The following is a 57,671-nucleotide window of genomic DNA, read 5'->3' on the forward strand; positions in this document are numbered from 1 at the left end:
TTCCAGGCTACCCATGCGCGCGCGCGCATCCTGAAAAACGGCGTTTCCAGCGGCGCTCTCGCCCTGGCCGTCCTGTGCGCCGGCGGCGCTCACGCCCAGACCGCCGCTCCGGCTCAATCCGATGATGTCGCGGTCGAAGAAGTCGTCGTCACCGGCTTCCGCCGCTCGCTCGACCAGGCCCTGAACGCCAAGCGCGACTCGATCTCGTCGGTCGACGTGATCGTCGCCGAAGACATCGCCAAGTTCCCCGACCAGAACCTCGCCGAGTCGCTGCAGCGCGTGCCGGGTATCTCGATCGTTCGTGACGGCGGCGAAGGTCGCGCCATCACCGTGCGCGGTCTGGGCTCGCAGTTCACCCGCGTGCGCGTCAACGGCATGGAAGCCATCGCCACCACCTCGGACGGCGCCAGCGCCAACCGCGAGCGCGGCTTCGACTTCAACGTGTTCGCCTCGGAGCTGTTCAGCTCGCTGGTCGTGCACAAGACCGCCGAAGCCTCGCTGGACGAAGGTTCGCTGGGCGCGGTCGTCGACCTGAACACCGGCAACCCGATGCGCGGCAAGGACGGGTTCACGATGGCCCTGAGCGCCCAGGGTCAATACAACGACCTCGCCAAGGACTGGGGTCCGCGTCTGGCCGGCCTGGTGAACTATCGCCACCCGAGCGGCATGTGGGGCGCCTCGGTCTCGGCCGCCTATTCGCAGCAGAACCAGGTCGAATCGACCAACAACACCGTGCGCTGGCAGCAGGCCCGCTTCAATTCGGCGAACGGCGTCAACTGCTTCACGACGCAGAACTCGGGCGGCGTCTATGTGCCGAGCGCCAACTGTAATGCGACGGCCCTGGCCTTCCACCCGCGTATCCCGCGCTGGGGCGAGATCAACCATGACCGCGAGCGCCTGGGCGTGACCGCCAGCGTCCAGTTCCAGCCGACCGACCGCACCTCGCTGTCGATCGACGGTCTGTTCTCCAGCTACAAGGCCACCCGCAACGAGAAGTACGCGGAAGTTCTGTTCCGCGGCAACGAGCGCGGGATCAGCGTCCGCGACTACACGATCGACGGTAACAACAACCTGATCAAGGGTACGTTCGACAACGCCTGGGTGCGGATCGAACACTATGAGCGCCAGCTGGACACGACGTTCCAGCAACTCAGCGCCAACCTGACGCACGAGTTCTCGGACAACTTCAAGATCAACTTCCTGGGCGGCGTCTCGAAGTCGGACGCCGATATTCCGTATGAAACCACGATGATCTTCGATGATCGTGACGCCAACGGTTATCGCTACGATTACACCGACATGAAGAAGCCGGTGCTGGCGTTCGGCACCAGCGTCACCGACCCGACGAACTTCCAGTTCGCCGAATTCCGCGACCGTCCGTCCAACAACACCAACAAGTTCCGCACCGCCGCGCTGAACGCCGAGTGGGGCCTGAACGAGGCGATCACCGTCAAGGGGGGCGCTTCGTTCCGTCAGTTCGACTTCAACCTGGTGGAAGGCGCTCGTGACTCGACCTACTGCGCGGCCTTCAGCTGCGCGGCCGGCGCCTACGGTGCTCCGGTCACCTCGGCCCTGACCGAAGTGTTCAACCTGCGCGGCGCCGGCGCCCCGGCGGGCACCACGACCAGCTGGGTCGTGCCGAACCTGCAGGCGGCTGCTGCCTCCATCAACCTGTATCAGCGTCCGTTGATCCAGCAGGCCGGCAATACCCGCTCGGTGACCGAGAAGGACAGCGGCGCCTATCTGCAATTCGACGTGAAGAGCCAGATCGCCGGTCTCGACTACGCCCTGAACGCCGGTGTGCGCTACGTGAAGACCGAACAGTCCTCGACGGGCATCAACAACAGCCAGACCGTCACGGTCGACCGTGAGTACAACGACTGGCTGCCGGCCGTTAACCTGGCGCTGTTCCCGACCGAGAAGCTGATCCTGCGCCTGTCGGCGTCGGAGGTCATGACCCGTCCGAACCTGGGCAGCCTGACCCCGGGCGGCTCGGTCGACGGCTTCAACTATCGGATCAACTTCGGTAACCCGCAGCTGGACCCCTACCGCGCCAAGGCCTACGACGCGGCCCTGGAATGGTACTTCGCCCGCGAGTCGATCTTCTCGGTCGCGGTGTTCCAGAAGGACATCAGCAGCTTCCCGATCGCAGCGACCACGCAAGGCACCTACGCCTCGACCGGTCTGCCGCTGTCGCTGATCATCCCCAGCTCGCCGGCGGCCAGCAATCCCGAGGGTCAGCCCTGGTCGATCAACACCACGATCAATGGCGCAGGCGGCAAGCTTAAGGGCGTCGAGTTCGCCGTGCAGGGGCCGTTCACCTTCCTGCCGGGCTTCTGGTCGAACTTCGGCGGTATCGCCAACCTGACCCTGGTCGACTCCGACGTCGACTACGGCGTACAGGGCCCGGCGACCAACGCCACCCCGACCGGCGCTTTCCCGTCGCTGGTCAACAGCACGGCGACCGAGCGTCTGTTCAACCTGTCGCGCCGGGCGTTCAACGTGACGCTCTACTACGAAGCCGACAAGTTCAGCGCCCGCGCCTCGGCGGCCTATCGCAGCGGCTTCATCGACGGCACCAGCGCCACCGGCAACGTGTTCGAGGGCTACAACAGCTCGGTGAACGTCGACGCCTCGATGCGCTATCGCTGGAACGATCATCTCGAGTTCTCGCTGGAAGGCGTGAACCTGACGGACGAGTACCGCGACCGCTTCACCGACCTCGCGGCCGACCGCAACTACGAATACAACCACTTTGGCCGCACGATCATGGTCGGCGTCCGCTACAAGATGTAGTCTCGGTCGCAAGACAAAGACTGGAAAGGCCGCCGGGGAACCGGCGGCCTTCTTCGTTTCGGCGCTAGGAAAGGGGAGGGTTTAGGCTCCGCCGATCCAGGTGGCGATGACGTTCAGCTGGTTGTCCAGCAAGCAGAGATCGGCGGCCTGGCCCTTGGCGATCCGCCCACGGACAGTGTTCTGCCCCAGGAACGCCGCCGGGGCCGCGGCGGCCATCATCACGGCGTCCTCCAGGGGCAGGTTCAGCATGGCGACGGCGTTGCGCACGGCCGTGGCCATGTCCAGGTCCGAGCCGGCCAGGGTGCCCTTGTCGTCGACGCAGACGCCGTCGACCACGCGGATGTGGCGACCCTGCAGGTCGAAGGACTTGTCTGCCATGCCCACGGTCGGCATGGCGTCGGTCACCAGCATGAAGCGGTCCAGCGGCCGGGTTCGCAGGGCCAGCTTCAGGGTTACCGGATCCACGTGGCGGCCGTCGACGATCAGGCCGCACCAGGCGGTCAGGCTTTCCAGGGCTGCGCCCACTGCGCCGGGCTCGCGGCTGGTCAGCGGCGACATGGCGTTGAACAGGTGGGTGAAGCCGGTCAGGCCATGGTCCAGCGCCTGGCGCATGGTCTTGTAGTGGGCGTTGGTGTGACCGGCGGCGACGATCACCCCGGCGTCGGCCAGGCGCTGGATCATCTCCGGGGTCGTGCGCTCGGGGGCCAGGGTCACCAGGGTCTTGCCGGCCTTCAGCGAGGTCAGCAGGGCCAGGGCCTCATCGTCGATGACCCGGAACTTGCCCTCGTCGTGGATGCCCTTGCGCTTGGGATTGAGGAACGGGCCCTCAATGTGGATGCCCAGAACGCCGGGCACGCCCTGCTCGATGGCGGCCTCGGTGGCCCGCATGGCCTGGTCGACCACGGCCAGGTCGTCGCTGATCAGGGTGGGCAGGAAGCCGGTGGTGCCGAACGGGCGGTGGGCCGCACCGATGGCGGCGATGGCCTCGACCGTAGGCTGGTCGTTGAACAGCACCCCGCCGCCGCCATTGACCTGGGTATCGATATAGCCCGGGACCAGCAGGCCGCCGTCCAGATCGCGGCGCGCAGCGTGGGCGGGAACCTCGCGCGCATCGACGACGCCGGCGATCACGCCGTTTTCGACCAGCACGGCCTTGCCGTCGACGACGCCGGTTTCCGTCAGGACGCGGCCATTTACCAGAGCAGCCAGCATCAGACGGTTTCGGTGACCTTGTTGAGATGGGGTGGGCTGTCGGGATCGTAACCGCGGGCGACCGAAAGCGCATTGGCCATTCGGTAGAAACTCTGGATCATCAGGATGGGCTCGAGCACGGGGTGGCTGGCCAGGCAGGGCAAGGCTCCCACGCCTGCTTCGCCGGAGCCGGCCATCAGTACGTCGGCGCCGCGCGCGCGCAGGCCTTTGGCCATGTCATCGACGCTGGCGCGGCTCTCATCGTTCTGGGCGAAGACTAGGGCCGGGAAGCCGTCCTTCACCAGCGCCATCGGGCCGTGAAGCACCTCGGCGGCGCTGAAGGCCTCGGCGTGCAAGCCACAGGTTTCCTTGAACTTCAGGGCCGCCTCCAGCGCCACGCCGAAGCCGACGCCGCGCCCCAGAACATAGAGATTGCTGGCCGTCTTCAGGCGGTCGACGGCCGGGGACCAGTCCAGCGTCCAGGCCGTCTCCAGAGCGGCCGGCAGGGTCGAAAGCGCCTCGGCCAGCTCGGCGTCTTCCGTCCAGGCGGCGATCAGCTGTGTGATGGCCACCAGAGCGGCGATGTAAGACTTGGTGGCCGCGACGCTCAGCTCGGGTCCGGCATGCAGCGGGATGACCTCGTCGGCCAGTTCCGCCAGCGGCGAGTCGACGACGTTGACCAGGGCCACGGCATAGGCGCCGGCGGCCTTGGCTGCCTTCACGGCCGCCAAGAGATCGGGGCTCTTGCCAGACTGTGAGATGGCCAAATAGAGCGCGCCTTCCAGATTGGGCGAGGCGTCGTAGACCGAGCTGACCGACAGGCCGGCCGACGAGGTCAGCACCCCGGCCTTGGTCTCGATCAGGTAGCGGCCGAAGGTGGCGGCGTGGTCGCTGCTGCCCCGCGCGCAGGTCACCACCACGCGGGGCGGGTTGGCGCGCAGGCGCGCGGCCAGGGCCTGGATCTTCGCGGCGTTGGCCGACAGTTGCGCAGCGGCGACCTTGGAAGCCTGGCCGGCTTCCAGGAACATCTTGGTGGTCTCTGGACGGATCAAGACGGTCGCCTCCAAGCGCTGCTCCTAGGACAAAGCGTTCAATTCGGCGACGAAGTCGTACGCATCGCCGCGATAGTAGGACTGCGTGACTTCCACCGCCCGGCCGTCGCGCAGGAAGCCGCGGCGCTCGATCAGCAGCCCGGCGTCCTTGATCGGAACGCCCAGCAGGTCGGCCTGTTCGGCGTTGAACAGCACGGCCCGCAGGCGCTGCAGGGCGCGCACCGGACGATGGCCGGTGGTTTCCAGCGCCTCGTACAGCGAGACGCCGACCACCTCGGTCGAGGGCAGGGCGAAGGCGGCGATCGTCGTGTATTCCACGGCCATCGGCGCACCGTCGGCATAGCGAATGCGGGCGAAGCGATAGACAGGCGTGCCGGGCGACAGGCCCAGGATCAGCGACTCTTCCGGCGTCACCTGGCCCTCGGCCCGGCTGATCCACTCGCTTCGCGGCACGCGACCGCGCGAGATCATGTCCTCGGTGAACGACGACAGCTTGGAGAAGCTCTTCTCCACACGGGCGGCGACGAAGGTGCCCGCGCCCTGCCGGCGGGTCAGCAGGCCCTCGCTGACCAGGCCGTCCAGCGCCTTGCGCACGGTGATGCGCGAGATGCTGAACTCGTCGGCCAGGTCACGCTCGGCGGGCAGGGCGTCGTCGGGCGACAGCACCTTCTTCTGGATGGCCTCGCGCAGGGCGCGCTGCAGCTGCTTGTAGAGCGGGGCGTGGTCGCCATTGGCGTCGAGCCGTCCGATGCGCTCAGCAAACGTCATGTCCAGCCCTCCCCGTGATCAACACGTCGCGCAAATCCTCGGCGCCGCTTCGATAGCATATGACCATTTTCATACCAATAAGAACGTGGTCCGCAATTGGTTTCTTTTTGGACTTGTCAGCTGCAAAATTTCCGTCACAGTTCCCTCCCGAGGCCTGAGAAGTACCACTTTCTGCGGATCCTCCCAGAAGGATTGGTATCGGATTGGGCTTGGGGTTCGGCTCCGGTCCAATGGCCCGGCATAATGGGGAGAAGCCGAGTTATGAATACCTTCAGGAAGTCCGTGCTGGCCGCCTCGGTCAGCGCCATGGCCGTCATGGCCGCCGCGCCGGTTCTGGCGCAAGACAATAGCAGCGCCGTGGAAGAGGTGGTCGTCACCGGCATCCGCGCCTCGCTGCTGCAATCCATCGAATCCAAGCGCCGCGCCGACGCCATCGTCGACGTCGTCACCGCCGAGGATGTGGGCAAGTTTCCGAGCGCCAACGTCGCCGAAGCCCTAACCATCGTTCCTGGCGTCACCGTCGACCGCGCCTTCGGCCAGGGCGAGAAGGTCAGCATCCTGGGTACCGACCCGGCGCTGAACCGCACCCTGCTCAACGGCCAGACCGTCGCTTCCGCCGACTGGTTCATTCTCGATTCCCCGGGCCGCACCTTCAACTATGCGCTGCTGGCCCCGCAGATCGTCGGCAAGGTCGAGGTCTTCAAGTCGCCCGAAGCGCGCATCGACGAAGGCAGCATCGGCGGCACCGTCATCGTCAACACCCGCAAGCCGCTGGACCTGAAGTCGGGCCTGATCGCCGGCGCGGTCAGCTATCTGCACAACGACCGCTCCAAGAAGGGCGATGTTCAGGGCTCGCTGCTGGTCAGCTGGAAGAATGACGCCGAGACCTTCGGCGCCAGCTTCTCGGTCCAGCGCGCCGAGGACCAACTGCGTCGCGACGGCCTGGAAAGCTACGGCACCATGGCCGCCAACCAGTGGGCCGGCGGCAATCCGGACAATCCGGTCGACTCGCGCACCCGCGGCTGCACCGGAACCTGCGCCACCACCCTGACCTCGAACCTGACGGCCCGCAGCCCGAACGCGTTCGGCGCCTCGTACTTCGAGCAGGGCCGCAAGCGCACCACCTACACCACCGGCCTGCAATGGAAGCCGACCGACGCGCTGGAAGTCGATTTCAACTGGCTGAAGATCAAGGCCACCTACGACAACACCAACCAGTCGATGTACGCCTTCCAGGGCAACACCTGGAACAGCCTGGGCGCCCTGACCGGCCTGACGGTCAACAACGGCGTGGTCAGCAAGGCCTCGTTCAACAACGCCCTGTCGGTGCTGGACGTGCAGTACCGCGAAGCCGAGCTGAACTCAGACACCTACCACCTGCGTGGCAAGTACAAGGGTGATGGCTGGGACGTCGCCGGCGAGATCGGCCAGTCCAAGGCTGACGGCGGCACCAAGCGCCAAGTGTTCCTCGAATTCCTGAACTGGGCCAACTACACCGTCGACATCAGCGGCGCGCCCAAGAGCCCGGGCAGCCTGACCTACACCACCAATGTGATGGGCAACCCGGCCGCCTTCGCGACCGATCCGGGCTGGAGCGGCAACCTGGTCTCCAAGCCGACCTCGGACGAGGAAAAGTACGCCCAGATCGACTTTGGCAAGGACTTCGACGGCGTCATCCAGCGCATCCAGGTCGGCTACAAGCGCCGTGAGCATGCGACTGGCCAGCAATATGCCGGCATCGCCATTACCGGCGTCGCCGCCCCCGCCACGCTGTTCAATCCCAGCCAGGCGCCCGGCAACTATCTGAAGGGCTTCGACGGCGTCGGCGACCAGATGAAGACCCGCTTCCGCATCGACGGCCAGTCGATGGTCTCGTACGTCGAGAGCGGCAAGTGGCTGGCCCCGGGCGCTTCGATGCCCAAGCCCTCGATCTTCGCGGCCGCCGAGTTCACGGCCGGCAACTGGAACATCCAGGAAAACATCGACGCGGCCTACGCCCAGGCCAGCTTCAAGGCCGACAACATTCGCGGCAACTTCGGCGTCCGCTACGTGAAGACCTCGGTCGACAGCGCCGGCTACGTCTGCAAGCCCGGCGCGGCGTGTAACGCACAGGCCGACTGGACCTGGAACGTCACCAAGAAGAGCTACGACAACGTCCTGCCCAGCGTGAACATCATCGTCGACGCGCGCGAGGACCTGGTGTTTCGCTTCGCGGCCGCCCAGGTGATCGCTCGCCCGAACTACGCGGACATGACCAACTACTTCTGGCTGTCGGACGGCATCCTGACCGGTGGCGGCGGCAACCCGAACCTGGAACCCTACAAGTCGAGCAACTTCAACGCCTCGGCCGAGTGGTACTTCCAGCCGCAAGCCATCCTGTCGGCCGAAGTGTTCTACAAGGACATCTCCAACTACATCCTGACCCAGACCCAGCCGGAAGCGTACTTCAACCAGTCGCAGAACCGGGTCACGACCTATCAGATCAGCCGTCCGTTCAATGCGGGCTCGGCCGAGGTCAAGGGCGTGGCGGTGGCCTACCAGCAGAACTTCGCCTACGGCTTTGGTCTGCTGGCCAACTACACCTATGCCGACGGCGAGGGCGCGAGCGGCGCGCCGCTGCCCTACAACTCCAAGCACCAGGTCAATGTCAGCCCGTTCTACGAGAACGGACCGTTCTCGGCCCGGGTCACCTACACCTGGCGCTCGAAGTACTTCACTGGCGTCGACCGCGGCGACGACATGTTCGTCCGCGCCTCGGAAAACCTGGATGCGACTGTCGGCTATGCGGTGAACCAGAATATCTCGGTGTCGGTCGCCGGCCAGAACCTGCTGGACAGCGAGTACTACGGCTACGCCAACACCCCGGCCCTGCCGCGCGGCGTCTATCGCACGGGCCGCAAGCTGATGGCGACGCTGAACGTCAGCTTCTGACGATCCGCGGGCGGAGGGCTTTGAGCCCTCCGTCACGCCCATTGATTGAACCCCTCCTGACTGCAAGCATGGAGCTGGGGCGGGGCAGCCTGGCTGTCCCGCCCGCTTTTTGCCGCGAGTCCATTTCCTGCGAGGCCGCGTGACCCTGACCCCGCTCCGCATCGCCGCTGTGTCCGCGATCGCCCTGACCCTGGCGACCAGCGCCCAGGCCGATGGCCTCACCCTGACCCCCGCGCCGGCCAAGGCGGTCCGCGCCGAGGGGACCTTCAAGCTTTCCGCCGCCACCCGCATTCACGTCGCCAAGGGCGATGTCGAGGCCAAGGGCGTGGCCCTGCAGTTGGCCGACCTGATCCAACGCTCGCGCGGTTTCCGACCCGCGGTGGTCGAGGGCGCGCCCGCTGCCAACGCCATCGTCCTGACCCGCCAGGGACCGGACGGCGAGGCCTACAAGCTCGACGTCTCGCCCACCGGCGTGACCATCGCCGCCGCCAAGCGTGCAGGCCTGTTCTACGGCGCGATGTCGCTGTGGCAGCTGGCGACGCCGGACGCGGCCAAGGGCCCGGTCGCCATCCCCGCCGCCGCGATCGAGGACGCCCCGCGCTTTGCCTGGCGCGGCCTGATGGTCGACAGCGCCCGCCACTTCCAGTCGATCGACACGCTGAAGGCGGTGATCGACGCCATGGCGGCGCACAAGCTCAATACCTTCCACTGGCACTTGGTCGACGACCAAGGCTGGCGGCTGGAAATCAAGAAATACCCGAAGCTGACGGACGTGGCGGCCTGGCGGCATGACCCCGGCGCAGCCCGAAACTATCCGAAGTACGGTGGTTTCTACACTCAGGACCAGGCCCGCGAACTCGTCGCCTACGCCGCCGCCCGCAACATCACCGTCGTGCCCGAGATCGAGACCCCCGGCCACGCCCTGGCGCCGATCGTGGCCTATCCGCAGCTGGGCTCGGCCGCGCCGGACGCCAGCAAGATGGGTGACTGGGGCGTCTTCCCCTGGCTCTACAATATCGACGACAGCACCTTCGCCTTCCTCGACGACGTGCTCGGCGAAGTGATGGACATCTTCCCGTCAACCTTCATCCACGTCGGCGGCGACGAGGCGATCAAGGACCAGTGGAAGGCCAACGCCAAGATCCAGGCCCGGATGAAAGAGCTGGGGATCAAGGACGAGCACGCGTTGCAGAGCTGGTTCATCCAGCGCGTCGGGAGAAGCCTGGAAAGGCGCGGTCGCCGCCTGATCGGCTGGGACGAGATCCTGGAAGGGGGCCTGGCCCCCAACGCCACCGTGATGTCCTGGCGCGGGCTGGACGGCGCGATCGCCGCCGCCAAGGCCGGCCACGACACCGTGCTGTCGCCGCACCCCATCCTCTATCTCGACCATCGTCAGAGCCGCTCGCCCGAAGAGCCGACCGGCCGCGGGGTGCTGTCGACCCTGAGGGACGTCTACGCCTTCGATCCCGCGCCGGCCCAGCTGACGGAAGACCAGCGAAAGCACATCCTAGGCGTCCAGGCCAATGTCTGGACCGAGCATATGCAGACCGACGTCCGCATGCAGCAGATGGCCTTCCCGCGCGCCGTGGCCCTGGCCGAGCGCGCCTGGTCGCCGGAAGAGGCGGTCGGCTGGGACGACTTCGCCCGCCGCATGCCCGCCGAGATGGCCCGCCTGAAGGTGCTGGGCGTCACCGCCAACACCGTGCCGTTCGAGCCGCAACCGGCCCTGTCGGCAGGCGAGGGCGGCAAGACCAATCTGGCCCTGTCGACGGGTCTTGGCATCGGAGAGATCCGCTACACCATCGACGGCAAGACGCCGACCGCGACCTCGCCCCTCTATACCGGCGCCTTGGACTTGGCGAAGGGCGCGGTGGTCAAGGCCCGGACCTTCGTCGATGGCCAGGCCCTGGGCCGCGAGCGCGGCTGGACGATCGATCCGGCCCTGCTACGCACCCGTCTCAGCGGCCAGCTGAAGCTGTGCACCGACAAGGTGCCGCTGACCATGATCGACGACGCCCCCGTCGATCTCGCCAAGCGGCCGATGATGTTCGTCAACGTGCTCAATCCCTGCTGGATCTGGCAGGGCGCGGACCTGGAGAAGGGCGCGGCGTTCAGCGCCAAGATCAGCCAGATCCCGTTCAACTTCCAGGTCGGCGCCGATCGCGACAAGATCCCGCTGCGCGCGCCCGCGACCCCGGTCGGCGAGTTGGAGATCCGTGCAGGCTGCGACGGCGAAAAGCTGGCCGTCCTGCCCCTGGGCAAGGCGTCGGACAATCCGGGCCTGTCCACGATCACCGGCCGCTTGCCCGCCCGAACCGGCAAGGTCGATCTTTGCCTGACCTTCACGGCCAAGAGCGTCGATCCCTTCTGGGTGATCGAGCGCGTGACCCTGACGCCCTGAGTTTTCGAAAGAGTAGACCGTGTCCAACCTCGTTCTGTCTTCGCCGCTCAAGGGCTGGATCGCGCCGCTCGACGAGACCCCCGACGCGGTGTTCGCCGAGCGGATGCTGGGCGACGGCCTGGCCATCGACCCGCTGGACTCGACCCTGCATGCGCCCTGCGACGCGGTGGTCACCACCGTGCATCGCGCCCGCCACGCCGTGACCCTGCGCGCGGCCAACGGGGCCGAGATCCTGATGCATGTGGGGCTGGAGACGGTGGCGCTGAACGGCGAGGGCTTCAGCGTCTTCGTCAAGGAGGGCCAGGGCGTGAAGGCCGGTGACCGGCTCCTGGGCTTCGACCTCGACCTGCTGGCCCAGAAGGCTCGTAGCCTAATCACCCCGGTGGTGGTGACCAATCTGGACGCCTTCGAAATCGTCCGCCGCGACCAGGATCGCGAGATCGGCGTCGGCGACTTCCTGATGGAGCTGTCGCCGATCGGCGGCGCGGTGGCCCCAGGCCTGGTGGCCGACGGCGAGATCGCCCGCGCGGTGGTCGTGCCGCTGGTCCATGGCATCCACGCCCGCCCGGCCGCGCGCATCGCCGAAACCGCCCGCAAGTTCGTGGCCGAGATCGCCCTGGTCGCCCTCAATCGCCGCGCCAGCGCCAAGAGCCCGGTCGGGGTGATGTCCCTGGCCATCCGCCACGGCGACACCATCCAGGTCGTGGCCTCCGGCCTGGACGCCGAGGCCGCCGTCGCGGCGATCGTCGAGCTGATCGAAGGCGGCATGGGCGAGGGGGCTCCGGTCTCGGCCAAAGCCTCCGCTCCGTCGGCCGTGACGGTCGAGCCGGCTCGTCCCGTCGACGTGCCACGCGACGGCGTGCTGAAGGGCGTGCTGGCCGCGCCAGGCCTGGCCATCGGCAAAGCCGTGCGCCTGGCCTCAACCGACATCGTGGTGCGCGAGCAGGGCGAGGGCGCAGCCCACGAGGAAGCGGCGCTGGTCGCCGCCCTCGAAGTCGTCCGTCAGCGGATCGAACGCAACGCCGCCAAGGGCGACAAGGCTCGCAAGGCCATCCTCGGCGCCCACCTTGCCTTCCTGGAAGACCCCGAACTGGCCGCCGGCGCCCGCCGTCTGATCGCCGAGGGCAAGAGCGCGGGCTTTGCCTGGCGCAAGGCGGTCGGCGGCTATGTCGAGGCGCTGCGCGGCCTGGGCGATCGCCGCCTGGCCGAGCGCGTCGACGACCTCGTGGACCTGGAGCGCCAGGTCCTGCGCGCCCTGACCGGTGAAGAGGATGAGGGCGCGGTCCTGCCGCCCGGCTCGATCCTGCTGGCCGACGAACTGCTGCCCTCGCAACTGATGGGCGTGGACCCCGCCGCCGTGGCCGGCTTCGCCACCGCGCGCGGCGGCCCGACCTCGCACGTGGCGATCCTAGCCGCCGCCATGGGCATCCCGGCCCTGGTCGCCGTCGGCGGCGCGCTGCTCAACGTCAAGGACGGCGCGACCCTGATCCTCGACGCCGACAGCGGGACCCTGCGCGTCGCTCCCGACGCCCCGGCCCTGGAAGCCGCCCAGACCGCCCTGGCCCAGCGCCAGCAGCGCAAGGCCGCTGCTCAGGCCGCCGCCCACGATCCGTGCGTAACCAAGGACGGCGTCCGCATCGAGGTGTTCGCCAACACCGGCTCGATCAACGACGCCCTGGCCGCCGTGGCCAATGGCGCCGAGGGCTCGGGCCTGCTGCGCACCGAGTTCCTGTTCCTGGACCGCGAGACCCCGCCCGACGAGGACGAGCAGGCCCGCCAGTACCAGGCCATCGCCTCGGCCCTGGACGGCAAGCCGCTGATCATCCGCACCCTGGACGTCGGCGGCGACAAGGCCGCGCCCTATCTGCCGATCCCCACCGAGGAGAACCCGGCCCTGGGCCTGCGCGGCGTCCGCGTCAGCCTGTGGCGGCCGCATCTCCTGAAGACCCAGCTGCGCGCCATCCTGCGGGTGAAGCCGCTGGGCCAGTGCAAGATCATGGTCCCCATGGTCGCCAGCCTGGACGAACTGCGCGCCGTCCGTGCCGTGCTGGACGAGGCCAAGCGCGAGATGGGCGTGGTCGAGCGCATCGAGTTGGGCGTGATGATCGAGACCCCCGCCGCCGCCGTCACCGCCGACCTGATCGCCGCCGAGGCCGACTTCCTGTCGATCGGCACCAACGACCTGACCCAGTACGTGCTGGCCATGGATCGCGGCAATCCGGAGCTGGCCGCCCGCATCGACGCCTTGCACCCGGCGGTGCTGCGGATGATCGACCAGACCTGCCGGGGCGCGGCGAAGCATCATCGCTGGGTCGGCGTCTGCGGGGGTCTCGCCTCCGACCTCGACGCGACCGCGATCCTGCTGGGCCTGGGCGTCACCGAGTTCTCCACGACGGCCAGCATCGCGCCGGAAGTGAAGGCCAAGGTGCGGACCCTGTCGCTGGATACCTGCCGCGACCTGGCCAGCCAGGCGCTGGCCCAGACCTCGCCCGAAGCCGTGCGTGCGCTCTCCAAGTCCTTCGGAGCCTGAAGCCGATGAAGTCTCCGCTCGAGATCCTCCAGCCCCTGGGCCGGGCCCTGATGCTGCCGATCGCGGTGCTGCCGGTGGCCGGCCTGCTGCTGCGCCTGGGCCAGCCCGATCTGCTGAACATCAGCTTCATGGCCGCCGCCGGCGACGCCATCTTTTCCAACCTCGGTTTGCTGTTCGCCATCGGCGTCGCCGTGGGCCTGGCCAAGGAGAACAACGGCGCGGCGGGTCTGGCCGGTGTCGTCTGCTTCCTGATCGCCACCGAGGGCACCAAGGTCCTGCTGCACGTGCCGGCCGACGTCACGGCGGGCCTTGTGAAGGCGCACGCCGATCTGGCGACCGCTGCCTACAAGGCCAAGGCCATGGCCAAGCTCAGCGCGCCGATCGGCATCATTTCCGGCGTCATCGGCGGGCTGTTCTACAACCGCTTCTCGACCTTCAAGCTGCCCGAGTACCTGGCCTTCTTCAGCGGCCGCCGCTTCGTGCCGATGGTCTCGGGCCTGGCGGGCCTGGTCATCGCCGGCCTGCTGGGCGTGGGCTATGACGGCGTCAACGGCGCGGTCGACGCCGCCAGCCGCGCCGTGGTTGGCTCGGGCGAGCTGGGCTTGCTGGTCTTCGGCTTCCTGAACCGGATCCTGATCGTCACCGGCCTGCACCATGTGCTGAACAACATCGCCTGGTTCGTGGTCGGGGACTTCCATGGCGCGACCGGGGACCTGCGCCGCTTCTTCGCCGACGACCCGACCGCCGGGGCCTTCATGAGCGGCTTCTTCCCGGTCATGATGTTCGGCCTGCCGGCCGCGTGCCTCGCCATGTACCACACCGCCCGCCCGGAGAAGAAAAAGGCCGTCGGCGGGATGCTGTTCTCGCTGGCCCTGACCTCGTTCCTGACCGGGGTGACCGAGCCGATCGAGTTCAGCTTCATGTTCCTGGCGCCGGTGCTCTACGCCGTGCATGCGGTGCTGACGGGCGTGGCCATGGCGCTGATGAACCTCTTGAACGTGAAGCTGGGCTTCACCTTCTCGGCCGGCCTGTTCGACTACGTGCTCAACTTCGGCAAGGCGACCAATCCGTGGCTGCTGGTCCCGATCGGCCTCGTCTATGGCGGGGTCTATTATGGCCTGTTCCGGTTCTTCATCCAGAAGTTCGATCTGAAGACCCCGGGCCGCGAACTCGACGACGCTGCCGCCGCGCCGATCGTCGCTACCGGCGGCGGACGCGGTGCGGACTTCGTCCAGGCGCTGGGTGGGGCGAGCAATCTCGTTAGCGTCGATGCCTGCACGACCCGCCTCCGCCTGATCGTCGCCGACCAGGGCGCGGTCAGCGAGCCGGCCCTTAAGGCGCTGGGCGCGCGGGGTATCGTCAAACCGTCCGACAAGGCTCTGCAGGTGGTGCTGGGTCCGATCGCCGACGGTGTTGCGGGTGAAATTCGCGCGGCCATGGGTGCGCCGGCGCCGGTCGTAGCCGCCAAGCCGGTCGCCGCCAAGGTCGCCACACCCTCGATCGAGGACGATCGCAAGGCCGAGCGACTGGCCACGGCCCTCGGCGGGGTCGCCAACCTGCGCGAGGTCGGGACCTGCTCCAGCCGCCTGCGGGTGGTGGTGCGGGACCAGGACGTCGTAGACGAGGCTGCGCTGAAGGCCGTCGGCGTGCGCGGCGTGGTGCGGGTCGGCGCCCATGCGGTCCACATCGTGCTGGGTCCGGAAGCCGAGCGGATCGGCGCGGCGCTGCGCTGCCAGCTGCCGGCCTGAAACCCTCCCGACGAAGGGGCTTGTCTTCCGTCACGTTAGCGGCGGCCCTATCCTTGTAACTGAACAAGGATAAGGGAGGAGCCGTCATGGCCGAGGCATTGATCATCGACGCCGTCCGCACGCCGCGCGGCGTTGGCAAGGTCGGCAAGGGGGCGCTGGCCCACCTGCATCCGCAGCATCTGGCGGCCACGGTCCTGAAGGCGATCGCCGAGCGTAACAAGCTGGACACCGCCGACGTCGACGACGTGATCTGGTCGACCTCGACGCAGAAGGGCAAGCAGGGCGGTGACCTGGGGCGCATGGCGGCGCTGGACGCCGGTTACGACATCAAGGCCTCGGGCATGACCCTGGACCGCTTCTGCGGCGGCGGCATCACCACGGTGAACCTGGCCGCGGCCCAGATCATGAGCGGCATGGAAGATCTGGTCGTCGCCGGCGGCGTCGAGATGATGAGTCTGACCGCGAGCATGGCCGCCCAGGAGCAGGCCGCCGGCTTCCCGCCCGGCCTGATGGGCTCGGGCAATGCGCATCTGGACGAACTGCACCCGCAGTCGCACCAGGGCGTCTGTGGCGACGCCATCGCCAGCATGGAAGGCATCCGTCGCGAGGACCTGGACGCCCTGGGCCTGGAGAGCCAGCGCCGCGCCGCCCAGGCCATCGCCGAGAACCGCTTCGCCAAGTCGATCGTGCCGGTGCTGAACGATGACGGCCAGGTCGCGCTGGACCGCGACGAGTATCCCCGGCCCGAGACCACGGCCGAGGGCCTGGCCTCGCTGAAGCCGGCCTTCGCGGCCCTGGCCGACTTCCCGTACGACGACAAGGGCACGACCTTCCGTAAGCAGATCAATCGTCGCTATCCAGACCTGCAGATCGAGGCCAAGCACCATGCCGGCAACTCGTCGGGCGTCGTGGACGGCGCGGCGGCGGTGCTGCTGGCCTCGCGCGACTATGCCGAGAAGCACGGGCTGAAGGCCCGCGCCCGCGTGGTGGCCATGGCCAATATCGGTGACGATCCCACCCTGATGTTGAACGCCCCTGTGCCGGCCGCCCGCAAGGTGCTGGCCAAGGCCGGCCTCAAGGTCGAGGACATCGACCTGTGGGAGATCAACGAGGCCTTCGCCGTCGTCGCCGAGAAGTTCATCCGCGACCTGAAGCTCGATCGCTCGAAGGTCAACGTCAACGGCGGCGCCATCGCCCTGGGTCACCCGATCGGCGCCACCGGCGCGATCCTGATCGGCACGGTCCTGGACGAGCTGGAACGCACCGGCGGCCGCTACGGCCTGGTGACCATGTGCGCGGCCGGCGGCATGGCCCCGGCCATCATCATCGAACGTCTGTAAGCCTCGAGGACTGATCCATGAAACTCGACAACACCGTCGCCGCCGTCGTCACGGGCGGCGCTTCCGGTCTGGGTGAAGCCACCGCTCGCGCCCTGGCCGCCCAAGGCGTCAAGGTCGCCCTCTTCGACATGAACGAAGAGCGCGGCCAGCAGGTCGCCAAGGAGATCGGCGGCGTCTTCTGCAAGGTCAATGTGACCAGCGATGTCGACGTCGACGCCGGCTTCGAGAAGGCCCGCGCCGCCCACGGCCAGGAGCGGATCCTGGTCAACTGCGCCGGCACCGGCAACGCGGCCAAGACCGCCAGCCGCGACAAGGCCACCGGCGAGACCAAGCACTTCCCGCTCGACGCCTTCGACCGCATCATCCAGATCAATCTGGTCGGCACGTTCCGCTGCATCGCCAAGTCGGCCAAGGGCATGCTGGACCTGGAGCCGCTGGAAGACGGCGAGCGCGGCGCCATCGTCAACACCGCTTCGGTGGCGGCTGAAGACGGCCAGATGGGCCAGGCGGCCTATTCGGCCTCGAAGGGCGGCGTGGTGGGCATGACCCTGCCGATCGCCCGCGACCTGATGGGCGAGGGCATCCGCGTCAACACCATCCTCCCAGGCATCTTCAACACCCCGCTGATGAGCGGCGCGCCCGAAGCGGTGAAGGCGGGCCTGGCGGCCAGCGTCCCGTTCCCCAAGCGCCTGGGCAATCCCGAGGAATACGCTCAGCTGGCGGTGACCATGATCACCTGCGGCTACTTCAACGGCGAGGATGTCCGTCTCGACGGCGGCATCCGCATGGCCCCGCGATGAGCCAAGGCAAGCGTCTGGCCGGGCGCACGGTGCTGGTCACCGGCGCCTCGTCCGGCATCGGCGCGCGCTTCGCCCGCATTGTCGCGGGTGAGGGGGCGTCGGTCGTCATCGGCGCGCGTCGCGTCGACCGGCTGGAGGCCCTGCGCGCGGACATCGTCGCCGACGGCGGCAAGGCCCTGGCGGTGGCGCTGGACGTCGCCGATGAGGCCTCGGTGATCGCCGCCTATGACGCCGCCGAGGCCGCCTTCGGGCCGGTCGACGGGGTGGTGGCCAATGCCGGCATCCAGGTCGAGGGCCTGGCGACAGAGCTGTCCGTCGAGGACTTCGACCAAGTGTTCGCGGTCAATGTGCGCGGCGTGTTCCTGACCGCCCGCGAGGGCGCGCGGCGGATGCGAGCGGCGGGTATCGCCGAGAAGGGCCGCATCGTGCTTGTTTCGTCGATCACGGCCAACACGATCACGCCGGGCATCGTGACCTACAGCGCTTCGAAGGCGGCCGTCAGCCACATGGGCCGGCTGCTGGCCCGCGAGTGGGCGCGCACCGGTCCCAACGTCAACAACCTGTGCCCCGGTTATATCAAGTCGGAGCTGGCCGGCGACTGGTTCGACACCGAGGGCGGCGCCAAGCAGATGAGCAAATGGCCGCGCCGGCGGATCCTGGACGAGGACGCGCTGGACCCCATGCTGCTGTATCTGCTGTCCGACGAGAGCAAGGGCGTCACCGGCGCCGACTTCACCATCGATGACGGGCAATCGCTTTGAGCACGCATGACGCCGAACGCGGCGCGGCCATCGCCGCCAAGGTCGAGGCCTTCGTGCGCGAGGTCGTGGCCCCCTATGAGCGCGATCCCCGCTGCGGCGCCCACGGCCCGTCCGACGCGCTGATCGGCGAGCTGCGCGAGAAGGCCAGGGCGGCGGGCGTGCTGACGCCCCATATCCTGGCCGATGGCGGTCACATCTCGCATCGCGAGACCGCCCAGGTGCTGCGCGCCGCCGGCCTGTCCACTCTGGGGCCGCAGGCGGTCAACGTCGCCGCGCCCGACGAGGGCAACATGTATCTTCTGGGTCGGGTCGCTTCGCCTGAGCAGCGGACGCGGTTCCTGGATCCGCTGATCGCGGGGACGGCGCGCTCGGCCTTCTTCATGACCGAGCCGGCGGCTGACGGGGGGGCGGGTTCTGACCCGTCGATGCTGATGACCACGGCGCGGCAGGACGGCAATCATTGGGTGATCGACGGCCGCAAGGCGTTCATCACCGGGGCCGAAGGCGCCAAGGTCGGCATCGTCATGGCCAAGACCGAGGTCGGCGCGACCCTGTTCCTGGTCGACCTGCCCGATCCCGCCATCCGCATCGAGCGGGTGCTGGACACCATCGACAGCTCCATGCCCGGCGGTCACGCCGTGGTGGCGATCGAGGGTCTGCGGGTGTCGGCCGACCAGGTGCTGGGCCAGCCCGGCGATGGCTTCAAGCTGGCCCAGGTGCGGCTGGCGCCGGCCCGCCTGACCCACTGCATGCGCTGGCTGGGCGCCTGCATCCGCGCCAACGAGATCGCCACGGCCTATGCCGTGAAGCGCCACGCGTTCGGGAAGCCGCTGATCGACCACGAGGGTGTCGGCTTCATGCTGGCCGAGAACCTGATCGAGCTGAAGCAGGCCGAACTGATGATCGACTGGTGCGCCGACGTGCTGGACACCGGCGCCCTGGGCACTGTCGAAAGCTCGATGGCCAAGGTCGCCGTGAGCGAGGCCCTGATGCGCATCGCCGACCGCTGCGTGCAGGTAATGGGCGGAACCGGCGTCACCGGCGACACCATCGTTGAGCAGGTGTTCCGCGAGGTCCGGGCCTTCCGCATCTATGACGGCCCGACCGAGGTCCACAAATGGAGCCTGGCCAAGAAGATCAAGCGCGACGCGACGCCCAAGGGCTAAGGGACAATCCCGGCTAGGCGGGGCCGGGCCTGGCTTCTAGAAGTCGGGCCTGGTCGCGGATGATCGCGACGGTTCCAGGAGCGACCCATGCGCGTGGCGGTGTTCTCGGCCAAGGCCTATGATCGGCGGTTCCTGGACGCGGCCAACGCCGCCTTCGGCCACGAGCTGGACTATTTCGAAGCGCGGCTGGACGCCTCCACCGCCGCCTTGGCTGCCGGCCGTCCGGCGGTCTGCGTCTTCGTCAACGATCGCCTGGACGCGTCCGTGCTGGAGGCGCTGGCCCAGGTCGGTGTGAGGGCCGTGGCCCTGCGCTGCGCCGGCTACAACAATGTCGACCTGGCGGCCGCCGAGCGGTTGGGGATCACGGTCGTCCGGGTGCCGGCCTATTCGCCCGAGGCCGTGGCCGAGTTCACCCTGGGCCTGATCCTGGCCCTGGACCGTAACATTCCCAGGGCCTGGAACCGGGTGCGCGAGAACAACTTCGCCCTGGATGGCCTGATCGGCCGCAACCTGTCGGGCCGCGTCGCCGGGGTGGTCGGCACGGGCCGGATCGGGGCGCTGGTCGCGCGGATGCTGCGGCTGGGCTTTGGCTGCGAGGTGCTGGCTTCGGATGTCTATCAGGACGAGGCCTTGATTGCGGCCGGCGTACGCTACGTGCCGGTCGAGACCTTGTTGCGTGAGGCCGACATCGTCTCGCTGCACTGTCCGCTGACGCCCGAGACTCGCCACCTGATCGACGCGAACGCCATCGCCCAGGCCCGCGACGGCGTCATGGTTGTCAACACCAGCCGCGGCGCGCTGATCGACACCTCGGCCCTGATCGAGGGGCTGAAGAGCCGCAAGGTCGGCGGGGTGGCGCTGGACGTCTACGAGCAGGAGGCGGACCTGTTCTTCGAGGACCTGTCCAACGAGATCATCCAGGACGACGTCTTCCAGCGCCTGCTGACCTTCCCCAATGTGCTGGTCACCGGCCACCAGGCCTTCCTGACCGAGGAGGCGCTGGGCGCGATCGCCGAAACCACGCTGGGCAGCCTTGCCGAGATCGAGGCGGGCCGCACGCCGCAGCATCAGGTCCTGCGCGAGGCCGTGGTCGCCCCGGCTCAGTAGGCGAAGCGCAGGCCGACCACGAACTGCCGCCCGGTGACGTGGCGATAGTTGGCCAGGCCCGAGGTGTCGGCATAGAGGCTCTGCGGCTGGTTGGTCAGGTTCAGGCCTTCCAGGGTCAGGGCCAGGCGCTGGCTGATCCGGTGCTGCAGGGCGAAATCGACGTTCAGCGCGCCATTGGCCCCCTCGACATTGGTGCCGGCGCGACCCGGCACGCTGGTGGTGTAGCGGCTGCGATAGGCCAGGGACACGCGGGCGCTGAGCGGCTTGCTCTCGTAATAGAGGGTGGCGTTGTAAGACCGCCGCGACAGGCCGTTGATGTCGCCCGTGGCGATCAGCGCGCCGTCGGGCGTAAGGTAGCGGATGCGCGAGCGCACGGTCGTCAGATTGCCGATGAAGCCGAAGCGATCGAACGGCGCGGGCAGAAAGGTGAAAGGCTGCTGGTAGGTCAGCTCGGCGCCGTATAGCGGGCCGCCGGGCGTGTTGATCGGCTGGTTGAACTGCCAGACCGGCAGTTCGGGCGCGCAGCCCACCGAGGTGCCGCAGGCCGCGCGACCGACCTCGTCCGGCAGGCCGAACGGATTGGCCGAGAACACTGACAGCGGCGACAGCGACGGCTGCACCAGGCTGGAGATCTGTTTGTAGAACAGGGCCAGCGACAGCAGGCTCTGGGGCGCGAAGTACCATTCGGCCGCCAGGTCGATCGTCCGGGCCCGGAATGGCGCGAGATCCGGATTGCCGGCCGAGACCATCTTGTAGCTGATCGTGGCGATGCTGACCCCCGGGCGCAGCATGGCCAGCTCGGGCCGCGACATCACCTTGGAGGCGTGAAAGCGCAGCAGCAGGTCGGGCGCGGGCTCGACGACCAGGTTCAGGGCGGGCAGCAAGTCGTCGTAGCGGCGGCGGTCGACGTCGCGGAAGATCGCCTGCACCGCGCCGCCCTCGGCCAGGGCCGAGCGCACGCCGTAGCCGCTGACCTCCTGGCGGGTCGTGACATAGCGCAGGCCGACATCGCCAAAAGCGGGCGCGCCGAGGAGATCGAAGCGGAAGTCCAACTGGGCGAAGGCCCCGTCGGTGACCTCCTCGACGCCGAAATTGGCGCCCAGCACCGGCTCGGGCCCGACATTGTAGACGCCGCAGCCGGTGGTGAAGCAGAGGCCGGCGAACGGCGAGGGCGGGGCCGACCCCGGCGTCACGGACGGGAGATAGGCCGGGTCGTTCAGGCGCAGGGCCGCCAGGCTGCGCTTGATCGACGGGATCAGCCAGCGCCCAGCGCCGCCGCCGGGCCACGAGCCGGGATAGGCCAGGATGTCGGTGAAGGCCGAGACCGGGACCTGGCGCAGGGCGTCGGGCAGCACGCCATTGACGTTGGTGGCCGTGCCGTTCGAGCGGTTGTAACTGGTGACCTCGACCCGATAGCGCTTGCGTGAGGCGCCGGCCTTCAGCGTCCAGCCCGGGGTCATGGTCCACTCGGCCTGCAGGCTGGCGGTGGCGAAGCGGTTGTCGACCCAGTTGGGATCGCTGCGGATCTCCGACAGAGTCCAGGCCCCGGGGTTCAACAGGTCGGCGTCGCCATAGTTCAGCACGGGATCGACGCCGCGCCGGTAGTCGTAGGCGTAGCCCTGGACGTTGTACTGGTCGAGCTGGATGGTTGACTGGACGTCGTTGGCGAAGTCCGACCGCGAGGCGCCGAGCAGGGCGCTGATCTTGAAGGCGTCCGAGACCTTGTGATCCAGGCGCAGGGTGGCCTGGTCGAACCGGGTCTCCAGTTCATCGTAGCGGGCCTCGGATTTCAGATCGATGTTGTTGAACACGCCCTGGGTCAGAGCCGTCAGGCCCGGGCGGGTCTGCTCGACTGTGGCTGAGACGACATCCACCTGGTTGAGGCCGCAGCTGGCCGGCGCTGCCGGACCGCACACGCCGCCCGAGAGAAAGGTAAAGGTCTCCAGATAGGCCTCGTTGCGTTTTGCCCGGAAGTCGGCGTGCAGCAGGTCGAGGGTCAGTTCGGTGCGATCGTTGGGCCGCCACTGCAAGGCGGCGGTGGCCCCCAGGCGCTCCTGATCGATGTGCATGTAGTCGTAGCGCGGAATGCGCGGATGGACCGCGGCGTTGACGGCGACCAGGCCTGGCGTGGTTCCGGCGGCGGCGCTGCGGAAGCCCGGCGCGGCGGCCGCGCCGCTCTGCCAGAGGCCGGCGTTGTAGCCCAGGTCCAGCAGTTCGCGCTCGGTGTAGGCGACTGAGGCCAAGACGCCCAGGCGGCCGTCCAGGAAGGTGTTGGAGATCAGCGCCGCCGCGCGCGGGCTGCGGGTCTGGGACAGGTCGTTGTAGCCGACCTTGGCCGAGGCGGCGAAGGTGAAGCCGGGCTTGTCGAACGGGCGGGCGGTGGCCAGGTCGACCGTGGCCCCCAGCGAGCCCTCCTCGGCGCTGGCCGAGGCGGTCTTCTGCACTGAGATGCGGCTGAAAAGCTCCGAGGCGAAGACGTTGAAGTCGAACGAGCGGCCGCGATTGGTGCCGCCGCCGGCATTGGCGCCGCCCGAGGTCGCCACCGTCTCCATGCCGTTGACGCGCACGCGGGTGAAGACGCCCCCCAGGCCGCGCACGGCGATCTGGCGACCCTCGCCGGCGTCGCGGGTGATGGCCACGCCGGGGATGCGCTGGATGGATTCCGACAGGTTCAGGTCGGGGAACTTGCCGATGTCCTCGGCCAGGATGGTGTCGACCGCCGCAGCCGTCTCGCGTTTGATGTCCAACGCCTTCACGAGGCCGCTGCGGAAGCCGGTGACGACCACGCCGCTGACCGCCACCGGCGCGTCGGGCTCGAGTGGCGCGGGAGGCGCAGCGGGCGGTGGCGCGACGGCGCGTTGGCGAGCCGGCTCGGGCGCGGACGCGGGCGGGGCGAGTTCGATCACCAGTCCGCCGCCGGCCTTGCGCGCTGCCCGCAGGCCGCTGCCGGCCAGCAGGCGATCGATGGCGTCCTGCGACGAGAGGCGACCCTTCACCGCGCTGGACCGCCGACCGCGTAGCAGGCTGGCGGGCGCGCTGACCGAGACGTCCGACTGCCGCGAATAGGCCAGCAGGGCCCGGCTCAGGTCCTGGGCGGGAATGTCGAAACTGGCCTGCTCGGCGCCGGCGGCGACGCCGGGCGCGATCAGGACGGCGACAAGGAGTGCAAGGGCCGGCCGGACGGCGGACATGACCGGGTCAGCTCGCCTTCGCGGTCCGGATCAGCAGGCTTCCGTCGGGCTGGGCCGCCACCGCGACCGGCAGCACGGCCGGCAGGCCGGTGATAAAGGCCTCGAAGCCCTCGGTCCGGAATGAGGCGGTGACCTCCAGCTCGGCGATCTCCGGCGAAGCGAAGGTGATCGGGCGGCTGGTGTAGCGGCGAGCGTCGGCCACCACTTCGGACAGGCGCGCGCCGGCATAATACACGCGACCGCCGCGCCAGGCGCCGGCCTCCGCGGCGTCGATGCTGCCCTCGGACAGCGCGCCATCCTTCGCCGTGGCGTCCTGGCCGCGCCGGAGGGTCAGGGCCTGGCCTCCGTATTTCGCGCCGACCTGCACAACGCCCTCCTGCACCGCTACGCGGACCAGCTTGGCGTCGCGGCGGACATTGAACTGGGTGCCGACCACCCGCACCTGGGCCTCGCCGGCGTCCACATAGAAGGGGCGATCATGCTGCTTGGCGACGGTGAAGAAGGCCTCGCCACTGTCCAGGAAGGCGTCGCGGCGACCATGCGAGAGGCGGACCCGCAGGCTGGAGGCGGGCCCCAGATCGACCTGGCTGCCATCCGCCAACGCCACTTGGCGTGTCTGGCCGACGCTGGTCTGGTAGCTATCGGTTCGTATACTGATGAATGGCCAGGTGATGGCGACCGCCAGGGCCAGGCTGGCGGCGGCGAGGGCGAACTTGGGCGCGGCGTGCGCGCCTTCCCACCACAGTTGCAGGCGCGCGACGGGCGAAAGCGGGCGCGCGGGCAGGCGGGCATAGGCGCGCAGGTTTTGCAGGCGACCCAGGTCCTCGAACACGGCGCGCGAGTCGGCGAAAGCCGCGGCGTGGGCGGGATCGGCCGCCAGCCACTGCTCGAAGCGCTTCTGCTCGCGGGGCGGCAGGGGACCGGCGCCCAGGGCCACGGCCCAGCGCCGCGCCTGACGAGCGATATCGGAGTCAGGATCGGCCAAGACGCGCTCGCGAAAGTCCACGATAGTCGGCCACGCCGCTGGCCAGGGCCCGCTCGCAGACGGCCAGGGCCTCCTCGACGGTCTTGCGGACCAGCGACTGCGAGGCCCCGGTGCGCCGGCTGATCTCGGCATAGGTCAAGCCTTCCAGCCGATTGGCCAGGAGAAAGCTGCGGTGGCGCTCGGGCATGCCTCGGACGACGTCCTCCAGGAAGGTCAGGGTCTCGCGGGCCATCAGGGCGCGCTCGACATTGGTCTGGGCGTCGTTGGCCGGCGAGGCGACGTCCTCGACCGCGACCAGATGACGGCCCTGGCTCAGCTGCTGACGGCGGGCGTCGATCGCGACGTTAGCGGCGATCCGGAACAGGAAGGCGCGCGGATTGTCGATCGTCTTCGACTGCGGCAGCTCGCCCATCCGCACGAAGGCGATCTGGGCGATGTCCTCCGGGTCGGGCGGGCCCAGGCCGAAGCGGCGCTGCACGAAGGCGCAGACCTCGCTCCAGTGGCGCGCATACGTCTCGGCGAAAGCCGAACTGTCCCGCCAGCGGGTTTCCAGCCCCGTCTCGAGGCCCCTATCCCGCCGGTAAGGGAGCATCGTTTCCGACACCGGTTACCTCCCCAGCTCCATTTCTGTTCTTCAGAGCTTGGAAAGAACGTGCCAGCAGTCCGGTAGCGGATCAACGCCAGCAAAAATATTTCAACGGCTGTCGGAAAGTTTGTGCGATTTCGAAGGGCGTTTTCGTCTGCGCGCGCGCGAGGCCTTGTCGCGGCGACTTCCATGGTGATGCGAGCCAAAAACCCAGTATCTGTTGACGTCATGGGGTTTCAGTGAGGCGGGCAACGCTCCGCGTTCGCACCATTTTGAGTTCTTCTCGGCCGATGTTGTGCGAACGCGGATTTGGGTTTCGTCTTACATAGTTTGGGGTGAGTGAATTGGAATAATTTTCCTGCAAATTATCATGATACCGCTACCTTTTTGCTTTGATGGCGTCATTTTCGGCGCTATGTGATCTGTACGGCGGCGAAGACCCCGGAGCGGAGAGAATGTCTCCTCGCTCAAAAGCAAACGACAGGGAGATCAACCATGAAGCGGCTCACATCCTAGTCGTGCTGGGCGTCGAAGGCCGGTAGCCGGCCAACCGCTCCGCAAACCTCTCTTTCAAAACCCATTCCCGGCGCGATCGCGCGGACCGGCGTCAGCTTCTGGCGCGGCGGTGCGAGCTCGCGCGTCCTCTGCAGGCCTGCATGACCTCGACCCCCATCCAGCCGATCCGCCGTACCGTCCTGCGCGCCGGGGCCTGCGCTCTGGTGCTGCCGACGATCGCTGCGCGCGAGCCGTTCGACGCGGCCGTCGGCCCGGGTGCTCGCGCCGTGGCGGGTCGCACGTTCGCGACGCTTCAGGAGGCGATCGACGCAGCCAAGGCGTTCCCGGCCGAGCGCCGCTATCGCATCTGGCTGGGCGAGGGCCGCTTCCAAGGCCAGGTCCGGATCGACCGGCCCAATGTCGAGATCCAAGGCCGGGGCATGGGCCGCAGCGTACTGTTCTTCAACGCCGCCGCCGGTCACATCGCCCCCGATGGCAAGCCGTACGGCACCTTCCGCACCTGGTGCGTCAGCGTCACCGCGCCGGATGTGCGGCTGCAGGGCCTGACCATCGCCAACACCTTCGACGCGCCGGCTGAGATGCGCCGGCCCGGCGGCATGCGCTCGGACGAGGGCGGCAGCCAGCAGGCCCTGGCCCTGTCGCTGGGCGCGGGTGCGGATCGCTCGGTGGTGGCCGGCTGCGAGCTGACCAGCCACCAGGACACCCTCTATGTCGCGCGCGGCCGGGCGCTGTTCCGCGATTGCAAGATCCTGGGCAGCTACGACTTCATCTTCGGCGGGGCGGCCGCGCGTTTCGAGCGCTGCGAGATCCGGTCTCTACCGCGCCTGGACCCGGTCGAGGGCTATATCGGCGCGCCCAACACGGTGATCGACCAGCCCGTCGGCCTGGTGTTCGACGCCTGCCGCCTGACCGCCGCGCCCGGCGTGCCCGACGGCAGCGTGTTCCTGGCCAGACCCTGGGGCGTCTCGACCGTGGTCGACGGCAGGCGCGTGCGCACCGTCGGCATGGCCACCTATCTGCGCTGCGCCATGGGCCGCCACATCGCGCCTACGGGGTGGACCCGCATGTGGTTCACCCGCCCCGACGGCCAGCGCGCCTGGTTCGAGCCCGAAGACGCGCGCTTTGCAGAGTTCGCCAGCACCGGTCCGGGCGCGCCGCGCCCAGGCGCCAAGCGGCGAGGCCGACTGCTCACGGCCGCCGAGGCCGAGGGCTTCTCACGACAGCGGATGTTCGGGGACTGGCGCCCGCCGGTCTGAGCTTCGCCAACGACTTTCAAGAAACAGGGGAGGACAACCAAATGACCAGAACACATTCCAAGACGGCCCTGCTGCTGGCCACCGCCTTGGGCGCCGGCCTGATCGGCCTGCAGGCCCAGGCGCAAGAGGCGGAGAACACCGCCGTCGAAGAGATCGTCGTCACCGGCTATCGCGAGGCCCTGGCCAGCGCGCTGAACCAGAAGCGCCTGTCGAACGCGGCCATCGACGTCATCAACGCCGAGGACATAGCCGACTTCCCTGACGCCAACCTGGCCGAGTCGATCCAGCGTCTGCCAGGCATCACCATCGACCGCGAGAACGGCGAAGGCCGCCAGATCACCGTCCGCGGCCTGGGCGGCGACTTCACCCGCGTCCGCATCAACGGCCTGGAAGCCCTGTCAACCGCCGGCGACAGCTACGCCCAGTCGACCGGCAACCGCTCGCGCGGCTTCGACTTCAACACCTTCGCCTCGGAGCTGTTCAGCCAGATCGCCGTGCGCAAGTCGGCTTCGGCCGATGTCGACGAGGGCTCGCTGGGCGCAACGGTCGACCTGACCGCCGGCAAGCCGCTGAACTACAAGGAAAACCGTCTCGCCCTGTCGCTGCAGGACGGCTACTACGAGAACGGCAACCAGCATAATCCGCGCGTCGCGGGCCTGGCCACGCGTCGCTTCGACACCAAGATCGGCGAGTTCGGCGTGCTGTTCTCGGGCGCCTACAACAAGCGCCGCCAGCGCGCAGACGGCTATGCCCAGCAGCCCGGCTCGGCCGACTATGTCTATCGCGGCGCGACCTTCCCGACGCTGACCACCCTGACCAATGGCCAGAACCGTCAGGGCTTCTCGGCCCCGACCGGCACGCCCTGCGACCAGATCGTGCCCGGCGCCAACATCACCAATGCGGCGGTCTGCGCGGCGCTGAGCGGCTCCAACCCCGGCGCCTACAACCTGATCAACAATCCGATTGGCTCGACGGTCACCAACGGCGTGACGACCGCGCCAGGCTCGACCAAGCGCTTCACGGCCCTGCCGATGATCCAGTCGCGTGAAGTGGTGGAAGAGCGTCGCGGCTTCACCGGTTCGCTGCAGTGGAAGCCGACGTCGCGGACCTCGATCAGCGTCGACGGCCTCTATTCCAAGCTGGAAAGCCAGTCGACCAACTACCAGCTGACCCCGTTCGGCCTGGTGCGTGGCGACCTGGTCAACGGCCTTTATCAGGTCTCGGCCGCCACGCCGGTCGCCACCAAGCGTGGCTTCTATAACCGCTGCGACGCCCGCGCCGGCACCGACATCCTGGCCCCGATCGACTGCGGCCAGTCAATGAACAGCGCCACCCCGCTGCCCGGCGCGATCAGCGGCATGAGCTTCAATCCCAACAACTGGGACCCCTACGACTACTACAACAGCCCGACCTCGCGCGGTTACATCCCCGATGCGGCCGGCATCGCCCGCCGGGTGTCGTTCATCGGCAAGCAGGCCGTGCGCGTCATCGACGGCCAGCTGACCCCGGGCGGCACGGCCGAGTACCTGAAGCTGGGCAATGTCGACATCTCGTCGGTCACCGACCAGAACAGCTACCAGACCACCTTCAAGCAGGGCTCGATCAGTCTCGACCACGACTTCGGCAACGGCTTCTACGTCAGTGCGCTCTACGGGCGCTCGGAGTCGAACAACCACAGCACCGGCCTGCTGGCCGAGATCGAACATCTGGACGCCGGCCAGGGCACGAACCCCAGCGACTACTTCATCTATGACTACCGGGAAGGCGGCGCGATGCCGATCCTGAACGTCGGCTTCAACGCCGCCGACCCGAACAACTGGGAGTACATCAAGGGCCACTCGTCGATCCGCAACTTCCAGCGGATCATCAAGAACACCTACGAGGGCGGCCGCATCGACCTGACCTGGGAGATCCATCCCGACTACAAGATCAAGGCCGGCTTCACCCGCCGCACCTACACCTTCAGCAACCAGCAGTTCCAGCGCACCCTGAACGACACGCTGAACCCCAGCTTCCTGGAAGCCGGCGTGACGATGCAGGAGATGACGCGCCTGACCAACTGGGGCGAGGGCCTGAAGGCGCCGGCCGGCAGCACGACCTCGTACCTGTCGCCGGACCTGGAGGCCTTCAAGAAGACCTACGACTTCACCTGCAACTGCATCAACAAGTGGGGCGACTGGCGGATCACCTATCTGAACAACGCGGCCAACCAGTTCGGCGTGCGTGAAGTCGACACCGGCGGCTACGGCATGCTGGACTTCAAGCGCGACCTGTTCGGCGGCACGGTCCGCGGCGACGTCGGCTTGCGCTATGCCAAGACCGAGGTCGTGGCCACCGGCCTGACCAACACCTCGCGTCCGGTGTCCAACAGCAACGAATATACCGACTGGCTGCCGTCGCTGAACGTGGTGTTCGAGCCGACCAGCAACCTGCTGTTCCGCTTCGCCGCGGCCGAGGTGATGGCGCGCCCGATCCTCAACAACCTGGCCCCCAGCGTGACCTCGTTCTCGGCCCCGTCGGCGCCGGGCGCGGTCACCGGTGGCTCGATCACCCTGGGCAACACCAAGCTGAAGCCCTTCCGCGCCACCAACTACGACTTCTCGGCCGAGTGGTACTTCGGTCGCGGGGGTCTGCTGGCCCTGGCCGTGTTCCGCAAGGAGCTGTCCAGCTATCCGCAGACCGTGGTGGCCGAGGCGCGCCTGTCGCAGATCCTTACCCCGGAGATCATCCAGTCGCTGCGCGCCTCGCAGACCAATGTGGAGTCGATCAACTACATCAACGCCGACAACGTCTTCAACGTACGCCAGTACCGCGACGCGCCCGGCGGCACGATCGACGGCGTCGAGGTCAGCTACCAGCAGAACTTCACCTTCCTGCCGGAGACCTTCTCGTTCCTGCCCGAGTGGACCAAGAACTTCGGCATCCAGGCCAACTACACCCACATCAAGTCGGAGCTGAACTACATCCTGGACCCCGGCGCCCTGGCCACCGCCACGGCTGCGGCGCGTCCGGCGGTGATCGCCAAGGGTCCGTTCCTGGGCGCCTCGCCGGACTCGCTGAACTTCACGCTCTTTTATGAAGCCCCGACCTGGAGCATCCGCGGTTCGGTGGCCCACCGCGCGGCCTACTACACCAACTATCCGGTGTCGGCGGGCAGCTGCGATCCGGGCTTCTGCGACGGCCCGCTGGTCAACGACTTCCTGGGCAGCAAGGCGACGACCAACTTCGACATGGCCGCCCGCTACAACATCAATGAGCGGGTCAGCCTGACGATCGACGCCCTTAACCTGACCAACCAGAAGAGCGAGCGCTACGCCTATCCGAACGATCCGATGCCGACCGGCTACATCGCCACCGGCCGCCAGATCTTCATGGGCGCGCGCATCACCTTCTAAGGCGTTTCCCTAACCTCCCCTGGGGAAGGCCTTGCACGGGCCTTCCCCTTCTTTTTTGGAGCTTTCGAATGTTCAGGCGGACGCTGCTGGCCCTCTCGGCCCTGGCTTGCGTGGCGACCTCGGCGCAAGCGGCCGAGCCCGTCGCGCGTGAGTTTCCCAAGGCCATCGCGCCGTCGAAGATCATCCTGGTGGGCGACTCCACCACGGCGGTGATCGGCGGCTGGGGCCCCAGCTTCTGCGCCTATCACGTCACCTCGTTCGCGGCCTGCGTCGACCTGGCGCGCGGCGGCCGCAGCTCGCGCACCTACATGCAGGAGGGATCCTGGACCGTGGCGCTGAACGAGGCCAAGGTCGCGGGCTACAAGACCACCTGGGTGCTGATCCAGTTCGGCCACAACGACCAGCCGGGCAACTCGCGCTCGACCGAGCTGGCGCAGGAGTTTCCCGGCTATATCCGCCGCTATGTCGAGGACGCGCGCGCCGTCGGGGCGACGCCGATCCTGGTGACGCCGCTGGTGCGCCGCGCCTTCAAGGACGGCCAGCAGATCAATGACCTGGCGCCCTGGGCCGAGGCCGTGCGCAAGGTCGCCGCCGAGACCGGCGCGCCGCTGATCGATCTCAACGCCCTGAGCGCCAAGGCCGCCCAGGATCTGGGGTCGCAGAAGTCGGAACTGTTCGCCCAGCTGCCGCGCAACACCGCGCCCAAGGGGGCGGCGCCGGCCCGGGCCCAGACCGAGGTCAATGTCCAGCCGACGGCGACCTATCGTCTGTCCTATGACGACACCCACCTGGGCGAGGAGGGCGCCGACTATATCGCCGCGATCATGGCCCAGGCCCTGGCTGACACGGTCCCGGCGATGCGGCCGGTGCTGATCGTCGAGCGCCGGCCGGACCGTCGCAAGGCGCTGCTTCCCTAGCCGGGAATGCGGGCGACGACCTTGATCTCGAAGTCGAAGCCCGCCAGCCAGGTCACGCCCACGGCTGTCCAGTTGGGATAGGGCGCCGGGCCGATCTCCTCGGCGCGGACCTTCATCACCGCCTCCAGCTGGGTCTGCGGATCGGTGTGGAAGGTTGTGATGTCGACTACGTCCTCCAGGCCGCAGCCGGCGGCGGCCAGCACCGCGCGCAGGTTGGCGAAGGCGCGGCGGACCTGGTCCTCGAACACCGGCTCAGGCGAACCGTTCGCGCGGCTGCCGACCTGGCCGGAGACGAACAGCAGGTCGCCCGAGCGGATCGCCGCCGAGTACTGGTGCAGGTCGTAAAGGGCGTGACGGTCGGCGGGGAAGACAGCTTGGCGCTGGGACATGTCGGGGTCTCCGTTTGGATTGGCCGGCATGACCTATGAGCGGCGAGATCTGCGCACTAGGCGTTGAAATCGGCATGAACTGATGTGAAATCACCACCAATGCCGCGCCCGTCCCTCAACGATCTCTCCGCCTTCCTGGCCGTCGCCACCCATCGCAGCTTCCGGCGCGCCGCCGATGAGCTGGGCGCGGCGCCCTCGACCGTCAGCCATGCGGTGCGCGGGCTGGAGGAGCGGTTGGGCGTGCGTCTGCTGAACCGCACGACCCGCAGCGTCTCGCCCACTGAGGCCGGCTTCCAGTTGCTGGACCGCCTGCAACCGGCCCTGACCCTGCTAGACGAGGCGCTGGAAGGGGCCATGGCGTCCCAGGGGCGCGTGGTGGGCTCGGTGCGGATCAACACCCCGCGCATTCCGGCCGCCATGCTGGTGCGCGACGTCCTGCCGGTGATGGCCGAGCGCTATCCGGACGTCACGGTCGACATCGTCGTCGAGGGGCAGCTGGTTGACATCGTGGCGGGCGGCTTCGACGCCGGGGTGCGGCTGGTGGGTTCGATCCCCCGGGACATGGTGGCCGCGCCGCTGGCCGAGGCCGTGCGGTTCCAGTGCGTGGCCGCGCCGGCCTATCTCGATCAGGCCGGCGTCCCGCAGGCGCCCGAGGATCTGAAGCGCCATCGCTGCATCGGCCATCGTCTGCCGGGCGGGAAGCTCTATCGCTGGGAGTTCGAGCGGGCCGGGCAGGCGGTCATTATCGAGACGACCGGGGCGGTGGTGCTGGACGACGAGGAGCTGATGGTCGAGGCCGCCGTTAGGGGGTTGGGCATCGCCTATGTCGTCGCCCCGGCCGCCGAGGCCGCCCTGGCTGCGGGCCAGCTGCTCGAGGTGCTGGCCCCATGGACGCAGGCCGCCGAGGGTCTGGCCCTCTATTATCCCGGCCATCGCGCCGTGCCGCCGGCCCTGCGGGCCTTCCTGGACGTTGTCCGTGAGATCAACCGAAAATAGCGCTTGTCATACCAGTGCTTTCGCGGTGCTCTCTACGGCAAATCCGTTGGAATACGGGGGAGGAAACATGTTTTCGCGACGCAGGCTGCTCGTTTCGGCCGTTGGACTCTCGCTCTGGGCCGGTCCTGTTTTGGCCAAAAATGTTACCGCTACCGAAGTTAAGGCGACGATGGCCCGGGCCACGCGCTTCATGACCGACAAGGTGGCGGTGAAGGGCGGCTACGTCTGGTCCTACCTCGCCGACTTCTCGCGCCGTTGGGGCGAGATGGAGGCCTATCCGACCATGATCTGGACCCAGGCCCCGGGCACGACGGAGATGGGGCAGACCTTCCTGGACGCCTATCGCGCCACCGGCGACGCGATGTACTACGCCGCCGCCGAGCAGGTGGCCTCGGCCTTGATCGCCGGCCAGCACCCGGCCGGCGGCTGGAACTACATCATCGACTTCGCCGGCGAGGCGTCGCTGAAGCGCTGGTACGAGACCATCGGCGCCAACGGCTGGCGGCTGGAGGAATTCCAGCACTACTACGGCAACGCCACCTTCGACGATCACGCCACGATCGAGTGCGGCCGCTTCCTGCTGCGCCTGCACCTGGAGAAGGGGGATCCGAAGTACCGCGCGGCCGTCGACCGTTGCGTCGACTTCGTCCTGAACAGCCAATATCCGAACGGCGGCTGGCCCCAGCGCTGGCCGCGCATGGGCGAGTTCTCCAAGCAGGGACGGCCCGACTACACCGGCTTCATCACCCTGAACGACGAGGTCGCCGAGGAGAACATCTCGTTCCTGCTGCTGGTGTTGCAGCAGCTGAAGGAAGAGCGGGTGCGCGCGCCTCTGATGCGGGCCATGTCACTGATGGTCGACCTGCAGCAGCCCAAGCCGACGCCGGGCTGGGCGATGCAATATACGATGGACCTCAAGCCCGCGACCGGCCGCACCTACGAGCCGGCCTCGATCACCCCGCACGGCACGGCCGCGGCGGTCGGGCAGATGCTCGACTACTACCAGCTGACCGGCGATCCGAAGTACCTGGCGCGGGTGAGCGAGGCGATCGACTGGATCGCCAGCGTCGAGATCCCGCTCGCCAAGCGCGGCTCGGACGGCCGCAACTTCTATCGCGACTACGAGCCGGGGACCGGGCGACTGCTGACGGGCCATCGCAGCGGCTCCAACAGCCAGAATGGTCGCTTCTGGTCGGAGTTCGCCAAAGATGACGCGACCCCGGCCAAGCACATCAACGTCGCCGCCCTGCGCGCCCGCTACCAGCGGGTGGCGGCCATGACCCCCGAGCAGGCCACCAAGGACTCGGCGCTGCTGGGGCGCGGGCCCTCGCTGCTGCCGCCCTATGTGGTCAGCCACGTGGGCGGCTCTGACCTCAATGTCACCGTCTACGACGACAAGAAGACCGCCGCCGTGGCCGAGTTGGTCGCGGGCCTGAACGCCGAGGGCTACTGGCCGGTGGAGTTGCGCACGACCAGCCATCCCTACAAGGGGCCAGGTCCCGCCCAGCCGCCGCCGGGCTTCGTCGATCCTGGGCAGGTCGGCGACTCGTGGGACACCTCGCCCTTCACCCTGCCGCGCGGCCCGATGGGCATCTCGACGGGGGCCTACATCAACAACATGGCGCGCTTGATCGCCTATCTGCGGACTCAAAAGGCATGACGACTTTCGCGATGACGCGCCGCGCGGCGCTGGCCGGTATCTCGGCGCTTCCGGCTGCGGCCATGGCCGCGCCCAAGGCCGCCGAGGAGCGCTACGCCCTGGTTCCCGACATCGTGGTGGCCAAGGACGGCTCGGGCCAGTTCGACTCCATCCAGGCGGCGCTGAAGTCGATCCCGGCCAGCAATCGCGAGCGCAAGGTGATCTTCGTCCGCAACGGCTTCTACGACGAGGTCGTCCGGGTCGATGCGCCCTATCTCACCCTGCGCGGCGAGAGCCGCTTGGGCGTGCGACTGCAGTCCAACCGTCCGGCCGAGGGCATCAGCGGCGACGTCGGCCAGGGCGTGCTCAACATTGTTCCGACGGCCCACGACTTCGTGCTGGAGGCCATGACGGTGCACAACACCGTCACCAAGGCCGGCCCCCATGCGTTCGCGGTGCTGGGCCGCGCCGACCGCTCGATCATCCAGGACGCCGACGTCCTCAGCCTCGGCGCCGACACACTGTCGATGTGGCGCACCGCCAAGAGCGCGGCCGAGAATGGTCTGTCGGAAGGTCCGGGCGCGACGCCGCTGACCCAGGATGGCGGCCGCTACTATCACAATGGCTTGAGGGTGATCGGCTCGGTCGACTTCGTCTGCCCGCGCGGCTGGTGCTTCATGGAGAGCAGCGAGATCGTCCAGGTCTATCCCCGCGCCGAGGCCGCCGTCTGGCACGACGGCAAGGGCGATCCGGACAAGAAGTTCGTCATGAAGGCCTGCCGCTTCGACGGGCCGGACAACTACTTCCTGGGCCGTCATCACCGCGACGCCCAGTTCTACTTCATTGACTGCAGCTTCTCGGCGCGCACACGCGACAAGGCTCCCTACACCGTCTCGTATCCGCTGGACGGCGGCCCGCCGACCCCGGCCGACGTCGAGCGCAACAAGGTCGTGGCCGCCGACACGCTGTGGGGCGACCGCAACTACTTCCACAACAGCCACCGTGACGGCGGCGACTACGCCTGGATGGCCGACAACCTGTCGACCGCCGTGGGCAAGCCGACGGCCGCCAAGATCGACGCGGCCTGGACGTTCAAAGGGACATGGGATCCGGCCCGCACCGACGGTCCACGCGTCACCGGCGTCGCCCAGCAGGGCCAGACCGTGCGCCTGACCTTCGACCGCCTGGTGACTGTGAAGGGCGCGCCGACGCTGGCTTTCGAGGGCGGCGAGACCGGGGCCTATGTTGAGGGCAGCGGCACGAACGCGCTGGTCTTCCGCAAGCCGTCGGTCACGGCCAAGGCCAAGCGCCTGGACTTCGCGGCCGGCGTGGTCATCGCCAGCGAGGGCGTTTCGCGGATCGTCTTCGCCAAGGTTGATCTGCCGCGCGGCTAACGGCTCGGGGCGTCGTCCGCCGCGAGCCGGGGAGGGGCTCGCCCTGGTGCGCGATGCCCCTCTCCTTTGCGCCCCCACCGACGCGAGCCCTTCGCAAGCCGCTGCTCACGGCGACCATTGACGCTGTCTAGTTGCCGCGCGAGGGCTGGCGGAGCAATGTCCGGCCTGTCGCAAGATGTGATGACGCCGGCTGGCGCGGAGTCTGCGATGGCTTCCGGGGCAAGGAGTTCGTCGAGAGACGGAGAAAGCGGAATGAGCAGCGAAGCCGCGTCGTCGACGCCGCTGAAGGTCGCCTTGGTCGAGGACGACACCGCCTTCCAGGAGGCGTTTCGCACCGCCCTGGCCGGCGCGCCCGACCTGACCATGACCGGCGTGGCGGCCACGGCCGCCGAGGCCCGCGGCCTGCTCTCGGCCTCGCCCGCCGACGTCCTGGTCGTGGATCTGGGGCTGCCCGACGGCTCGGGCATCGAGATCATCGGCGAGGCCAATACCCGCTGGCCCGGCTGCGCGATCATGGTCGCAACCACCTTTGCCGACGAGCGCCACGTCATTGCGTCCATCGAGGCGGGGGCCAGCGGCTATCTGCTGAAGGACAGTCCGCTGCCGACCATCGCCGAGGACATCCGCATCCTGCACGCCGGCGGCAGCCCGATCAGCCCGCGCATCGCCCGCCAGGTGCTGATGCGCTTCCGCCCCGATGAGCGGCCGGCCGAGGCGAGCGATGGAGAGGTCGAAGGCAAGACCATTCCTAGCCTGTCGGACCGCGAGAAGGAGACGCTGCAGCTGATCACGCGCGGCTTCTCGTTCGACGAGATCGCCGAGCTGATGGGCGTGTCGCGCAACACCGTGCTGACCTTCGTGCGGCGCATCTACGCCAAGCTGGAGGTCCGCTCGAAGACCGAGGCGGTGTTCGAAGCCCGGGCCTATGGTCTCGTCTAGACGGATCTTGACCGGGACGGCCTGGGCGGTCGCGGCGATCGTCGCGCTGATGCTGGTGTTGGCGATCGAGGATCGCGGCGGCGAGCGGATCACCGCCGCACAGATGACCGCGACCGCCACGGTCGGATATCAATCTCCGCCGGCGATCATCACGGACTGGCCTCAGGGCGGTCACAGCGTACGTCTGCCTCATGCGCCCACGCCGCTGTGGGCGCCCAGGATCCATGCCGCGCCTGAGGACCTTCCCACCCAGATCACCTGGTATGCGCTGCAGGTCCCTCCGCTGCCCGACGCCGGCCAGCAGCTCTATCTCTACATTCCGCGATGGAAGTCGGATGGCACGCTGGCGATCTATGCCGACGGCCAGCTGATCCGCCAGTCGCACGCCAACCTGCAATGGAATGGCTCGAACCAGCCGCTCTGGATCGCCTTGCCCCGCACGGCGACCTCGCACCCGCCCGCGAGGCTGGACCTGCGGCTGCAGCACGTGCGCGGTATCGGCGGCGCGTTCTCGTCGGTGTGGATCGGCGATTACCATCAGCTGGCCCCGCGCTACTTCGCGCGCGACCTGTTCCAGGTGCGCCTGCCGGCCTTCTCGACGGTCGCGTTCCTGGCCACCGGCGTCTTCGCGCTGTTCGTCTGGTTCAGCCGTCGGGGCGAGCGGATCTATCTCCTCTACTTCCTGACTTCTGCGGTGTGCTTCCTGCGGATGCTGCACACCTTTGTAGGGGGCGAGCCGCTGGTCCTGTCCGACGCCTGGTTTGGCTGGGTGACCGTCAACTCGACCTTCTGGATGATGCTGGCCCTGCATCTGTTCGTGGCCGAGCTGCACCGCGTGCGCCAGCCGCGGCTGACCGCCGCCATCGTCGTCATCGGGGGCGGCTGGGGCGTGGTCACCCTGCCGGGGATGCTGGACCCGACGATGATCGCCGCGCCGATCTACGCCAACATGCTGACCCTGGGCCTGCTGGTGACGTTCAACGGCATCCGCCAGTCGGTGCGGGCCGGCTCGCGCTTCGCCTTGCTGCTGTCGACCTGGTGCCTGGTCACGGTCATGGCCGGGGTCTACGACCTGGGTCTGCAGCAGAACCTGGTCGATATCGAGAGCGTCTATTTCACCAACTTCACCGGCGTCGGGTTCACCCTGCTGTTCTGGTACATCATGCTCAGCCGCTACATCGAGGCGCTGGCGACCGCGACCCAGGCAAAAGCCGATCTGGCCCGGCGCCTGGCCCAGCGCGAAGTCGAGCTGACCGCCAGCCACACTCGCCTGCGCGAGGTCGAGAATCGCGAACTGCTGCACCAGGAGCGGCAGCGGCTGATGCAGGACATGCACGACGGCCTGGGCTCGACCCTGGTCACCGCGCTGCGAGCCTTCGAGAACGACCGCGCCACCAATCTGGACGCCGTCGACATCCTGCGCGGCTGCATCGACGACCTGAAGCTGACCATCGACTCGATGGAGCCGGTCGAGACCGACCTGCTGCTGCTGCTGGCCACCCTGCGCTTCCGGTTGCAGCCGCGTCTGGAGGCCGCCGGGGTCAAGTTGGTCTGGAGCGTTGGCGAGGCGCCGCCGCTGGAATGGCTGGACCAGCGTCACGCCCTGCACATCCTGCGCATCCTGCAGGAGGCCTTCGCCAATATCCTCAAGCACGCCGGGGCGCGCGAGGTGGCGGTGGCCGTGCGGGTCGAGGGCGACCAGGTGGTGGTGCGGGTGCAGGACGACGGCCGTGGCTTCGATCCGGCGCGCTCATCGGGCGGGCGCGGCCTGGCCAACCAGCGTCGTCGCGCCGAGGCGATCGGCGGGGTCATCCGCTGGGAGCCGTCCGGCCAAGGCAGCATCCTGGCGCTGATCCTGCCGGTGCAAAAGCCTCAGCGGGCGATCGTCATCAGGTCTTGAGCGCGCGGGCAACGATCGGGGCCAGGGCCTCGCCGATCCGCTTGGCGCCGGCGGCGTTGGGGTGGATGCCGTCGCGCTGCATCAGGGCGCGATCGCCGCGCACTCCCGCCAGCATGTTGGCGTACAGCGGCGCGCCGAACTCCTTGGCCAGGGCGGGATAGACCGCGTTGAACTCGCGGGCGTAGGTGGCGCCGATGCTGGGTGGCGCGCCGACGCCGACCAGCACGACCTTGACGCCTCGGGCTTTCAGCTTTTGCAGGATGCCGCGCAGATTGGCCTTGGTCTGGTTGGGCTCGACGCCTTGCAGCAGGTCATTGCCGCCCAGGGCCACCACGCAGACCTTGGTGTCGGGAGCGACGCTGAAGCCCACCCGCGCCAGGCCGCCGCCGCTGGTGTCGCCCGAGACCCCGGCCGCTCGGACGACCGCCGAGGCGCCCAGCCGCCCCAGCGCCGCCTGCAGCTGGGCCGGCATGGCGTCCTTGGCCGGCAGGCCCAGTCCGGCGGTGATGGAATCGCCCAGCACGGTGACGACCGGCGCCTTGGGCGCGGCGGCGATCTGCGTCAGCAGGCCAAGGCCCAGCAAAAAACGGCGGCGGCTGGGAAAACGCTGTGCGGTCGGGCTCATGCCTTCCTATGTAGGTCTGCTGCCGGCGGAACAAGGACCGGTCTTGCTGGAACGCCCATGACCGAGCCCCTGGTTCTCGACGCCGTCGCCCTGACCCTGCCGTCCGCGGCGGGCCCCGTGAACATCCTGCGCGGCGTGGATCTGGTGGTAAAGCCGGGCGAACGGGTGGCGGTCATCGGTCCGTCGGGCTCGGGCAAGTCGTCGATGATCGCCGTCGGGGCCGGACTGGAAGAACCGACCGCCGGCGTGGTGCGCCTGTTCGGCCAGGACCTGGCCAAGCTGGACGAGGACGGCCGGGCGCGGCTGCGGCGCGGCCGCGCGGCGCTGGTGTTCCAGTCCTTCCACCTGCTGCCCAACATGACGGCCGAGGAGAACGTCGCCACGCCGCTGGAGATCGCCGCCGCCGCCGACGCCTTGCCGACCGCGCGTGACTGGCTGGCCCGCGTCGGCCTGGCAGGACGCCTGACCCACTATCCGCACCAGCTGTCGGGCGGTGAGCAGCAGCGCGTCGCGTTGGCCCGGGCCCTGGCCGCGCGTCCGGCCCTGCTGTTCGCCGACGAGCCGACCGGCAATCTGGACGGGGCGACCGCCGCCTCGGTCGCAGACCTGATGTTCGATCTCGTCGCCGAGGTGGGCGCGGCCCTGGTCATGGTCACACACGACCCTGTTCTGGCGACGCGCGCCGACCGCATCGTGCGCATGGCCGACGGGCGCATCGTCGCGTGAGCCCCTCTCTGTCTAAGGCGCCGCTCGCCTTTCGTCTGGCCGCCCGCGAACTGCGCTCGGGCGTCCGGGGCTTTCGCATCTTCCTGGCCTGTCTGGCCCTGGGCGTGGCCGCCATCGCCGCCGCCGGCTCTACGGCTGACGCTTTCCGTCACGGCCTGGCCAGCCAGGCCCGCGAAATCCTGGGCGGCGACCTGTCGTTCTCGATCGAGAACCGGGACTTCACCGAGCAGGAACGCGCGGCCTTCGACAAGCTGGGTGTCACCACCTACGCCGCGGGCGCGCGGGCCATGGCCCAGGCCCCCGGCGGCGAGCGCCGCCTGGTCAGCCTGCGCGGCGTCGACGGCCGCTTCCCCCTGGCCGGGACCGTGCAGCTGGAGGGCGCGCCGAGCCTGGCCGGCGCCCTGGCCGACCGCGACGACCTGCCCGGGGCGGTGGTCGAGCCTGCGCTTCTGGATCGTCTGAACCTGAAGATCGGCGATCGGTTCGAGGTCGGCTCGCTGACCCTGGTCGTCCGCGCCCGGCTGATCAGCGAGCCCGACGGCCTGTCGCGCGGCTTCTCGATCGCACCGCGCGTGCTGGTGCGTGAGGACGTGCTGGAGCGCTCGGGCTTGCTGGCGCCGGGCGGTCTTTCGAACCGCGCGGTGCGGGTGGCCATGCCGGCCGACCAGGATCCGCGCGCGGCGGGCAAGGCCGTGCAGGCCGCTTTCCCGGACGCGCATCTGCGGGTGCGCGACCGCTTGGACAGCGCACCCGGCGCTCGGCGGCTGATCGACCAGCTGGAGTACTTCCTGGGCTTCATCGGCCTGGCCTCGCTGGTCGCCGGCGGCCTTGGCGTGGCCGGCGCGGTGTCGGCCTATCTGTCGACCCGCGAGCCAGCCATCGCGGTCCTGAAAGCCCTGGGCGCGCGCAGCGGCCTGATCCGCGACCTGCACCTGATCCAGATCGGCGTCCTGGCCCTGCTGGGCGTGGCGATCGGCCTGGCGATCGGGGCCGCCGCGCCGCTGATCCTGGGCCAGCTGGCCGGATCCAGCCTGCCGATCCCGGCGCTGTTCAAGGTGTATCCGTGGCCGCTGGCCAAGGCCGGGTTGTTCGGGATCCTGGCGGCGGCGGCGTTCTCGCTGATCCCCCTGGCGCGCGCGCGCAGCACCCCGCCGTCGGCCCTGTTCCGCCGCGCGCCCCGTGCGCGCCTGACGTTCGGGCTGGAGACCATCGCGGCCGTCGTCTCCGGCCTGGGCCTGGCGGCTCTCGCCGTGGCCACCGCCCCGACGCCGATGGCGGCCGGGATCATGATCGCCGGCGTGGCGGTCGCCTTCGGCCTGCTGTCGGCGCTGGGACGCCTGGCGGCCTGGATCGCGGGGAAGGTGCGGGTGCTGACCCGCGGTCCCGCCAAGCTGGGCTTGGCCAATCTGGCTGGACCCCGCTCGGCGGCCAGGACGGCGACCCCCGCCATCGGCCTGGGCGTGGCGCTGCTGGCCTGCGTGGTGCTGATCCAGTCGGCCCTGCTGGCCCAGGTCAGCGACGTGGCCCCGCGCACCGCCCCGGCCATGGTGTTCACCGAAATCCCCGGTGATCGCGCGAGCGCCTTCGACGCCACGGTCGCCGGCGTCACCGGACCGTTGAAGCCGGAAGCCTATCTGCGCATGCCGTTCGCCACCGGCCGGATCGTCGCCCTGAAGGGCAAGCCGGTCGACGTCCAGTCGGTGAAGGCGTCCGAACGCTGGGCGTTCGACAACGACATCAGCCTATCCCTGTTCGCCACGGAGCCGGCCAATGCCGCCGTGGTCGAGGGCCGCTGGTGGGGCGCGGACTATGCCGGTCCGCCCCAGGTGGCGATGAACATCGAGATCGCCGAGGCGGCCGGGCTGAAGGTTGGCGACACGATCACCGTCCTGGTGCTGGGCCGCGAGATCGAGGCCAGGATCGTCGCCCTGCGCAAGGTCGACTTCGGCGGCTTCGGGCCCAACTTCGCGCTGATTTTCAACCCCTCGATGCTGGAGGGGGCCGAGCTGCGCAGCGTGGCGATCGCCCGCCTGAGCCGCGATCACGAGGCGACCCTGACTCGCGTGCTGGGCCAGACCTTTTCGGGCGTGAACGTGATCAGCGTCCGCGAGCAGCTGGAATCGGCGGCGGCGCTGTTCGATCGTCTTGCGCTGGCCGTACGCGGCGCGGCCGCCGTTGCCGCCCTGGCCGGCCTCCTGGTCCTGGCCGGCGCCATCGCCGCCGGGGCGCGGGCCCGGGCGCGTGAGGCCGCCACTTTGAAGGTTCTCGGCGCCACGCGCGGCCAGATCCTGTTGGCCTATGTCATCGAGTATGGCGCGGTCGGCCTGATCGCAGGGGCGGCCGGCGTCCTGTTCGGCTTCGCGGCCGCCTGGCCCGTGGTGGTCAAGGTGTTCAGGGCCAGCTGGAGCGTCGACTGGAGCGGTGTGCTGGTCCTGCTGGGCGGCGCGACCGGCCTGGCCACCTTGGGCGGACTGATCGCCGCCGCCCTGGCCCTGTCCCAGCGCCCCGCGCCGGTCCTGTGCGGGGACTGAGCCGGCCTCAGAAAGCCTGACGGAAAACGCCGCGCACGGCGCAAAGACGCACGAGGGCGTTTGACGATCTCGTATTATTCTGATTTATCATTTTAATGAGACGCAACGACGTTTCGACAAAATGAGGTCGCTCGGCCGCGCCGAGGCGATCCCTTGCATGTGGAGGGAACTATGACTTGCAGCAGCAACGGCGGTCGGGGCCGTGCTCTCAATAAGCTGATGATCGGCGCCAGCCTGGGCGTGCTGGGCCTGGCGATCCTGCCGACGGCGGCCTGGGCTCAGACCGTCGAGCCGGACGCGGTCGACGAAATCGTCGTCACCGGCCTGCGCGCCAGCCTGACGCGCGCCATCGACGTCAAGCGTAACTCTTCGGTCATCGTCGACTCCATCGCCTCGGAAGACCTGGGCAAGTTCCCGGACAGCAACGTCGCCGAGTCGCTGCAGCGCATCACCGGCGTCTCGATCGACCGCAGCAGCGGCGAAGGTCGCTTCGTCACGGTCCGCGGCTTCGGCCCCTCGTTCAACAACGTGCTGGTCAACGGCCGCACCCTGGCCACGGAAAACGCCGGCCGCCAGTTCAGCTTCGACCTTCTGGCCGCCGAGCTGATCTCGGGCGCCGACGTCTACAAGAGCAACAACGCCACCCTGCAAGAGGGCGGCATCGGCTCGACCATCAACGTCAAGACCGCCCGCCCGTTCGACACGCGCGGCTCCAAGGCCATCCTCAGCGCCAAGGCGAACTATGAGGACCTGTCGGGCAAGTCGGCGCCGGAAGTGTTCGGCCTGTTCTCGACGCGCCTGGCCGACGATCGCATCGGCCTCTTGGGCTCGGTCTCGTACCAGAAGCGCAAGGCGCGGGTCGATACGGCCGCCACCAACGGCTATTTCCGCACCACGGCCGGTTCGGGCGCGGGCGCCCTGACCAACGTGCTGTTCCCGTCGAACTACGACCAGATCTCGGACCTGCAGGACCGCGAGCGCATCGGCGTGACCGGCACCGCCCAGTTCCGGGCCAGCGACACCCTGACCCTGTCGGTCGACGCGTTGTACAACAAGTTCACCGTGGCCTCGCAGGCCAACAGCGTCGGCCACTTCTTCTCGCCGGCCGACGCCAGCGCCATCACGCTGGACGCCAACCGCACGGTCACCAAGTTCTCGCAGAACACCAATTCGCACACGGACTATGTCAGCCGCACGTTCAACCGGCCGACCAAGCTGCGGGCCATCGGCTTCAACGCCGACTGGAACCCGACCGACCAGATCACCGTCAAGTACGACACCGCCTATTCGAAGGCCGAGTCCAACAATGGCGGCAACGAGATCTTCGCGGTCATCGGCTTCACCAACCCGGCGACCTTCAGCGGCAACGGCTCGAACGCGCCCAGCCTGACCACGGGCTCCAGCATCACCAACCCCGCCGTCGGTCGCGCCCACTTCGCGACCCGCGAGGGCGTTGATGTGTCGGAGTCGGTCTATGAGACCCGCCTGGATACCGAGTTCCGCACCGACTACGACGTGTTCAAGAAGCTGCGCTTCGGCGGCATCTTCACCGACCGCAAGAAGCAGAACGCCCTGGTCCGTTCGGACAACGACGTCGGCTGCGCCTATTGCGGCTATGGCATCCCCGTCCCGGCCGGCCTGCTGAAGACGTTCGATCCGGGGTCGTTCCTGAGTGGCGAGAGCGGCACGTTCCCGCGCCAGTGGCTGTCGTTCAACGCCGAGGACTACTTCAAATTCCTGGAGTCGGCCGCGGCCGGCAACGCCCAGGACGTCGCCGCCGGTCGTCCGGCCGGCGCCACCGCCGCCTTCGTCGCGTCGAAGAACGGCTATGCCGCCACCCGCCAGCCCTCGGCCTATGACGTCCGCGAGAAGATCGCCGGCGGCTATGTCCAGGCTGACTTCGAGGCCACCATCGGCGGCCTGCCTTGGAGCGCCACGGCCGGCCTGCGCTACGTCCACACCCAGCTGACTTCGAACGGCACCCAGCAGACGCTGCTGGACCTGCTGCCGATCATCGGCGACAGCACCGCCTACACGGCGGTGTTCGCCGCCACCTCGGCCCCGGTGTCGCAGAGCACGTCCTATGACGACTTCCTGCCGTCGCTGAACGTCAAGGTCGACGTGACGCCCGACGTCGTGGTTCGCCTGGCCGCGACCAAGACGCTGTCGCGCGCCAACCTGACGGATGTCGCCCCGCGCATCACCTTCACCAGCCTGCGCCCGGGCAACCTGGCGGCCAGCGGCGGCAACCCGCAGCTGAAGCCGTTCAAGTCGACCAACTTCGACGCCTCGGCCGAGTGGTACTACCAAGAGGCCGGCTATCTGACGGCGGGCGTGTTCTACAAGCGCATCGACGACTTCATCGTCAGCTCGCTGGGCGCGGAAACCTTCACCGTCGCCAATTCGGCGGGCAACTTCCCGGGCGGCTCGGCGACGTTCAACGTGCTGCGTCCGCGCAACGCTCAGAGCGCCGACGTCTACGGCCTGGAAGTGGGCTTCCAGCACACCTTCAGCTACCTGCCCGCGCCGTTTGACGGCCTGGGGATCACGGCCAACGCCACGATCGTTGACAGCAAGGCCAACCTGACGGCCGCGGCCTCGACCTTCGCGTTGGAAGGCCTGGGCGACAGCCAGAACCTGGTCGGCTTCTACGCCAAGGGGCCGATCGAAGTGCGCGTGGCCTATAACCGCCGCGACGGCTTCATCAGCACCGCGGCCAACGGCACCGGCGGCGAGCCGATCTTCACCAAGACCCAAGGTCAGATCGACGCCCAAGCCCGCTATCAGGTCTCGGACAACTTCTCGGTCTTCGTCGAGGGCACCAACCTCAACGGCGCCGAGACCCGGACCGTGGGCAACTACGAGAACCAGTTCCTGAGCCTGGTGGACACCGGCCCGCGCTACGCGGTCGGCCTGCGCGCTCAGTTCTAAGTCGAACGGCCGGGGCCAACACCCCGGCCGGCCTCGAGGCGCGTCTTCGGGCGCGCGTTTCTTCCCCAAGACCTACCTGCGGCAAGGGCGGCTCCTTTCAGAGCCGCCCTTCTTTTTGTCTTCGATTCCGGTTGCCTCAGCCCTGGCGAGACAGGTGCAGAATGAAGCCTGACTGGGGGTGCAGGCGCGGCAGTTGCAGGCCAACGGCCATCAGCGAACGACCGTCCAGCACGACCCCATCGACCAGCGCCTCGATCAGGGGCGAACGTAGCGGCGGGGCCTTGGGCCAGACCAGGGTCACGACGTAGGCTGCGGCGGCATCCAGGCCCGCCAGCTTCAGCCGGCCAGCGAAATAGGCGTCCTGCTCGTGCAGCAACGTGTAGGCGAACAGCGCCTGCGACCGGTCCTCGGCGACAATCCCGAAGGCCACTTCGTTCTCAGGGCGGTCCAGGCGGTGCAGGGCGCCGGTGTGGATCAGGTCGCGGAACAGCTTGTGCAGCGCCACGCCCTGGGCCAGTTCGGCCCGCTCCTCGGGCGTCAGGGTCAGGATATTGGCCTCGATGCCGAAGTGGCCGAACAGGGCCGTCTGCACCCGCGTGGCCATGGACACCCGGCGGCCGGTGATGTGGCAATCGGTCGGGCCGACGTGGGCGCCCATCAGCTCGGCGGGGATGAACATCGACGCGCCCTTCTGGATCGACAGGCGGTCCAGGGCGTCGTTGCTGTCCGAGGTCCAGATGCGGTCAGTGCGCTCCAGGATCCCGAAATCGGCGCGGCCGCCACCCGAGGCGCAGCTCTCGATCTCGACGGCCGAGTGGTTGGCGCGCAGGCGATCCAGCACCTCATACAGGCCCGCGATGTGGGCCTGGACGCCGCCCGCCCCGTCCGCGTCGCCTTGGTGGCTGATGTCGCGGTTCATGTCCCACTTCAGGTAGCTGATCGGGTGCTCGGTCAGCAGCGCGTCGAGCAGGCCGTAGAGATGCTCACGCACCTCTGCCCGGCCGAAGTCCAGAACCAGCTGGTTGCGGAATGACAGCTGCGGGGCCGGCGGACAGCCCAGCACCCACTCGGGATGCGCGCGGAAGAGGTCGCTGTCTGGATTGACCATCTCGGGCTCGACCCACAGGCCAAATTCCATGCCCGCCGCCAGCACGCGGTCGGTCAGGGGCTTGAGGCCATTCGGATAGACGCCTTCGTCGACCGTCCAGTCGCCCAGGCCCGCCTTGTCGCTGCGGCGACCCTTGAACCAGCCGTCGTCCAGCACGAAACGCTCGGCTCCGATCGCGGCTGCTGCGTCGACCAGCTGCGCCAGGCGCTCCTGGTCGTGGTCGAAGTAGACCGCCTCCCAAGTGTTGTAGTGCACCGGGCGCGGCTTGGCCCGCAGGCGCTGGTGCTGCGGCCGGGCGCGCATCCAGGCGTGATAGGCCTGGGACATGCCGCTGAGGCCGGCTTCGGAATAGGCGGCATAAAGCGTCGGAGAGAGATACTCGCTGCCCGGCGCCAGGCGCAGTTCGCCGGGCATGAACAGCTCACTCATCTGCACGAAGGCGCGGGCGTCCGACAGGGTCTCGGCGACGATCTTGTGGTTGCCGCTGGCCGCCAGGTGGAAGCCGTAGACCTCGCCCACCGCTTCACCCGCGGGGGCGCATTCGACGATCAGGCCGGGGAAGGCATCGTGCGAGGTGCGGCCGCGACGGTTCTCTCGCACCATGCTGCCCTGCTGCAGCGGCGTGCGGCGCATCTGGAACTCGCCGGCCCAGCGGCCGTCGAAATTGACCAGGTGGCGGGCCGAAGCGGGCAGGGGGATGGTCGGGGCCGCGCAAGCGTCGACGATCAGCACCGTGTCGCCGACATTGGCGATCGTGGTCGAGGCGACCAGCACGTCCTGGTCGGCGCGCAGCTCAAGCCGGTGGGTCAGGACGACGCCGGTGTGGTCGTCGCGCGAGGCGATCTCGACCGTGGCCGTGTCGATCTGGTCCACGCGTTCGATGCGCGTCCAGGTCGCCCACCCTTGGCCGTCGCGATGAGCTCGCAGGCCCGGCGTGCCGGGGAAGCCTTGGCCCGCCAGCGGCGTCAGCGACAGGGGCGCGGCGACGGCGGGCGAACAGGGCGCTTCCTCGCGCGCGGCCATCAGCGCCAGCGACAATGGGTCCAGGTCGCCGGCCAGTTTCGGCCCCCAATGCAGGATGGCCGGAGCGCCGTCGCGACAGTCGACAATCAGGGTCGAGGCCTTGCCATCGAGCCGGACGAAGGACGGAGAACTGGACATGGCGGACCTGCAAGGCAGAGATGGAGAGGGGGCGTCGGCGACGTGGCGAAGGTTGACGCTCGCTTTTTATAGGATAAATAAGACTGAAGAAAAGGCGCTCATTTAAGGGCGCCGGGAGTGAGACATGCTGGGCGTTTGCTACTACCCGGAACAATGGCCGACCAGCCTCTGGCGCGAGGATGCGCGCCGGATGAAGGCCCTGGGCCTGACCTATGTCCGGATCGGCGAGTTCGCCTGGTCGCGCTTCGAGCCCGAGCCCGGGTCCTACGATTTCGCCTGGTTCGACGAGATCATCGACATTCTGACCGAGGCCGGCCTGAAGGTCGTCATCGGCACCCCGACCGCGACGCCGCCCAAGTGGCTGATCGATCGCCACCCCGACATCCTGCCGGTCGATCCCAATACCGGCCGCACACGCGGCTTCGGTTCGCGCCGCCACTATGACTTTTCCAGCGAGACCTATCTGCGCGAGAGCGAGCGGATCGTCCTGGCCCTGGCCGAGCGCTATGGCGAGCACCCCGGCGTCGTCGGCTGGCAGACCGACAACGAGCTCAGCTGCCACGAGACCACGCTCAGCGCGTCTCCTGCCGCCCGCACGGCGTTCCAGGCCTGGTGCGCCAAGCAGTATGACAGCGTCCAGGCGCTGAACGCGGCCTGGGGCAATGTCTTCTGGTCAATGGAGTATCGCAGCTTCGACGAGATCGAGTTGCCGGTCGGCGCGGTCACCGAGACCAGCCCCGCCCACCGCATGGCCTATCGCCGGTTCTCGTCGGACCAGGTGGTGGCCTTCCACGACGCCCAGGTGAAGATCCTGCGCGCCTATTCGCCGGGCCGCTTCGTCACCCACAACTTCATCCCGATGAACGAGACCGGCGTCGACAACCACGCCGTGGCTGCCGATCTCGACTTCGCTGCCTATGACAACTACCCGCTGGGCCGCACCGACCTCCTGATGGCTCACGAGCCGGCCGAGGTGTTCGCGCCCTATATGCGCACCGGCCATCCCGACTTCGGCACCTTCTTCTTCGACCAGACCCGGGGCCTGGCCCCCGGCGCCTTCTGGATCATGGAGCAGCAGCCCGGTCCGGTGAACTGGGCCAACCACAACCCGCGCCCCCTGCCGGGCATGGTGCGCCTGTGGACCCTGGAGGCCTTCGCCCACGGCGCCGGCGTCGTCAGCTACTTCCGCTGGCGTCAGGCCCCGTTCGCCCAGGAGCAGATGCACGCAGGCCTGCTGCGCCCCGACAGCACCCACGCCGCCGCCTGGCCCGAGGTCGAAGCCGTGGTCCGCGAGCTGGCTGGCCTGGACCTGGACCAGCATCCCACCGCTCGCGCCAAGGTCGCCCTGATGGTCGACGTCCAGGCCCAGTGGCTGGGCGAGATCGAACGCCAGGCCCAGAGCTATGACTACACCCACGTCCTGCTGGACCACTACCGCGCCTTGCGGGCCCTGGGTGTGGATGTCGACTTCGTCGATCCGAACGGCGACGTGTCGGACTATGCCCTGGTCGTCGTCCCGGCCCTGATGAACCCGCAGCCTGAGACGCTGGCCCGCCTGAAGGCCTCGTCGGCCATCGTGGTGTTCGGCCCGCGCTCGGGGGCCAAGACCCACGACGTCACCTTGCCCGAAGGTCTGCCGCCCGGTCCGCTGCGCGACCTGCTGCCGGTCCGCGTGCTGTCGGTCGAGACCCTGCGTCCCGACTGTCCCGCCGCCTTCGCGTGGAACGGTCAGGTCTATCCCAGCAAGACCTGGCGCGAGGAGATCGAGATCGCCGGCGAGGTCCAGGTCCTGGCTCGCTTCGACGAGGGCTACCCCGCCGTCGTCCGGGCCGGCAAGGCGATTTATGTAGCCAGCCTCAGCGATCACCGCTTCCTGACCGACTTCCTGGAAGGCCTGTGCGCCGAGGCTGGCGTCGCCACCCAGCGCTTGGAGACCGATGTGCGGATCCGTCGTCGGGGTAACCTGACCTTCGCCTTCAACTACGGGGCCGAGGCGGTCGCCGCGCCAGCGCCGCAGGACGCCAGGTTCTTGATCGGCGGCGAGACCATCGCACCCCGCGATTTGGCCGTCTGGACCAGCGTCGCGTGATCCGCCTGGCCGCCCTGGCGCTAGGCCTAGCGCTCGTCGCCTCTAGCGCTCAGGCGAGAGAGGTCCTGGCCGACGGGCCGCTGCTGTCGCGGGCGGGAGACTATCCCGTCGGCGTGCGTACCCTGACCCTGACCAATCTGGGCCAACCTGATCTGCTGACCAGCGACCTGATGGCCGGAACCATCGCCCGCCGCGACCGCGTGCTGCCGGTGACGGTCTGGTACCCGGCCGCCAAGCCCGCCGCCGACGCGGCCAAGGCCCAGTACAAACGCCCCGGGCCGACGCCGACCGCGCCGGACGTCGCCTACAAGACTGGCGGCGCCTATGCCGACGCCAAGCCGGTGCGGGGCCAACACTTCCCGCTGGTGGTGCTGTCCCACGGCTATCGCAACTGGGCGACAAGCTTCAGCGACCTGGCCGAGAACCTGGCCTCCAAGGGCTATGTCGTCGCCTCGATCGAGCACCGCGACCTGGAGCCCTCGGCCCTGCCGATCCCGCAGCTGTCGTTCGCCACGGTGCTGATCACCCGCGTCGCCGACCAGCGCTTCGTGCTGTCGCAGCTTCAGAAGCAGGCCGGCGAAGGTCCGCTGAAGGACGTCTACGATCCGGCCAACACCGCCCTGGTCGGCTATTCGATGGGCGGCTTCGGCGCGCTGACGACGATGGGCGCGGGCCTGGACCCGCAAGGCCCGCTGTACGGCCTGGTCCCGCACGCCCTGCTCAAGCCCTTCACCACCCTGGACCCCAGCTTCGCTGCCGGCGCGCCCAAGGGTGTCAAGGCCATGGTCGCCTTCGCCCCGTGGGGCGGTTCGCCGCCGCTGCGGGCCTGGAGCGCCGAGGGGCTGGCGGCCGTGAAGACGCCCAGCCTGCTCATCGTCGGCGACCAGGACGACGTCAGCGGCTACGAGCAAGGCGTCTCCTGGCTGTATGCTGGCCTGACCGGCGCCGACCGCTATCTGCTGACCTACGAGAACGCCCGCCACAACATCGCGCTGAACGGCGTGACGCCCGAAGAGGTCGGTAACTTCCAGGCCATCGAGCGTCACGAGGAACCGGTCTGGCGGCGCGACCGCATCCTGGCGATCAACAGCCACTTCCTGACCGCCTTCCTCGACGCCAAGCTGAAGGGCGACACCGCCCACGGCGCCTATCTGGCCGTGCCGAAGGAGAAGGCCTCGGACGGCGCCTGGCCGCTGGCCCAGGGCGCGTCGGTCGGCGACCAAGTCGCCAAGCCGGGCGACCCGGCCGGCTACTGGCCGGGCTTCCAACGCCGCTGGGCCATGGGCCTTCGCCTGCGCCACGACGCAGCTTCTACTCAAAACAAATAAGAACCACCGGAAACGCCCTCGCCATGCATCTGCAGACCACGCAAGCCTGGATCGCGCTGGGGCTCACCGCCCTGATCGGCCTGATCACCTACCTCAAGTGCCGTGGCCAGGGCCGCGGGGCCGAGGGCGGCAACAAGGAGTTCTTCCTGGCCGGCGGCGGGCTCTCGTGGATGTTCGTGGCCGGCTCGATCACCATCACCAACCTTAGCACCGACCAGCTGGTCGGCATGAACGGCAACCAGATGGCCCTGCTGGCCTGGTGGGAGCTGTCGGGCGTGGTGGGCCTGTCGATCCTGGCCTGGGTGTTCCTGCCCATCTACTACAAGCACAACTGCACGACGGTGACCGAGCTTCTGGAGAAGAAGTACAACAACGTCGGCATCCGCTCGACGATCGGCACCATCTTCCTGATCGGCAACGTCGTCATCTACCAGCCGATCATGCTGTACACCGGCGCGCTGATGATGAAGTCGATGTTCGGCCTGGACATTCCGATCATGGTGCTGGCCCTGGGCTTCGCCGTCGCCGGCTCGCTGTACGCCATCTTCGGGGGTCTGCGCGCCGTGGCCGTCACCGACACCTACAGCGGCATCCTGCTGCTGGGCATGTGCATGTTGGTGGTGTTCCTGTCGCTGCAGGCGATCGGCTTCGACTTCAGCGGCATCCCGCCCGAGCGCCTGACCATGATCGGCGGAAACGACTCGCCGCTGCCCTGGCACGTGCTGCTGACCGGCATGATCTTCATCCAGATGTTCTACTGGTCGACCAACCAGACCATCACCCAGCGCGCCATGGCCGCGCCCAACTTGAAGGAAGCCCAGAAGGGCGTCTTTGCCGCCACCGTCGTGCGCCTGCTGATCGTGCCGCCGATGGTCGTGATCCCCGGCATCGTCTCCTACAAGCTGTTCGGCCACCTGGGCGACGCGGCCTATGGCAAGATCGTCTGGCACGTGCTGCCCAACTGGATGTCGGGCATCTTCGCCGCCGCCATCGCCTCGGCCGTGCTGGCCCACTTCGCCAGCGTGCTGAACTCGTCGGCCGCCCTGTATGTCTGCGACCTGCACGAGAAGTACGTGAACCCCAAGCCGAACGTGATGCGTCTGTCGACGGTGTCCAGCGTCGCCTTCGTGATCGTCTCGCTGCTGCTGGTGCCGGTCTATGACGGGGCTGAGAGCATCATCAACCTGGTGCAGAAGCTGAACGGCCTGACCAGCATGCCGGTGCTGTCGGTGTTCATCGTCGGCCTGCTGTTCCGCAACGTGGACGCCCGCGCCGCCATCGCCGGCCTGCTGTTCGGGGTGGCGCTGTACGCCGTGTTCAGCTTCGTCTGGACCCCGCTGCACTACATCCACATGATGTTCATCACCCTCTGGACGACGGTGGCCTTCGCGCTGCTGCTGAACCGCTGGGTGTTCGGCAAGCAAGCCGAGTTCATCCTGACCCGCAAGGCGGCCGCCGCCTGATCCATAAGGGCGCGCGTGCGTTCAGCAGGACCGAAGCTAGAGTACGAGTAGAATGACCACCGACATCCTCCATGACCTCGCCGTCGTCGGCGGCGGCGTCAACGGCTGTGGCATCGCGCGTGACGCCGTGGGGCGGGGCGCGTCGGTGGTCCTGTTCGAACAGGGCGACCTGGCTGGCGCGACCTCGTCGGCCTCGACCAAGCTGATCCACGGCGGCCTGCGCTATCTGGAGCACTACGAGTTCCGCCTGGTGCGCGAGGCGCTGATGGAGCGCGAGGTGCTTTGGGCCATGGCTCCGCACCTGGTACAGCCCCTGCGCTTCGTGCTGCCGCATCACCAGGGGCTGCGCCCGCGCTGGATGCTGCGAATCGGCCTCTTCCTCTACGACCACCTGGGCGGCCGCCATCAGCTGCCGCTGACCAAGAGCTTGGACCTGCGCCGCGACCCGGCCGGCGCGCCGCTGGACCCGCGCTTCACCAAGGCCTTCGAATATTCCGACTGCCGCGTCGACGACGCCCGCCTGGTGGCGCTGAACGCCCTGGACGCGGCCGAGCGCGGCGCGGCCATCTACGTGCGCACCAAGGTCACCGCCGCCGAGCGCCTGGCCGACCACTGGCGGGTCACCACGACGAACGACGCGGGCGACACCGTCGTCACCCGCGCCCGCGCCCTGATCAACGCCGCCGGCCCGTGGGTAGACAAGCTGACCGGTCTCACCGGCCTGAAGGCCCCAGCCGGCATCCGCCTGGTGCGCGGCAGCCACATCGTCGTGCCCAAGCTGTTCGAGCACGATCGTGCCTACATCTTCCAGAACGGCGACGGGCGGATCATCTTCGCCATTCCGTACCAGGACGACTTCACCCTGATCGGCACCACCGACGCCGACCACCACGGCGATCCGGGCCAGGTCACGGCCACCGACGCGGAGGTCGCCTATCTCTGCGAGGCGGTCAGCGAATACCTGGCCAAGCCGGTGACGCCGCCGGACGTCGTCTGGCGCTATGCCGGCGTGCGGCCGTTGCTGGACGACGGCGCTTCGGACGCTCAGGAAGCCACGCGCGACTATGTGCTGAGCCTGGATGCGCCCCACGGCGCCGCGCCTGGCCTCAGCGTGTTCGGCGGCAAGATCACCACCTATCGCAAGCTGGCCGCCGCGGCCCTGGACGAGATCGGCCCGCACGTCGGTGTGCCGCTTACGCCGGCCTGGACCCACGCCTCGACCCTGCCGGGTGGCGACCTGCCCGACGGCCTGGACGCCTTCATCGCCGGCCTGCCCGCGCGCTATCCGGGCCTGGAGCGGGCGACCCTGCGACGCCTGGCCAAGGCCTATGGCAGCCGCATCGACCGATTGCTGGACGGCGATCTGGGCCAACACTTCGGCGCGGGCCTCTACGAGCGCGAGGTGCGCTACCTGATGGCCGCCGAATGGGCGCGGACCGCGGACGACGTGCTGTGGCGGCGCAGCAAGCTTGGCCTGCGGCTGGATGCGGCCCAGGTCGCCGCCCTCGACCAGTTCATGCGGGCCGCCTGAGACCATGGACCAGCCGATCCTCGTCATCGACCAGGGCACGACCTCGTCGCGCGCCATCCTGTTCTCGCCGGCGCTCCAGATCCTGGGTGTGGCCCAGCGCGAGTTCCCACAGCACTTCCCCGCCTCGGGCTGGGTCGAGCACGATCCGGAGGACCTGTGGTCCTCGGCCCTGGACGTCGCCCGCGAGGTGCTGGCCAAGACCCAGACCGTGCCGCAAGACATCGCCGCCATCGGTATCGCCAACCAGCGCGAGACCGTGGTGGTCTGGGACCGCGCCACGGGCAAGCCGATCCACAACGCCATCGTCTGGCAGGACCGCCGCACGGCCGACATCTGCGACCGCCTGCGGGCCGACGGCCATGAGGCCCTGATCGCCGAGCGCACCGGCCTGCTGATCGACCCCTATTTCTCGGCGACGAAAATCGCCTGGATCCTCGACAAGGTCCCCGGCGCCCGAGCGCGCGCGGAAGTGGGCGAACTGGCCTGTGGCTCGGTCGACAGCTTCCTGCTGTGGCGGCTGACCGGCGGCAAGGTCCACGCCACCGACGCCACCAACGCCTCGCGCACCCAACTCTTGAACATCCACACCGGCCAGTGGGACGAGACCCTGCTGGACCTGTTCGGTGTCCCCGCAGCCCTGCTGCCGGAGGTTCGCGACAGCGCCGGCGACTTCGGCCAAACGGCGATCGACGTGCTGGGCGCGGCGATCCCGGTGCGCGGCGTGGCTGGCGACCAGCAGGCGGCCCTGGTGGGCCAGGCCTGTTTCGCGCCCGGCATGGCCAAGGCCACCTATGGCACCGGCTGCTTCGTGCTGCTCAACACCGGCGAGCGCCCCGTGGCCTCGCGCCATCGCCTGCTGACCACCGTCGCCTACCAGCTGGACGGCAAGCGCACCTATGCGCTGGAAGGCTCGATCTTTATCGCCGGGGCGGCGCTGCAATGGCTGCGCGACGGACTGGGCGTGCTGGCCAGGGCCGAGAACGCCGACGCCATGGCCCGTCAGGCGGCCGCCGATCCCGGCCTCTACATGGTGCCGGCCTTCGTGGGCCTGGCCGCGCCCGACTGGCGGCCGGATGCGCGCGGCGCGATCTTCGGCCTGACTCGCGCCACAGGCCCCAACGAGCTGGTCCGCGCGGCGCTGGAAAGCGTGTGCTTCCAGACCCGCGACCTGATCGAGGCGATGTCGGCCGAGGATGCCGATGCCGAGTGGTCGATCAAGCTGCGGGTCGATGGCGGCATGAGCGCTTCGGACTGGATGCTGCAGACCCTGGCCGACACCCTGGACAAGACCATCGACCGTCCGGAAGTGCGCGAGGCCACCGCTCTGGGAGCCGCCTGGTTGGCGCGGCGGGGGATCAGCGGCGAGGCGGGCGACGACTTCTGGCGCCGCGACCGCGCCTTCACCCGCCAGCCCGACGCGGCCATCGGCGCCGCCCGTATCCAGGGCTGGCGCCGGGCCGTGGCGGCGGTGATCTCGATGGCCGAAGCCTAGAGTTTGGCGAGGCGTCCGCCGTCCACCTCGAGGGCGGCGCCGCTGACGAAGCGGGCGTCGTTCGAAGCCAGGAACAGCACGGGACCGGCGATGTCGTCGGGCTCGCCGACGTCGCCCGGGGCGAGCACCTCCGCGCCGGACTTGATGTTGGGGCTGTCCCACAGCATCGGGGTGTTGATCGCGCCGGGCAGGATGGCGTTGGCGCGGACGCCCTTCTCACGGCCCTCGATCGAGGCCGTGCGGGTCAGGCTGAGCAGGGCCGCCTTGGCCGCCGCATAGGGGGCGATGTCGGGGCTGGTCTGGCGGGCGTGGATCGAGGCGATGTTGACGATCGCTCCGCCCGGACCCATGCGCCGCAGCGCCTGGGCGGTGAAGAAGGCCGCGCCCAGCAGGTTGACGTCCAGCAGGCGCCGCCACTCCGCGCCCGTGAACTGAGCGATCGGCTTGAAGATCATCATTCCGGCGACATTGACGACGACCCGCAGGTCGCCGTGCGCGGCCATCGAGGCCTCGACCGCCGCATCGACGGCCGCCTCGTCGCCGATATCGCAGGCCAGGGACAGGACGCCGCCGGCGCCGAGGGCCAGCAGTTCGTCGCGCACCGTCCCGTCGTCTTCCCGCAGGTCGACCAGGGTCAGCCGCGCGCCTTGGGCGGCGAAGCGGCGGGCCGTGGCCAGGCCGATACCGCCCAGGGCGCCGGTGACGATGACGCCGCGATCCTTGAACTCCGCGCCTACCATTCGCGCACGCTGCCGTCCTGGCCGCGCCAGACCGGATTGCGCCAGGTCGGAGCGTCCTTGGCGGCTTCGCGCACCATGGCCTCGTCGATCTCGACGCCCAAGCCGGGGCCTTGCAGGGCGGCGACCATGCCGTCCGTCACATCGAAGACTTCAGGGTTGGTCATGTAGCTCAGCAGGTCGTGGCCCACGTTGTAGTGGATGCCGAGCGACATCTCCTGGATCACGAAGTTGGGCGTCGAGACGGCCAGCTGGAAGCAGGCGGCCAGGGCCATCGGACCCAGCGGGCAGTGCGGCGCCACGCCCACGTCATAGGCCTCGGCCATGGCGGCGATGCGCCGGCATTCCGACAGGCCGCCGGCGTGCGACAAGTCCGGCTGGATGATGTCGACCGCGGCCGCTTCCAGGAACGGCTTGAAGTCCCAGCGGCTGTAGAGGCGCTCGCCCAGAGCGATGGGCAGGTGGGTCAGCTTCGAGATCTGGACGATGGCCTCGACATGTTCCGAGAGCAGCGGCTCCTCGATGAACAGCGGGTTCAGCGGCTCCAGGGCGGCGATCAGCTGCTTGGCCATCGGCTTGTGCAGGCGGCCGTGGAAGTCGACGCCGACGTCCAGCCCCTGGTCCTTGACGGTCTGCACCCGCTCCAGCGCCTCGGCGAAGACTTGCGCGCCTTCCAGGCGGCAGACGTCGCTGGTGGCGTTCATCTTCACGGCCTTGAAGCCCTGGGCCAGGCGCGCCTTGGCGGCCTCGCCCACCTCGTCGGGACGGTCGCCGCCGATCCAGGCATAGACCGGCACGCGGTCGCGAACCTGTCCGCCCAGCAGTTGCCAGACCGGCACGCCCAGCCGCCTGCCCTTCAGGTCCCAAAGCGCCTGGTCCAGGCCCGACAGGGCCGACATCAGCACGGGGCCGCCGCGATAGAAGCCGGCGCGATAGGCGACCTGCCAGACGTCCTCGATATTGTTGGCGTCGGCGCCGATGAAGCGTTCGCGCAGCGAGGCGAAGGCCCCGTCCACCGCTTCGGCATGGCCTTCCAGGCTGGCTTCGCCCCAGCCGACGGCGCCGTCATGGGTCTCGACGCGGACGAACAGCCAGCGCGGCGGAACCCGGAAGGTTTCGATCTTGGCGATGCGGGTCGGACCGGCGCCGACGTCGAGGTCTCCGAAACGCGCCCCCGTCATAGACCGACCGCCGAATTGCTGGCGCAGCGGAGACGAAACCGCATCGAATGAACTCCCGATCGTTGAGCCGATCC

Annotated in this window: 37 protein-coding genes (1 of these 37 only partly in view); 26 read left to right on the plus strand and 11 right to left on the minus strand. The window is 68.5% G+C overall.

What is annotated here, in order from left to right; all coding sequences use genetic code 11:
- Positions 1 to 2,796, plus strand: the 3' portion of a protein-coding gene (locus ABDW31_RS18650; protein ID WP_184723021.1) for a TonB-dependent receptor. The gene continues 3 nt to the left of window position 1, outside the view; only the last 2,796 of its 2,799 coding nucleotides appear in the window; the start codon falls outside the window, past its left edge; it ends in the stop codon at positions 2,794 to 2,796.
- Positions 2,797 to 2,877: 81 nt separating this feature from the next.
- Here the strand turns inward: ABDW31_RS18650 and nagA are convergent, their stop codons facing one another.
- Genes nagA through ABDW31_RS18665 form a run of 3 tightly spaced genes read right to left on the minus strand, consistent with a single transcriptional unit; the run spans position 2,878 to position 5,807 of the window.
- Positions 2,878 to 4,008 (minus strand): N-acetylglucosamine-6-phosphate deacetylase, encoded by a 1,131-nt coding sequence (gene nagA / locus ABDW31_RS18655; protein WP_343699389.1) that lies wholly within the window; start codon positions 4,006 to 4,008, stop codon positions 2,878 to 2,880.
- Positions 4,008 to 5,015, minus strand: coding sequence for an SIS domain-containing protein (locus ABDW31_RS18660; RefSeq protein WP_343699424.1), 1,008 nt, complete (start codon positions 5,013 to 5,015; stop codon positions 4,008 to 4,010). Before ABDW31_RS18660 ends, nagA begins: the two co-directional genes overlap by 1 nt.
- A gap of 48 nt (positions 5,016 to 5,063) precedes the next feature.
- Positions 5,064 to 5,807 carry a GntR family transcriptional regulator gene (locus ABDW31_RS18665; protein WP_343699390.1) on the minus strand — a complete coding sequence of 248 codons (744 nt, stop codon included), beginning with the start codon at positions 5,805 to 5,807 and terminating at the stop codon, positions 5,064 to 5,066.
- A 261-nt stretch (positions 5,808 to 6,068) separates the two neighbouring features.
- Here ABDW31_RS18665 and ABDW31_RS18670 point away from each other — a divergent pair, with 261 nt between their 5' ends.
- The 9 genes from ABDW31_RS18670 to ABDW31_RS18710 all read left to right on the plus strand — a co-directional run bounded on the left by ABDW31_RS18670 (position 6,069) and on the right by ABDW31_RS18710 (position 20,591).
- The gene (locus ABDW31_RS18670) at positions 6,069 to 8,738 is read left to right on the plus strand and encodes a TonB-dependent receptor (RefSeq protein ID WP_343699391.1); all 2,670 of its coding nucleotides are present in this window, start codon (positions 6,069 to 6,071) and stop codon (positions 8,736 to 8,738) included.
- 139 nt (positions 8,739 to 8,877) lie between these two features.
- A complete protein-coding gene (locus ABDW31_RS18675; RefSeq protein ID WP_343699392.1) occupies positions 8,878 to 11,139 on the plus strand; it encodes a family 20 glycosylhydrolase in 2,262 nt (753 codons plus the stop codon).
- A gap of 19 nt (positions 11,140 to 11,158) precedes the next feature.
- Positions 11,159 to 13,669, plus strand: coding sequence for a phosphoenolpyruvate--protein phosphotransferase (gene ptsP, locus ABDW31_RS18680; RefSeq protein ID WP_343699393.1), 2,511 nt, complete (start codon positions 11,159 to 11,161; stop codon positions 13,667 to 13,669).
- Between the two features lie 5 nt (positions 13,670 to 13,674).
- Positions 13,675 to 15,417, plus strand: coding sequence for an N-acetylglucosamine-specific PTS transporter subunit IIBC (gene nagE / locus ABDW31_RS18685; protein ID WP_343699394.1), 1,743 nt, complete (start codon positions 13,675 to 13,677; stop codon positions 15,415 to 15,417).
- Positions 15,418 to 15,503: 86 nt separating this feature from the next.
- Positions 15,504 to 16,757, plus strand: coding sequence for an acetyl-CoA C-acetyltransferase (locus tag ABDW31_RS18690; RefSeq protein ID WP_343699395.1), 1,254 nt, complete (start codon positions 15,504 to 15,506; stop codon positions 16,755 to 16,757).
- Positions 16,758 to 16,774: 17 nt separating this feature from the next.
- Positions 16,775 to 17,557, plus strand: coding sequence for an SDR family NAD(P)-dependent oxidoreductase (locus tag ABDW31_RS18695; RefSeq protein ID WP_343699396.1), 783 nt, complete (start codon positions 16,775 to 16,777; stop codon positions 17,555 to 17,557).
- Positions 17,554 to 18,318 (plus strand): SDR family NAD(P)-dependent oxidoreductase, encoded by a 765-nt coding sequence (locus ABDW31_RS18700; RefSeq protein WP_343699397.1) that lies wholly within the window; start codon positions 17,554 to 17,556, stop codon positions 18,316 to 18,318. The genes ABDW31_RS18695 and ABDW31_RS18700 overlap by 4 nt, the downstream gene beginning before the upstream one ends.
- A complete protein-coding gene (locus tag ABDW31_RS18705; protein ID WP_343699398.1) occupies positions 18,315 to 19,484 on the plus strand; it encodes an acyl-CoA dehydrogenase in 1,170 nt (389 codons plus the stop codon). Before ABDW31_RS18700 ends, ABDW31_RS18705 begins: the two co-directional genes overlap by 4 nt.
- Before the next feature lie 87 nt (positions 19,485 to 19,571).
- On the plus strand, positions 19,572 to 20,591 hold the full coding sequence (locus ABDW31_RS18710; protein ID WP_343699399.1) for a 2-hydroxyacid dehydrogenase: 1,020 nt from the start codon (positions 19,572 to 19,574) through the stop codon (positions 20,589 to 20,591).
- Here the strand turns inward: ABDW31_RS18710 and ABDW31_RS18715 are convergent.
- The 3 genes from ABDW31_RS18715 to ABDW31_RS18725 are packed head-to-tail and all read right to left on the minus strand — an operon-like array spanning position 20,585 to position 25,371.
- The gene (locus ABDW31_RS18715; RefSeq protein ID WP_343699400.1) at positions 20,585 to 23,782 is read right to left on the minus strand and encodes a TonB-dependent receptor; all 3,198 of its coding nucleotides are present in this window, start codon (positions 23,780 to 23,782) and stop codon (positions 20,585 to 20,587) included. The genes ABDW31_RS18710 and ABDW31_RS18715 overlap by 7 nt on opposite strands.
- A gap of 7 nt (positions 23,783 to 23,789) precedes the next feature.
- Positions 23,790 to 24,767 carry a FecR domain-containing protein gene (locus ABDW31_RS18720; RefSeq protein ID WP_184722983.1) on the minus strand — a complete coding sequence of 326 codons (978 nt, stop codon included), beginning with the start codon at positions 24,765 to 24,767 and terminating at the stop codon, positions 23,790 to 23,792.
- Positions 24,754 to 25,371 carry a sigma-70 family RNA polymerase sigma factor gene (locus ABDW31_RS18725; RefSeq protein ID WP_184722980.1) on the minus strand — a complete coding sequence of 206 codons (618 nt, stop codon included), beginning with the start codon at positions 25,369 to 25,371 and terminating at the stop codon, positions 24,754 to 24,756. The genes ABDW31_RS18720 and ABDW31_RS18725 overlap by 14 nt, the downstream gene beginning before the upstream one ends.
- A gap of 638 nt (positions 25,372 to 26,009) precedes the next feature.
- On the opposite strand from ABDW31_RS18725, the gene ABDW31_RS18730 reads away from it, so the two are divergent.
- The 3 genes from ABDW31_RS18730 (at position 26,010) to ABDW31_RS18740 (ending at position 31,437) form a co-directional block, all read left to right on the plus strand.
- Positions 26,010 to 27,125, plus strand: a complete 1,116-nt coding sequence (locus ABDW31_RS18730; RefSeq protein WP_343699401.1) for a pectinesterase family protein — start codon at positions 26,010 to 26,012, stop codon at positions 27,123 to 27,125.
- 41 nt (positions 27,126 to 27,166) lie between these two features.
- Positions 27,167 to 30,520, plus strand: a complete 3,354-nt coding sequence (locus ABDW31_RS18735) for a TonB-dependent receptor (RefSeq protein WP_343699402.1) — start codon at positions 27,167 to 27,169, stop codon at positions 30,518 to 30,520.
- A 68-nt stretch (positions 30,521 to 30,588) separates the two neighbouring features.
- Positions 30,589 to 31,437: a rhamnogalacturonan acetylesterase gene (locus ABDW31_RS18740; RefSeq protein ID WP_343699403.1), complete on the plus strand. Its 849-nt coding sequence runs from the start codon at positions 30,589 to 30,591 to the stop codon at positions 31,435 to 31,437.
- Here ABDW31_RS18740 and ABDW31_RS18745 read toward each other — a convergent pair.
- A complete protein-coding gene (locus ABDW31_RS18745; protein ID WP_343699404.1) occupies positions 31,434 to 31,826 on the minus strand; it encodes a RidA family protein in 393 nt (130 codons plus the stop codon). The two genes, ABDW31_RS18740 and ABDW31_RS18745, sit on opposite strands and share 4 nt — an antisense overlap.
- Positions 31,827 to 31,925: 99 nt before the next feature.
- On the opposite strand from ABDW31_RS18745, the gene ABDW31_RS18750 reads away from it, so the two are divergent.
- The 5 genes from ABDW31_RS18750 to ABDW31_RS18770 all read left to right on the plus strand — a co-directional run bounded on the left by ABDW31_RS18750 (position 31,926) and on the right by ABDW31_RS18770 (position 38,694).
- The gene (locus ABDW31_RS18750) at positions 31,926 to 32,822 is read left to right on the plus strand and encodes a LysR family transcriptional regulator (RefSeq protein WP_343699405.1); all 897 of its coding nucleotides are present in this window, start codon (positions 31,926 to 31,928) and stop codon (positions 32,820 to 32,822) included.
- Between the two features lie 169 nt (positions 32,823 to 32,991).
- Positions 32,992 to 34,482, plus strand: coding sequence for a pectate lyase (locus ABDW31_RS18755; protein WP_343699406.1), 1,491 nt, complete (start codon positions 32,992 to 32,994; stop codon positions 34,480 to 34,482).
- Entirely contained in the window at positions 34,479 to 35,855 is a 1,377-nt protein-coding gene (locus ABDW31_RS18760; protein ID WP_343699407.1) for a pectinesterase family protein, read from the plus strand. The genes ABDW31_RS18755 and ABDW31_RS18760 overlap by 4 nt, the downstream gene beginning before the upstream one ends.
- A 252-nt stretch (positions 35,856 to 36,107) precedes the next feature.
- Positions 36,108 to 36,794: a response regulator transcription factor gene (locus ABDW31_RS18765; RefSeq protein ID WP_343699408.1), complete on the plus strand. Its 687-nt coding sequence runs from the start codon at positions 36,108 to 36,110 to the stop codon at positions 36,792 to 36,794.
- 7 nt (positions 36,795 to 36,801) lie between these two features.
- Positions 36,802 to 38,694, plus strand: a complete 1,893-nt coding sequence (locus tag ABDW31_RS18770) for an ATP-binding protein (RefSeq protein WP_184722952.1) — start codon at positions 36,802 to 36,804, stop codon at positions 38,692 to 38,694.
- Here ABDW31_RS18770 and ABDW31_RS18775 read toward each other — a convergent pair.
- Positions 38,684 to 39,319 (minus strand): arylesterase, encoded by a 636-nt coding sequence (locus ABDW31_RS18775; protein ID WP_184722949.1) that lies wholly within the window; start codon positions 39,317 to 39,319, stop codon positions 38,684 to 38,686. The genes ABDW31_RS18770 and ABDW31_RS18775 overlap by 11 nt on opposite strands.
- A gap of 57 nt (positions 39,320 to 39,376) precedes the next feature.
- Here ABDW31_RS18775 and ABDW31_RS18780 point away from each other — a divergent pair, with 57 nt between their 5' ends.
- The 3 genes from ABDW31_RS18780 (at position 39,377) to ABDW31_RS18790 (ending at position 45,507) form a co-directional block, all read left to right on the plus strand.
- The gene (locus tag ABDW31_RS18780; protein WP_343699409.1) at positions 39,377 to 40,045 is read left to right on the plus strand and encodes an ATP-binding cassette domain-containing protein; all 669 of its coding nucleotides are present in this window, start codon (positions 39,377 to 39,379) and stop codon (positions 40,043 to 40,045) included.
- Positions 40,046 to 40,053: 8 nt separating this feature from the next.
- A complete protein-coding gene (locus ABDW31_RS18785) occupies positions 40,054 to 42,576 on the plus strand; it encodes an FtsX-like permease family protein (RefSeq protein WP_343699425.1) in 2,523 nt (840 codons plus the stop codon).
- A 171-nt stretch (positions 42,577 to 42,747) separates the two neighbouring features.
- Positions 42,748 to 45,507 carry a TonB-dependent receptor gene (locus ABDW31_RS18790; protein WP_343699410.1) on the plus strand — a complete coding sequence of 920 codons (2,760 nt, stop codon included), beginning with the start codon at positions 42,748 to 42,750 and terminating at the stop codon, positions 45,505 to 45,507.
- A gap of 136 nt (positions 45,508 to 45,643) precedes the next feature.
- Here the strand turns inward: ABDW31_RS18790 and ABDW31_RS18795 are convergent, their stop codons facing one another.
- Positions 45,644 to 47,776 (minus strand): alpha-galactosidase, encoded by a 2,133-nt coding sequence (locus ABDW31_RS18795; protein WP_184722940.1) that lies wholly within the window; start codon positions 47,774 to 47,776, stop codon positions 45,644 to 45,646.
- A gap of 124 nt (positions 47,777 to 47,900) precedes the next feature.
- Here ABDW31_RS18795 and ABDW31_RS18800 point away from each other — a divergent pair, with 124 nt between their 5' ends.
- Genes ABDW31_RS18800 through glpK form a run of 5 tightly spaced genes read left to right on the plus strand, consistent with a single transcriptional unit; the run spans position 47,901 to position 55,679 of the window.
- Positions 47,901 to 49,865, plus strand: coding sequence for a beta-galactosidase (locus ABDW31_RS18800; protein WP_184722937.1), 1,965 nt, complete (start codon positions 47,901 to 47,903; stop codon positions 49,863 to 49,865).
- Positions 49,862 to 51,193 (plus strand): dienelactone hydrolase, encoded by a 1,332-nt coding sequence (locus ABDW31_RS18805; protein WP_343699411.1) that lies wholly within the window; start codon positions 49,862 to 49,864, stop codon positions 51,191 to 51,193. The genes ABDW31_RS18800 and ABDW31_RS18805 overlap by 4 nt, the downstream gene beginning before the upstream one ends.
- 23 nt (positions 51,194 to 51,216) lie before the next feature.
- Positions 51,217 to 52,656: an SLC5 family protein gene (locus ABDW31_RS18810; RefSeq protein WP_184722934.1), complete on the plus strand. Its 1,440-nt coding sequence runs from the start codon at positions 51,217 to 51,219 to the stop codon at positions 52,654 to 52,656.
- A 52-nt stretch (positions 52,657 to 52,708) separates the two neighbouring features.
- On the plus strand, positions 52,709 to 54,187 hold the full coding sequence (gene glpD / locus ABDW31_RS18815; protein WP_184722931.1) for a glycerol-3-phosphate dehydrogenase: 1,479 nt from the start codon (positions 52,709 to 52,711) through the stop codon (positions 54,185 to 54,187).
- Between the two features lie 4 nt (positions 54,188 to 54,191).
- Positions 54,192 to 55,679, plus strand: coding sequence for a glycerol kinase GlpK (gene glpK / locus ABDW31_RS18820; protein ID WP_343699412.1), 1,488 nt, complete (start codon positions 54,192 to 54,194; stop codon positions 55,677 to 55,679).
- Here the strand turns inward: glpK and ABDW31_RS18825 are convergent.
- Together ABDW31_RS18825 and dgoD are read right to left on the minus strand one after the other, a co-directional pair.
- Positions 55,676 to 56,419: an SDR family oxidoreductase gene (locus ABDW31_RS18825; RefSeq protein ID WP_184722928.1), complete on the minus strand. Its 744-nt coding sequence runs from the start codon at positions 56,417 to 56,419 to the stop codon at positions 55,676 to 55,678. The genes glpK and ABDW31_RS18825 overlap by 4 nt on opposite strands.
- A complete protein-coding gene (gene dgoD, locus ABDW31_RS18830; RefSeq protein ID WP_343699413.1) occupies positions 56,413 to 57,597 on the minus strand; it encodes a galactonate dehydratase in 1,185 nt (394 codons plus the stop codon). Before dgoD ends, ABDW31_RS18825 begins: the two co-directional genes overlap by 7 nt.
- Between the last annotated feature and the right edge of the window lie 74 nt (positions 57,598 to 57,671).

Source organism: Caulobacter sp. (assembly GCF_039596335.1).
GTDB lineage: Bacteria > Pseudomonadota > Alphaproteobacteria > Caulobacterales > Caulobacteraceae > Caulobacter.

Excerpts from the sequence above, each read along its gene's own strand:
- ABDW31_RS18780 (WP_343699409.1), top strand. The coding sequence starts at position 39,377 with ATGACCGAGCCCCTGGTTCTCGACGCCGTCGCCCTGACCCTGCCGTCC.
- ABDW31_RS18745 (WP_343699404.1), bottom strand. The coding sequence starts at position 31,826 with ATGTCCCAGCGCCAAGCTGTCTTCCCCGCCGACCGTCACGCCCTTTAC.
- ABDW31_RS18740 (WP_343699403.1), top strand. The coding sequence starts at position 30,589 with ATGTTCAGGCGGACGCTGCTGGCCCTCTCGGCCCTGGCTTGCGTGGCG.
- ABDW31_RS18790 (WP_343699410.1), top strand. The coding sequence starts at position 42,748 with ATGACTTGCAGCAGCAACGGCGGTCGGGGCCGTGCTCTCAATAAGCTG.
- nagE (WP_343699394.1), top strand. The coding sequence starts at position 13,675 with ATGAAGTCTCCGCTCGAGATCCTCCAGCCCCTGGGCCGGGCCCTGATG.
- ABDW31_RS18800 (WP_184722937.1), top strand. The coding sequence starts at position 47,901 with ATGCTGGGCGTTTGCTACTACCCGGAACAATGGCCGACCAGCCTCTGG.
- ABDW31_RS18755 (WP_343699406.1), top strand. The coding sequence starts at position 32,992 with ATGGCCCGGGCCACGCGCTTCATGACCGACAAGGTGGCGGTGAAGGGC.
- ABDW31_RS18730 (WP_343699401.1), top strand. The coding sequence starts at position 26,010 with ATGACCTCGACCCCCATCCAGCCGATCCGCCGTACCGTCCTGCGCGCC.
- ABDW31_RS18810 (WP_184722934.1), top strand. The coding sequence starts at position 51,217 with ATGCATCTGCAGACCACGCAAGCCTGGATCGCGCTGGGGCTCACCGCC.
- glpD (WP_184722931.1), top strand. The coding sequence starts at position 52,709 with ATGACCACCGACATCCTCCATGACCTCGCCGTCGTCGGCGGCGGCGTC.
- nagA (WP_343699389.1), bottom strand. The coding sequence starts at position 4,008 with ATGCTGGCTGCTCTGGTAAATGGCCGCGTCCTGACGGAAACCGGCGTC.
- ABDW31_RS18695 (WP_343699396.1), top strand. The coding sequence starts at position 16,775 with ATGAAACTCGACAACACCGTCGCCGCCGTCGTCACGGGCGGCGCTTCC.
- ABDW31_RS18765 (WP_343699408.1), top strand. The coding sequence starts at position 36,108 with ATGAGCAGCGAAGCCGCGTCGTCGACGCCGCTGAAGGTCGCCTTGGTC.
- ABDW31_RS18665 (WP_343699390.1), bottom strand. The coding sequence starts at position 5,807 with ATGACGTTTGCTGAGCGCATCGGACGGCTCGACGCCAATGGCGACCAC.
- ABDW31_RS18825 (WP_184722928.1), bottom strand. The coding sequence starts at position 56,419 with ATGGTAGGCGCGGAGTTCAAGGATCGCGGCGTCATCGTCACCGGCGCC.
- ABDW31_RS18710 (WP_343699399.1), top strand. The coding sequence starts at position 19,572 with ATGCGCGTGGCGGTGTTCTCGGCCAAGGCCTATGATCGGCGGTTCCTG.
- ABDW31_RS18760 (WP_343699407.1), top strand. The coding sequence starts at position 34,479 with ATGACGACTTTCGCGATGACGCGCCGCGCGGCGCTGGCCGGTATCTCG.
- ABDW31_RS18690 (WP_343699395.1), top strand. The coding sequence starts at position 15,504 with ATGGCCGAGGCATTGATCATCGACGCCGTCCGCACGCCGCGCGGCGTT.
- glpK (WP_343699412.1), top strand. The coding sequence starts at position 54,192 with ATGGACCAGCCGATCCTCGTCATCGACCAGGGCACGACCTCGTCGCGC.
- ABDW31_RS18735 (WP_343699402.1), top strand. The coding sequence starts at position 27,167 with ATGACCAGAACACATTCCAAGACGGCCCTGCTGCTGGCCACCGCCTTG.
- ABDW31_RS18660 (WP_343699424.1), bottom strand. The coding sequence starts at position 5,015 with ATGTTCCTGGAAGCCGGCCAGGCTTCCAAGGTCGCCGCTGCGCAACTG.
- ABDW31_RS18795 (WP_184722940.1), bottom strand. The coding sequence starts at position 47,776 with ATGTCCAGTTCTCCGTCCTTCGTCCGGCTCGATGGCAAGGCCTCGACC.
- ABDW31_RS18700 (WP_343699397.1), top strand. The coding sequence starts at position 17,554 with ATGAGCCAAGGCAAGCGTCTGGCCGGGCGCACGGTGCTGGTCACCGGC.
- dgoD (WP_343699413.1), bottom strand. The coding sequence starts at position 57,597 with ATGACGGGGGCGCGTTTCGGAGACCTCGACGTCGGCGCCGGTCCGACC.
- ABDW31_RS18715 (WP_343699400.1), bottom strand. The coding sequence starts at position 23,782 with ATGTCCGCCGTCCGGCCGGCCCTTGCACTCCTTGTCGCCGTCCTGATC.
- ABDW31_RS18750 (WP_343699405.1), top strand. The coding sequence starts at position 31,926 with ATGCCGCGCCCGTCCCTCAACGATCTCTCCGCCTTCCTGGCCGTCGCC.
- ABDW31_RS18670 (WP_343699391.1), top strand. The coding sequence starts at position 6,069 with ATGAATACCTTCAGGAAGTCCGTGCTGGCCGCCTCGGTCAGCGCCATG.
- ABDW31_RS18775 (WP_184722949.1), bottom strand. The coding sequence starts at position 39,319 with ATGAGCCCGACCGCACAGCGTTTTCCCAGCCGCCGCCGTTTTTTGCTG.